Origin of the sequence: Pseudomonas sp. CFBP 8758, assembly GCF_014841725.1 — a bacterium.
Taxonomy (GTDB): Bacteria; Pseudomonadota; Gammaproteobacteria; order Pseudomonadales; family Pseudomonadaceae; genus Aquipseudomonas; species Aquipseudomonas baltica.
In genome coordinates, this window is record NZ_JACYUK010000002.1 from 1 (window position 1) to 57671 (window position 57671).

General features: G+C 62.2%; 46 protein-coding genes and 1 tRNA gene (1 of these 47 running past the window's edge). 22 read left to right on the forward strand and 25 right to left on the reverse strand.

Going from position 1 to position 57671, the window contains the following annotated elements:
- Positions 1-214 precede the first annotated feature (214 nt).
- From mksF to mksB, 3 genes are read right to left on the reverse strand one after another with little or no spacing between them, the layout of a single operon-like run.
- On the reverse strand, positions 215-3046 hold the full coding sequence (gene mksF / locus IFT75_RS03820) for an Mks condensin complex protein MksF (RefSeq protein WP_192053454.1): 2832 nt from the start codon (positions 3044-3046) through the stop codon (positions 215-217).
- Positions 3043-3699 carry an Mks condensin complex protein MksE gene (gene mksE / locus IFT75_RS03825; RefSeq protein ID WP_122479661.1) on the reverse strand — a complete coding sequence of 219 codons (657 nt, stop codon included), beginning with the start codon at positions 3697-3699 and terminating at the stop codon, positions 3043-3045. The genes mksF and mksE overlap by 4 nt, the downstream gene beginning before the upstream one ends.
- On the reverse strand, positions 3689-4978 hold the full coding sequence (gene mksB, locus IFT75_RS03830) for an Mks condensin complex protein MksB (RefSeq protein WP_192053456.1): 1290 nt from the start codon (positions 4976-4978) through the stop codon (positions 3689-3691). The genes mksE and mksB overlap by 11 nt, the downstream gene beginning before the upstream one ends.
- 158 nt (positions 4979-5136) lie before the next feature.
- On the opposite strand from mksB, the gene IFT75_RS03835 reads away from it, so the two are divergent.
- Positions 5137-5943, forward strand: coding sequence for an energy transducer TonB (locus IFT75_RS03835; protein ID WP_192053939.1), 807 nt, complete (start codon positions 5137-5139; stop codon positions 5941-5943).
- Complete coding sequence (gene rimI, locus IFT75_RS03840; RefSeq protein ID WP_122479659.1) at positions 5936-6388, forward strand: ribosomal protein S18-alanine N-acetyltransferase; 453 nt, start codon at positions 5936-5938, stop codon at positions 6386-6388. Before IFT75_RS03835 ends, rimI begins: the two co-directional genes overlap by 8 nt.
- Before the next feature lie 56 nt (positions 6389-6444).
- On the opposite strand, the gene IFT75_RS03845 is transcribed toward rimI, so the two are convergent.
- The gene (locus IFT75_RS03845; RefSeq protein ID WP_192053458.1) at positions 6445-6852 is read right to left on the reverse strand and encodes a serine kinase/phosphatase; all 408 of its coding nucleotides are present in this window, start codon (positions 6850-6852) and stop codon (positions 6445-6447) included.
- Positions 6853-6990: 138 nt separating this feature from the next.
- Between IFT75_RS03845 and can the strand changes: the two genes are divergently transcribed.
- On the forward strand, positions 6991-7629 hold the full coding sequence (gene can / locus IFT75_RS03850) for a carbonate dehydratase (RefSeq protein WP_122479657.1): 639 nt from the start codon (positions 6991-6993) through the stop codon (positions 7627-7629).
- A 100-nt stretch (positions 7630-7729) separates the two neighbouring features.
- Positions 7730-8254 (forward strand): superoxide dismutase family protein, encoded by a 525-nt coding sequence (gene sodC, locus IFT75_RS03855; protein WP_122479656.1) that lies wholly within the window; start codon positions 7730-7732, stop codon positions 8252-8254.
- 56 nt (positions 8255-8310) lie between these two features.
- On the opposite strand, the gene IFT75_RS03860 is transcribed toward sodC, so the two are convergent.
- Complete coding sequence (locus tag IFT75_RS03860) at positions 8311-9249, reverse strand: 2-hydroxyacid dehydrogenase (RefSeq protein ID WP_192053941.1); 939 nt, start codon at positions 9247-9249, stop codon at positions 8311-8313.
- A gap of 252 nt (positions 9250-9501) precedes the next feature.
- On the opposite strand from IFT75_RS03860, the gene IFT75_RS03865 reads away from it, so the two are divergent.
- Positions 9502-11691 carry a TonB-dependent siderophore receptor gene (locus tag IFT75_RS03865; protein ID WP_446731053.1) on the forward strand — a complete coding sequence of 730 codons (2190 nt, stop codon included), beginning with the start codon at positions 9502-9504 and terminating at the stop codon, positions 11689-11691.
- A 100-nt stretch (positions 11692-11791) separates the two neighbouring features.
- Here the strand turns inward: IFT75_RS03865 and IFT75_RS03870 are convergent.
- Both IFT75_RS03870 and IFT75_RS03875 read right to left on the reverse strand, forming a co-directional pair.
- Positions 11792-11868, reverse strand: a tRNA-Met gene (locus IFT75_RS03870).
- 120 nt (positions 11869-11988) lie between these two features.
- Positions 11989-13284 (reverse strand): NCS2 family permease, encoded by a 1296-nt coding sequence (locus IFT75_RS03875; RefSeq protein WP_192053462.1) that lies wholly within the window; start codon positions 13282-13284, stop codon positions 11989-11991.
- Positions 13285-13683: 399 nt separating this feature from the next.
- On the opposite strand from IFT75_RS03875, the gene IFT75_RS03880 reads away from it, so the two are divergent.
- Positions 13684-15741: a methyl-accepting chemotaxis protein gene (locus IFT75_RS03880; RefSeq protein WP_185794127.1), complete on the forward strand. Its 2058-nt coding sequence runs from the start codon at positions 13684-13686 to the stop codon at positions 15739-15741.
- A 141-nt stretch (positions 15742-15882) separates the two neighbouring features.
- On the opposite strand, the gene IFT75_RS03885 is transcribed toward IFT75_RS03880, so the two are convergent.
- From IFT75_RS03885 to IFT75_RS03905, 5 genes are all read right to left on the reverse strand, one after another.
- Positions 15883-17040 (reverse strand): osmoprotectant ABC transporter ATP-binding protein OsmV, encoded by a 1158-nt coding sequence (locus IFT75_RS03885; protein ID WP_122479651.1) that lies wholly within the window; start codon positions 17038-17040, stop codon positions 15883-15885.
- The gene (locus tag IFT75_RS03890) at positions 17037-17690 is read right to left on the reverse strand and encodes an ABC transporter permease (RefSeq protein ID WP_122479650.1); all 654 of its coding nucleotides are present in this window, start codon (positions 17688-17690) and stop codon (positions 17037-17039) included. The genes IFT75_RS03885 and IFT75_RS03890 overlap by 4 nt, the downstream gene beginning before the upstream one ends.
- A complete protein-coding gene (locus tag IFT75_RS03895; protein ID WP_192053464.1) occupies positions 17687-18601 on the reverse strand; it encodes a glycine betaine ABC transporter substrate-binding protein in 915 nt (304 codons plus the stop codon). Before IFT75_RS03895 ends, IFT75_RS03890 begins: the two co-directional genes overlap by 4 nt.
- A gap of 17 nt (positions 18602-18618) precedes the next feature.
- Positions 18619-19332, reverse strand: a complete 714-nt coding sequence (locus tag IFT75_RS03900; RefSeq protein WP_192053466.1) for an ABC transporter permease subunit — start codon at positions 19330-19332, stop codon at positions 18619-18621.
- Positions 19333-19677: 345 nt separating this feature from the next.
- Positions 19678-24423, reverse strand: a complete 4746-nt coding sequence (locus tag IFT75_RS03905) for a dermonecrotic toxin domain-containing protein (protein ID WP_192053468.1) — start codon at positions 24421-24423, stop codon at positions 19678-19680.
- 219 nt (positions 24424-24642) lie between these two features.
- Between IFT75_RS03905 and IFT75_RS03910 the strand changes: the two genes are divergently transcribed.
- On the forward strand, positions 24643-26226 hold the full coding sequence (locus IFT75_RS03910; RefSeq protein ID WP_192053470.1) for a peptide chain release factor 3: 1584 nt from the start codon (positions 24643-24645) through the stop codon (positions 26224-26226).
- 17 nt (positions 26227-26243) lie between these two features.
- Here IFT75_RS03910 and IFT75_RS03915 read toward each other — a convergent pair whose 3' ends face one another.
- The gene (locus tag IFT75_RS03915; RefSeq protein WP_185794123.1) at positions 26244-27317 is read right to left on the reverse strand and encodes a polyamine ABC transporter substrate-binding protein; all 1074 of its coding nucleotides are present in this window, start codon (positions 27315-27317) and stop codon (positions 26244-26246) included.
- 160 nt (positions 27318-27477) lie between these two features.
- Here IFT75_RS03915 and IFT75_RS03920 point away from each other — a divergent pair, with 160 nt between their 5' ends.
- Both IFT75_RS03920 and IFT75_RS03925 read left to right on the forward strand, forming a co-directional pair.
- Positions 27478-28584 (forward strand): polysaccharide deacetylase family protein, encoded by a 1107-nt coding sequence (locus tag IFT75_RS03920; RefSeq protein ID WP_185794216.1) that lies wholly within the window; start codon positions 27478-27480, stop codon positions 28582-28584.
- Between the two features lie 352 nt (positions 28585-28936).
- On the forward strand, positions 28937-30331 hold the full coding sequence (locus IFT75_RS03925; protein WP_122479643.1) for a PhoH family protein: 1395 nt from the start codon (positions 28937-28939) through the stop codon (positions 30329-30331).
- 56 nt (positions 30332-30387) lie between these two features.
- Here IFT75_RS03925 and IFT75_RS03930 read toward each other — a convergent pair whose 3' ends face one another.
- From IFT75_RS03930 to IFT75_RS03945, 4 genes are all read right to left on the reverse strand, one after another.
- On the reverse strand, positions 30388-31113 hold the full coding sequence (locus tag IFT75_RS03930; RefSeq protein WP_122479642.1) for a molecular chaperone: 726 nt from the start codon (positions 31111-31113) through the stop codon (positions 30388-30390).
- Between the two features lie 10 nt (positions 31114-31123).
- On the reverse strand, positions 31124-32287 hold the full coding sequence (locus tag IFT75_RS03935; RefSeq protein ID WP_185794122.1) for a hypothetical protein: 1164 nt from the start codon (positions 32285-32287) through the stop codon (positions 31124-31126).
- Positions 32284-34800, reverse strand: coding sequence for a TcfC E-set like domain-containing protein (locus IFT75_RS03940; RefSeq protein ID WP_185794121.1), 2517 nt, complete (start codon positions 34798-34800; stop codon positions 32284-32286). The genes IFT75_RS03935 and IFT75_RS03940 overlap by 4 nt, the downstream gene beginning before the upstream one ends.
- An 84-nt stretch (positions 34801-34884) precedes the next feature.
- A complete protein-coding gene (locus IFT75_RS03945; protein WP_185794120.1) occupies positions 34885-35367 on the reverse strand; it encodes a CS1 type fimbrial major subunit in 483 nt (160 codons plus the stop codon).
- 243 nt (positions 35368-35610) lie between these two features.
- On the opposite strand from IFT75_RS03945, the gene moaC reads away from it, so the two are divergent.
- Genes moaC through moaE form a run of 3 tightly spaced genes read left to right on the forward strand, consistent with a single transcriptional unit; the run spans position 35611 to position 36774 of the window.
- Positions 35611-36084, forward strand: a complete 474-nt coding sequence (moaC, locus tag IFT75_RS03950) for a cyclic pyranopterin monophosphate synthase MoaC (RefSeq protein ID WP_192053472.1) — start codon at positions 35611-35613, stop codon at positions 36082-36084.
- Complete coding sequence (locus IFT75_RS03955) at positions 36081-36323, forward strand: MoaD/ThiS family protein (RefSeq protein ID WP_185794119.1); 243 nt, start codon at positions 36081-36083, stop codon at positions 36321-36323. Before moaC ends, IFT75_RS03955 begins: the two co-directional genes overlap by 4 nt.
- Position 36324: 1 nt before the next feature.
- Positions 36325-36774, forward strand: coding sequence for a molybdopterin synthase catalytic subunit MoaE (gene moaE / locus IFT75_RS03960; protein ID WP_192053474.1), 450 nt, complete (start codon positions 36325-36327; stop codon positions 36772-36774).
- Positions 36775-36952: 178 nt separating this feature from the next.
- On the opposite strand, the gene rhlB is transcribed toward moaE, so the two are convergent.
- Both rhlB and IFT75_RS03970 read right to left on the reverse strand, forming a co-directional pair.
- Positions 36953-38392, reverse strand: a complete 1440-nt coding sequence (gene rhlB, locus IFT75_RS03965; protein ID WP_192053476.1) for an ATP-dependent RNA helicase RhlB — start codon at positions 38390-38392, stop codon at positions 36953-36955.
- Between the two features lie 375 nt (positions 38393-38767).
- Positions 38768-39424 (reverse strand): alpha/beta hydrolase, encoded by a 657-nt coding sequence (locus IFT75_RS03970; protein WP_192053478.1) that lies wholly within the window; start codon positions 39422-39424, stop codon positions 38768-38770.
- A 468-nt stretch (positions 39425-39892) separates the two neighbouring features.
- Between IFT75_RS03970 and IFT75_RS03975 the strand changes: the two genes are divergently transcribed.
- The 7 genes from IFT75_RS03975 to IFT75_RS04005 all read left to right on the forward strand — a co-directional run bounded on the left by IFT75_RS03975 (position 39893) and on the right by IFT75_RS04005 (position 47377).
- A complete protein-coding gene (locus IFT75_RS03975; protein ID WP_122479633.1) occupies positions 39893-40921 on the forward strand; it encodes an amino acid ABC transporter substrate-binding protein in 1029 nt (342 codons plus the stop codon).
- A 64-nt stretch (positions 40922-40985) separates the two neighbouring features.
- Entirely contained in the window at positions 40986-42167 is a 1182-nt protein-coding gene (locus IFT75_RS03980; protein WP_192053480.1) for an amino acid ABC transporter permease, read from the forward strand.
- Between the two features lie 10 nt (positions 42168-42177).
- Complete coding sequence (locus IFT75_RS03985; protein WP_043186351.1) at positions 42178-43275, forward strand: amino acid ABC transporter permease; 1098 nt, start codon at positions 42178-42180, stop codon at positions 43273-43275.
- A 10-nt stretch (positions 43276-43285) separates the two neighbouring features.
- The gene (locus IFT75_RS03990) at positions 43286-44050 is read left to right on the forward strand and encodes an amino acid ABC transporter ATP-binding protein (RefSeq protein ID WP_043186354.1); all 765 of its coding nucleotides are present in this window, start codon (positions 43286-43288) and stop codon (positions 44048-44050) included.
- A 505-nt stretch (positions 44051-44555) separates the two neighbouring features.
- Entirely contained in the window at positions 44556-45779 is a 1224-nt protein-coding gene (locus IFT75_RS03995) for an MFS transporter (protein WP_192053482.1), read from the forward strand.
- A gap of 34 nt (positions 45780-45813) precedes the next feature.
- Entirely contained in the window at positions 45814-46089 is a 276-nt protein-coding gene (locus IFT75_RS04000) for a GIY-YIG nuclease family protein (RefSeq protein ID WP_192053484.1), read from the forward strand.
- Positions 46090-46441: 352 nt separating this feature from the next.
- Positions 46442-47377, forward strand: coding sequence for a glutathione S-transferase family protein (locus tag IFT75_RS04005; protein ID WP_192053486.1), 936 nt, complete (start codon positions 46442-46444; stop codon positions 47375-47377).
- A 91-nt stretch (positions 47378-47468) separates the two neighbouring features.
- Here IFT75_RS04005 and yejK read toward each other — a convergent pair whose 3' ends face one another.
- Positions 47469-48476: a nucleoid-associated protein YejK gene (gene yejK, locus IFT75_RS04010; protein WP_192053488.1), complete on the reverse strand. Its 1008-nt coding sequence runs from the start codon at positions 48474-48476 to the stop codon at positions 47469-47471.
- 408 nt (positions 48477-48884) lie between these two features.
- Here yejK and IFT75_RS04015 point away from each other — a divergent pair, with 408 nt between their 5' ends.
- The gene (locus IFT75_RS04015; RefSeq protein ID WP_122479627.1) at positions 48885-49166 is read left to right on the forward strand and encodes an HU family DNA-binding protein; all 282 of its coding nucleotides are present in this window, start codon (positions 48885-48887) and stop codon (positions 49164-49166) included.
- Positions 49167-49326: 160 nt separating this feature from the next.
- On the opposite strand, the gene rlmF is transcribed toward IFT75_RS04015, so the two are convergent.
- The 5 genes from rlmF to IFT75_RS04040 form a co-directional block, all read right to left on the reverse strand.
- Positions 49327-50280, reverse strand: coding sequence for a 23S rRNA (adenine(1618)-N(6))-methyltransferase RlmF (gene rlmF / locus IFT75_RS04020; RefSeq protein WP_192053490.1), 954 nt, complete (start codon positions 50278-50280; stop codon positions 49327-49329).
- A gap of 123 nt (positions 50281-50403) precedes the next feature.
- Entirely contained in the window at positions 50404-53250 is a 2847-nt protein-coding gene (locus IFT75_RS04025; protein WP_192053492.1) for a valine--tRNA ligase, read from the reverse strand.
- A 220-nt stretch (positions 53251-53470) separates the two neighbouring features.
- Positions 53471-53854, reverse strand: coding sequence for a DNA polymerase III subunit chi (locus IFT75_RS04030; protein WP_192053494.1), 384 nt, complete (start codon positions 53852-53854; stop codon positions 53471-53473).
- Positions 53855-53861: 7 nt separating this feature from the next.
- The gene (locus tag IFT75_RS04035) at positions 53862-54290 is read right to left on the reverse strand and encodes a DNA polymerase III subunit chi (RefSeq protein ID WP_122479623.1); all 429 of its coding nucleotides are present in this window, start codon (positions 54288-54290) and stop codon (positions 53862-53864) included.
- Positions 54291-54412: 122 nt separating this feature from the next.
- Positions 54413-55903, reverse strand: coding sequence for a leucyl aminopeptidase (locus IFT75_RS04040; protein ID WP_192053496.1), 1491 nt, complete (start codon positions 55901-55903; stop codon positions 54413-54415).
- Positions 55904-56165: 262 nt separating this feature from the next.
- Here IFT75_RS04040 and lptF point away from each other — a divergent pair, with 262 nt between their 5' ends.
- Positions 56166-57290, forward strand: a complete 1125-nt coding sequence (gene lptF, locus IFT75_RS04045; protein WP_122479621.1) for an LPS export ABC transporter permease LptF — start codon at positions 56166-56168, stop codon at positions 57288-57290.
- A protein-coding gene (lptG, locus tag IFT75_RS04050; protein WP_192053498.1) for an LPS export ABC transporter permease LptG crosses the window boundary here: on the forward strand, positions 57277-57671 show its 5' portion. 667 nt of this gene lie beyond the right edge of the window; the window shows 395 of its 1062 coding nt (coding positions 1-395); its start codon is at positions 57277-57279; its stop codon lies off the right edge, out of view. The genes lptF and lptG overlap by 14 nt, the downstream gene beginning before the upstream one ends.

Below are 57671 nucleotides of genomic sequence, written 5' to 3' on the forward strand. Positions count from 1 at the left end.
GCAGTGAAACGATGCATCGCCGATGGTAGTGTGGGGTTTCCCCATGTGAGAGTAGGTCATCGTCAAGATTCAATCCCGAAACCCCTATCTGCGCGAGCAGGTAGGGGTTTTGTCTTTTCCGGCCTTTGTTTTTCGCGCGTCCCTGAAGCGTCGAATGCCAACAGCGGGCCATGAAAAAGCCCCGCAGCGGCGGGGCTTGGTCTGAACCTTTGATCTATTGACTGACCTCGGCTTCAAGTGCCGCAACCGCTTTGGTCAACTCGTCGTGGCGGCGGATGAATTTCCAGTCGGTTTCATCAATGTAGATGCCGTCACTACTGCTGCCGCCTTCAAGATCGATGGCGACATGGGCGGATACCTGCGGCTTTACGCTGGCCAGAATCGGGGTAAAACCCAACTGCTGGCTGGTTTCGAGCAGGGCCGCCTGATTGCGCTCGTCGATGTCGGCGGCCTCGTCCAGGTAGTAGGGCAGACGGATGCGGCCGGCCTGATCGCGATCCATCAGGTGCAGCAGCAGGTACATGTTGGTCAGCGCCTTGATAGTCATGGTGGTGCCATTGGACGCTGCGCCATCGATGTCCGTGTGGATGACCGGCTGACCGTTGACCTTGGTGATTTCGAAAGCCAGCTCGAACAGGTCCTTGAGGCCGAGTTGATTGTGGTTGGCCGCGACCATACGGGCCAGATACTCCTTCGCTTCCTCGTTCTTGCTGTCCTGCTCCACACTCTGGTTGAGGTCGAACACGGACAGGGTTTCGCCTTCTTCGTACTGGCCTGCGCTGTGGATGATCTGGTCGATGTGCTTGAGGGCATCCTTGTTGGGTGCCAACACGATGCGGAAGCTTTGCAGGTTGGACACCTGGCGCTTGTTGATCTCGCGGTTGAACAGCCCCAGTTGATGTTCGAGGCTGTCGTAGTCGCTGCGAATGTTGCGCAGGGTTCGGGCGATGTCAGTGACCGCGGCACGACGCGCCTTGCCCAGGGTCAGGGCCTCGTCGGTGCGATGGGCATAGGCGTTGATCAGCAGCTGCAGGCGTCGCTCGACGTTGTCTTCGCTGTCGAACTTGGCCACGCCCTTGAGGCGCACCTGGGCGTACAGGGCTTCGATCTGTCCATCGACACGTTGCAGGCCTTGCCAGCTGTCCTGATAGTCATTGAGCAGGGGCAGCAGGTTGTCCATCGAGTCGTCGACCTGCTCCATGAAGGGCGTACCGAAGGGCAGGTCGGCGGGCAGCAGGTGGCGGCGGCGCAGGGCGTCGTCCAAGGTGCGCTGCTTGCTTTCCAGATCGGCGATTTGCCGGCCGACCAGTTGCAGCTTGGCCGACAGTTGTCGGACCCTTTCGGTGAAAGCGTCACTTGCCCGTGCCAGTTCATCCTGAGCGGCCTCGAGTTGGGCCAACTGCTCGAGCTTGTCCTGTTCCTCGACACTTAGGGTTTGGGTACGGCGGTAGTCTTCCAAAGCCTTCTGCGCATCCAAGACCTGCTGATATAGCGTCTCGGATCGAGATTTGCTGGCTGACAAGTCGGCCGCCACGCCTTGCTGGGTCTTGAGCTGCTGCAACTCCTTTTCCAGACGTGCACTCTGCTCACGCAGTGCGGCACGATCGGCCAACGCCTGCAGCACAGGCGGCTCGATGGTTGAAAGGTCGATGGACATGCCTGGCAGTTCGAAGCGCTCGCCCTTGAAGCGGTCGAGCACGGTCTGCACTGCATCGACCCATGCGTTGCCGTCCTGCAGAACGAGACCGTGTGGCCCCATGGGCAGGCTGAACAGGGCGCCGTTGAACAGGCGCATCAGCCGGTCGACATCCTGTTGCGAGAACTCCTCGCGCAGACGGGCGTAGCTGTTGTTGTCGGCATGTTCCAGCTGCTGGCGGATGGACTTGAGGCGGCGTTCGATGTCGCCGACGCGCTCCTGCAGATCCTGGGCGCTGAATTGCCGGGACTGCGCCAGGGCGCCGGCCAGCTCGTCGTGGGCATCCTTGGCAGCCAGCAACTGCTGCTCCAACATGCGCACGTCGGTGACCAGGGCGAAGCGGTTCTTGAGTACCGACAGCTCACCGAGCCAGCGCTGGATGCTCGAGATTTCACGCTCCAGGCGCATCAGTTCCTGGGTGCTGCCGCGTTGATTGTCTTGCAGCACGTCCTGTTCGTTGCGGTAGTGTTCGGACTGGATGACCAGCTCTTCCTTGCGTGCCCCTGCGTAGTCCTGCCAGGTGCCGAGCAGCGCGTCGAGCAGGGGTGAAAGGCGGTGCAGCTTGCCGCGCAGAGTGTCACGCTGGGCGACGCCGTTGGCCAGTGCTTCGACCAGAGGACCGGCGGCGACCAGTGCGTTGTAGTCCTGCTCCATGCGTCGGACATCGCGGAAGGCTTCTTCACAGGCCGCTATGTAGTCGACGCTACCTGAACGCAGGCTGTGCTCGAACGCATCGAGGAACAATTGCTTGAGTTTCGCCGCGGTGATTTCGCGCATGTGCAGCAGGTTGATGAACAGCGCGCGAAAGGTCTTGAGGCTCTGCTCGCTGGTCGAACGCAACGGGATCAGGGTCAGGTCGAGCGGCACGCTGGTATGACCGCCCACCAGCAAGCGCCGCAGTTCCTCGGGCTTGAGTTCGTAGGCCTTCAGGCCTTGGCGTTCCAGGTTGCCGAACAGCTCCTTCTGACGCAGGCAGGTGCCGTCCTGTTGATAGTGGGCAAGGTCCAGTTCACCCGCGTAGGCGAAGAACTGATGGCCGAACCCACCGCCGGGGCCGCGACCGACCACGCCAATCACGTGGGGGCCGTGAGCCAGGACCACTTCGCAAAGGATGTAGCTGGTATCGGTCGCAAAATAGAAGCGTCGCGATTGTTCCAGCGTGTACTTGCCGAAGCTCATGTCGGACATGCGCGCCAGGATCGGAAACTGCAGGGCGTTGATCGAGGCGCTCTTGCCCAGGTTGTTGGCGCCGTAGACCGATAACGGCTGCTCCAGGGGAAACAGCCCGAGGCTATAGCCTGCGGTATTGAGCAGGGCGAAGCGGCGGATGCCGTAGCGTTCCTGAGTCATGTGTCGAACTCCTCTTGTTCCTGGGCTATCGCACGGGCCAGGGCCTGTTCGTCGGTGCTGTCGTCGCCGTCGTCGTCGACAAGCATCGGCACCGGCAGGGGCAGAGCGCTGTGCAGGCTGGCGGCCAGGTCGCGGTCCTGCTGCACTGAAAGGCACACGTCGAGAAACCGATGCATCGGCGCCAGGAAGCGGTAGATGCCGTTGTCTTCGGCGGTGAAGCCCAGTTGGGTCATGCGTCGAAGGATCTTCTCTTCCAGTTCTTCCTGGGTCTGTACTTCAGCCTGCAGGAACAGGTCGCGGTACTTGTCCAGAAGCGCCGGCAGCTCGTCGCGGCCAAGGCTGCCGCCATCCAGTACGGCGATCGGATCGCGGCCCTGGTCAGCCAGGTGCTCGACCAGGATGAAGGTGAACAGGGAAAGGCGCTGGGCGGTCTTGTTGACTTGCGCGGCGGCCTGCTCGGGCACGAAGTAGTAGAAGCCGCGGGTGTCGCAGACCAGCTCGTAGCCCAGGGCCTTGAACAGGCCGCGGTACAGGTCCTGGAGATTGGACAGCTGTGAGTACAACTCGGGATCGCGGCGGCTGATGTGAAAGCCTTTGAGCAGTTCGCGGAAAATCGGCGCCAGGTGAGTCAGTTCGTTCAGGTCAAGATGCATGATCGGTGCTCGCGGAGTGTGCCGAGGCGACCGCGACGGCGGGCTCGGCGCTGGAAAGCAGGGCGAAGGAGCGCAGGCTCAGCTGATGCTCACGGGTGTGGTAGTCGCGGCGTTCGAGGCGCTGTCGGGCGAAGCGTTTGTCACGCGAGAGGCGTGAGAACCAGTACAGCAGGTCGTCGGTGGCGCCATCGGGTTCCTGGTCGAGAAGCCAGCGCATCAAATCGGGCATCGGCAGCGCATTCTCGCAGCGCTCGAGCATCTCCTTGACCGTGCGCGGCGCGCGCTGGGTGCCTGCCGTGTCGCTCTTGTGCGCCTTGGGAAAGGGCGCCGGTTTGGCTTCGAAGCGGGCCAGGGCATAGACGTACGCCTCGACCTGGCTGGCGCTGCCCAGAAAGGTGCTCTGGGGACGGCTGAACAAAGGCAGGGCAGCTTGTGGCACGGCGTCCAGGCCCTTGCGGCGAATGGCCGAAAGCGCGAGGGCCGCGCCGCGGGTCACGGCGTTGTGCCGACGTGCTTCCTCGCGCAGTGGCAACAGCAGCTCGCGGGCGTGGCGCAAGGTCAGTTGAGCGCAGGTCTGCATTTCGAGAATGCGCGCGTGGGTACGCAGCAGCATGTCGTCGTCGACCAGATGGCCGAGGCGTTGCTGTTCACCGAGCAGGCGCAGCAGGACGTTCTCGACCTTGCGCACGCCTTGTTCGAATGCGCCATCGGCGTTGACCAGCTGGATCATCGGTTCGACGTATTCGTCCCAGGTCGCCAGTACCTCGGCGTAGCGCTGGCGCAGGGCTACCTGGCGGTCGCGGGTCTTGGCCCTCTCGGCCACGGCGACCAGGGCCTGTTCGTCATTGGCCAGTTTCTTCAGGACATCACGCACGCGCATGTCGAGCAGCCGCAGTTGCCGCGCCAGGTCGTTGCCATCGCGGATGTCGAATGCATCCTGAATGTGTCCGGCCAGGCGTTCGAGGTGGCGCAGGTAGGCTTCGATCTCCAGGCACAGACCCAGCCGGTGCTCGCGGCGCAGGTAGGCAAGAAAGTCGTGGATCTGCGCATTGAGCTCGAAGCGGTTGGGGCTTTTTGCGACAGGTACGAGGATGTCCAGCCGGATCCACGTGTCGAGCAGGCTGGTGATCTCTTGGGCAGTGCTTTCCAGGCGCTGGGCAGCCAGTTGCTGGCGCAGTTCGACGAGGCTCAGGGTGCCTTGGTCGAAGTGCTCGCACAGCGGCTCCAGGAGGGCCCAGTGGTCGGCGAGGGCGCGCAGCACGCGCTTGGGTTCGATCATCGGCTGGTCGACTCATGCCAGTAAAAGGGTCGCGATTGTACTGCATGACGAGGTGGGTATTTGCGCTGCGGGCGACGGCGTGCGCAAAACTTGGCGGCACATTGTGTCGAACACCGGTAGAATCCACCGCCTCGACTTACCCATAGATGGCTGACCTTTTGCTCAACGAGTCCCGTCGCCGCGCCTACCTTGACGCCATGCAGGTAGTGCACTGGCTGCCCCGCACCGAACTGCCGTTCGCAGCGCCATCGCGTGCCAGCCTGCTGGAGCATGTCGAGGCGTCGCCGCTGCCAGTGCAGGCCGTGGATCAAGGGGCGGCGGCAGCGCTGCCGATCGTGCCATCAGCAGTGGAGCCAGCCAGGCCCGAACCTTCCAAGGTGCAGCGGCCCAAGATCGAGGTGCCACGGCCGGGCAGCATACGCCCGGCCGTGGCAGCCGTGGCCGAGGTGGCCGTGGGGGCGCCGGTCGCCAAGCCAGCGAATCTTCCGCCGCGCTTCGCCCTTCAGGTGTTGCGCGCCGGGCCCTGCGTGGTGCTGGTGGAACTGGCCACTGGGCAGGCGTTCCAGAGTCGCGACCCTTCCTATCTCCTGCTCAAGGACATGCTGCGTGCTGCCGGTTTGCCCGATGCGCCGCAGATTCTGGGCGAACCGATCCGCTGGCCGCTGCTGCAGCGCGGTCAATTGGACCAGGGGCCGGATGCAGCCTGCGATTTCGTTCAGGGCTTCGTCATGGCTCAGCTAGAACAGGCGCCGTGCACGTGCCTGTGGCTGGTCGGGCTGCCGGCGATTCGTTTTGCCGGGCGGGCCAATGCCGAAGACTACAACCGAGAGTTGGAGGTGGAGGGGCTTGGCGCCGCCTGGGCGTTGCCGGGCCTTGAGTTGTTGATGGATGAACCCGAGCGCAAGGCGGCCGTGTGGCAAGCCATGCGCCGTTTGATACCGCGTTGGAAAAACCGTGATGAGTGATACCGTAAGCTTTCGGCGAATGACCGAGGCGGATCTGGATGCCGTACTGAAGATCGAATTCGCTGCCTACTCCCATCCGTGGACGCGGGGTATCTTTCTGGACGGCCTGAAGTCCTACGAGATCTGGTTGATGTTCGACGGGCAGCAACAGGTGGGGCATGGCGTGCTCAACGTCATCATCGACGAAGCCCATTTGCTGAACATCACCGTGAAGCCTGAAAACCAGGGCCGTGGACTGGGCTTGCAGTTGCTCGAGCGGCTGATGACGCGTGCCTACGAGCTGGGCGGGCGTGAATGCTTTCTGGAACTGCGAGCCAGCAACCAGTCGGCGTATCGCTTGTACGAACGCTATGGTTTCAATGAGATCGGCAAGCGGCGCGACTACTATCCAATGGCCGGGGGGCGCGAAGACGCGCTGGTGATGGCCTGTACCTTGTTCGAGTAGCAGTCGGAGTCACTGCCCGAGATTGCCTCGGGCAGTGATCGCTAGGCATGCTGGACTCAGCGTTTACCATCGAGTGGGTCGATCAGCGCCAGTTCTTCTTCATCCAGGCCATCGCCGCCACCGATGTCGTCTTCATCGACGAAGCTGAGTTCCTGATCAGCGGGTCCGCTGTCGCCTGGCTCATCGGGCGAACGTGCGCCATCCTCACGGATCAGTGTTTCGGGGCTCATGTCGTCGTCGGTCGGATTGTGGTCATCCATCGAAGCGCCGGTCAGTCCTGCTTCGCGGGCGCGTTCGTCAGGCACCAGGTGCTCCAGCTCATCGGCAGGGATGGTGTCGCCGATCCTGCCGGTGGGACCGTCGGTGTCATCGAAATCCAGCTCTCGAACCTGACCCATGCGGTCTTCCATGTCGTCGATTGCAGCAGGTTGTGGGGCATCGTAGGGGCGATGGGAATCAGTCATTACGGCAATCCTCTGATGTGTGTCTAGATAGGGTTGACCCCCGTACGAGTGGAAAGATTCAGCATGATTTGTCCGCGCCGACCGTGACCTTGTGCAGCCATGGCCAGTCATAATCCAAACGATTCTCGAGGGCTGAACATGCATGACCTACAGGAACTGATCGACAACAACGCGCGGTGGGCCGAGGCGATCAAGGAAGAGGATCCGGAGTTCTTCGCCAAACTGGCACGCCAGCAGACACCTGAATTCCTCTGGATCGGGTGCTCGGACGCGCGCGTGCCGGCCAACGAGATCGTCGGCATGTTGCCGGGCGATCTGTTCGTCCACCGCAACGTTGCCAACGTGGTGCTGCACACCGATCTGAACTGCATGTCGGTGATTCAGTACGCGGTCGACGTGCTCAAGGTCAAACACATTCTGGTCACCGGTCACTATGGCTGCGGCGGTGTTCGCGCGGCGATGCAGGATCGTCAGCTGGGGCTGATCGATGGCTGGCTGCGGACCATTCGCGACCTGTATTACGAGCACCGCAAAACGCTGGCGACCCTGCCTACCGAAGAAGAGCAGGTCGACCGATTGTGCGAACTCAACGTGATTCAGCAGGTGGCCAACGTGGGGCACACCAGTATTGTCCAGAACGCCTGGCACCGTGGCCAGGAGCTGTCGGTGCATGGCTGTATCTATGGCATCAAGGACGGCCGCTGGAAGAGCCTGGATGTGACCATCAGTGGCTTCGATCAGTTGCCACCACAGTACCGTTTGCGCGCGCTGGATTGATGGCCAGGAACGAGTGAGCCGCATTCGGGTTCTGATTCGGATGGGCGACGGCTTGGGTCGTGGCCTTTTCGGTAATCAAACGCGAAGCGAGGGAGGCACCATGAAGTCTTATGGCTGGCTGGCACTGATGGCAGCGATGTCGATCGGTAGCGCCAATGCGGCATCCAAGGAAGTCCAGATCAACCTGGTGAGCGCCGAGGGCGCACCCCAGCCGATCGGCACGGTGATGATCGAGGAAACGGCCTATGGCCTGCAGTTCACTCCGCAGTTGAAGTCGCTGCCCGCAGGCGTGCATGGATTCCATGTGCATGCCAACGGCAGCTGCGCGTCGGCGATGAAAGACGGCAAGATGTCGGCGGCGGAAGCGGCAGGCGGGCACTTCGATCCACAGAAGACCGGCAAGCACCTGGGACCTTACGATGCGAAGGGACACTTGGGTGACTTGCCGGCGATCTACGTGAACGCCGACGGTACCGCAACGTATCCCGTGCTGGCCCCGCGTTTGAAAAAGCTCAGCGAAGTGGAAGGGCATGCACTGATGGTGCACGCCGGTGGTGACAACCACGCCGATTCACCGGCGCCGTTGGGCGGTGGTGCGGCGCGGATGGCCTGTGGGGTGATCTGATCACTGTATGAGGCTGGGGAGCGGCGGGCTCGCCGCCCGCTCCGCTCCCACACGTTTCAGAGCTGGACTGGCGTCAACACAGGCTCGCCGGCGAAGAACGCAGTCAGGTTGCGTTCGACCATCTTCAAGGTGTCTTGCGTGGCTTCCGGCGAAAGGCCGGCCACGTGAGGCGTCAGGATCACGTTGCGCAGCGTTTTCAACGCATCGGGTACGTTGGGCTCGTCGTCGAAGACGTCCAGCGCAGCACCTGCGATCGCCTGAGCCTGCAAGGCGCTCACCAGGTCGGCCGTCGACACGACGCTGCCACGAGCGATATTGACCAGATAACCCTGAGGGCCGAGTGCTTCCAGTACGCCGGCGTCGACGATGGCGCGTGTCTGCGCGCCGCCTGGCGTGGCAATTATCAGGATGTCACTGACCGCAGCGAGGTCGGTCGGGTTTGCGCAATAGCCATAATCGACATCATCGCGCGGGCTGCGATTGTGGTACTGCACGCTGATGTCGAAACCCAATGCGGCGCGCTTGGCGATTGCCAGGCCAACTGCGCCCAGCCCGATGATGCCCAGACGCTTGCCGGCCACCGACGGGCGCATGGTCTTGGCCCATTCGCCTCGGCGCACCGACGCATCGGCGCCGGGGATGTCGCGCATCAGTGCCAGCAGCAGCGCCAGGGTGTGATCTGCCACCGACGATGCATTGACTCCGGCCCCATTGGTCACGGTCAGGCCGTGTGCCTTGGCGGCTGGCAGGTCAACGTTCTCGTAACCCGCACCGAGCACACAGATGATGCGCAGTTTGGGCAGCGCTGCCATTTCATCTGCCGTCAGACCCAGTGGTCCGCGTGTGAGCACCGCATCGATGCGATCTGCGTGTTGCTCGATGGCCTCTGCGCGGGCTGCCGGTGAGGGCGCCATGATCAGCTCGTAGCCTTGATCTTCGAGAATCGACACGTAGTCGTTGATGGTTTCGACCAGCACCAGCACGGTTGCGCGCATGTAGACCTCCGGGTGGGAAATGACGGTCATGGTAGCAACTTAGAGATGGGCGAAAGTGGGTGCGCGAAAAAAAGCGCACCCCTACCCCTCAAGTTGTTTGTGGCGCTTTTTATTCGATAACAATAATGTTAATGCAAATCACTCTATGTTAATTTCCGCCCCGAGATATACCGTTACAAAATGGGCTGGCTTTCGCGGGATCTTCAGGGGAGGGGAAGGTAGATGGCTTGCAATAACAAGATGAATCTCGGCATGAATTCTTTGGCTTTGGTTGTTGCCACATTCGGTTGGCAGGCGATGGTCTCTGCCGAGGAAGCACCGGCCAGGCCTGTGAGCAAGGGCACAGCGCTGCAATTGCAAGACCTGGTCATTACCGAACAAGCACCGGAAAGCCAGCAGACAGTGGGCTACCAGGTACGCAACAGCACTGCGGGTACCAAAACCAGCACACCTTTGTCCGAGACTCCGCGTTCGGTTTCGGTGGTGACACGCCAACGCATTCAAGACCAGGGCTCGCAGACCCTTACCGACATTCTTGGTTACGTACCGGGTATCTTCGCTCCACCTTTCGCTGTCGGTGACGGCCTGGCCGGTGATCTGTTTTCCATCCGAGGTTACAACGCCACGGACTATGGCTACGGGTTGCTGAAGGATGGTCTACGCCTGCAAGGCAATCGCTACGACACCACCACCGAGCCCTATGGCCTGGAACGTACCGAAATCTTTCGAGGCCCCAGCTCGATTCTCTATGGTGAGAATGCGCCCGGCGGATTGGTCAATCTGGTGAGCAAGAAGCCGACCGAAACTGCGCAAGGCGAAGCGAAATTCACCTATGGCAGCAATAACAGGCGCCAGCTTGGGATCGATGTATCCGGCCCGTTGACGGACGATAACCGTATCCTGGGGCGAATGGTGATGCTGGGCCGCAATGCCGATGCGCAAGTCGACTCGGTGCCGGACGACCGCCTCTATATCGCGCCGTCGATGACTTTCAATTTCAACCAGGACACGGCACTGACCCTGCTGTCCAGCTACCAGCGCGACCGCACCAAACTGCTGCTGGGCTATCCGGCTGCAGGAACGCTGCTCAACAACGTCAATGGCAAGATCGGCAAGGACCAGTTCAACGGCAACCCAAGCTGGGACGACTTCGAGCGCGAAACCTGGACCCTGGGTTACGAGTTCAGCCATCAGATCAACGACGTCTGGCAGTTCCGGCAGAACTCGCGCTACATGGAATCACGTTTGAACCGCCATGAAACCTGGCCGAACAATCTGAATCAGGCTGGCTTCGGAAGTACATTGAGCAGCACTGCGTATGATCGCGACAACAAGTCGATCACTTATTCGGTGGACAACCAATTCGAAGGGCACTTCACTTCGGGGGCGCTGGATAACACGGTATTGCTGGGCGCCAGTTACGACCGTACCTCGTTCAATCAGGATTGGAACGCAGGCCTGGGCGGTACTTACAATGTATTCCGGCCGGTGTTTTCGCCGGTGCAACCCAATGCCTCGCAATACGTGCAGAATTCCCAGCTTGATCAGCACATGTACGGTGCGTATGGGCAATTGCAAAGCAAGTACGATAATTGGATTTTCCTGCTGGGCGGGCGTCAGGACTGGGTACAGAGCCAATACCGCAACCGTGCCAGCGCGGCTCGCCCAGGCAGCGCAGCGGTAGCGGCCACGGATCTTGACGGTTGGGATCATCGGTTCAGCTGGCAGACGGGCGTGATGTACCAGTTCGAAAACGGTATCTCTCCCTACGTCAGCTATTCCACTGCATTCACGCCTGTACAGCAATCGTCGCAGCCCAACGGCGATCTGCTCGATCCGATCCTCAGCGAACAGTATGAAGTGGGTCTGAAGTTCGAGCCCGCGGGCTGGAACACCACCTTCAGCGCTGCGGTTTTCGATTTGACCAAATCTCGCGACGTAGTCGCAGGCAGCAACGGTTTCAGCCAGCAAGTTGGCAAGAGCGAGTCCAAAGGCGTCGAGCTTGAGGTCAATAGTGATGTAACGCGTAATCTGAGCTTGGTCGCGTCGTATACCTACACCGATGCGCGAGTTACCAAGGATGCGCCGGGGTCATTGTTCGAGGATCGTCAACTGACGGGCATTCCGCGCAATCAGGCATCGACCTGGATGACGTATCGCTTCCTGGAAGGTGCGCTGAGCGGTTTACGCCTGGGCGGCGGCGTGCGCTATTTCGACAATACCTTTGCCTACACCGCGCCGACACTGTACGGCAAGCTGAAGGCGGGCGATGTGACGCTGGTTGACGCCTTGATAGGGTATGACATCGACAAGCATTGGTCGGTGGACGTGAACGCGAAGAACGTGTTCGACAAGGAATACGTGTCGGGCTGCAACAATGCCGGTCGCTGCTATTGGGGTGATGAGCGCACGGTGCTGGGGACCGTGGCGTATCGCTGGTAATCCGCTTGGCCTTGCCAGACAACCAGAAACAAGAAAGCCCGCACGAGGCGGGCTTCTTGAGGTGACTCACAGACTGCTGTAGACATCTGTGGATCGTACTTGGTGGCTACACAGGGACTTGAACCCCGGACCCCAGCATTATGAATGCTATGCTCTAACCAACTGAGCTATGTAGCCAAGTGGCGCGCATTATTCGCCTGAAACGAAATTGTGTCAACACCCCTTTGCAAAATATTTATGCGTGCGATCAAACGCTTAGGCTGCGCGTGGCGTGCGAGGGTGTGCGCAGTGCGGGGATCAGCCACCGAACCAGCCCAGCTTGATGACGAAGATGATCGACAACACGACCAGTGCCGAATTGAGTTCGCGCCACCGGCCACTCAGCAGTTTGACCGCTGTCCAGGTAATGAAGCCGAAGGCGATGCCGTTGGCGATCGAGTAGGTGAGCGGCATGGCCAGGGCGGTCACCAGGACCGGGGCGGCGACGGTGATGTCGTCCCAGTCGACCTCTGCCAGCCCAGATGCCATCAACACTGCTACGAACAGCAGGGCGGGCGCGGTGGCGAATGCCGGGACGCTGCCGGCCAGGGGCGCGAAGAACAGCGCCAGCAGGAACAGACAGGCGACCACGATGGCGGTCAGGCCGGTACGGCCGCCAGCGCTGACGCCGGCGGCCGATTCGATATAGCTGGTGGTGGTCGAAGTGCCGAGCAACGAGCCAGCCAGCGCTGCGGTGCTGTCGGCGATCAGGGCGCGGCCCATTTTCGGCATGTGGCCATCCTTGCCCATCAGGCCGGCGCGCTTGGCCACGCCGATCAAGGTGCCGGAGTTGTCGAACAGATCGACGAACAGGAAGGCGAAGATCACGCTGATCAAGCCCACATCGAATGCGCCCTTGATATCGAGTTGCAGGAAGGTCGGCGCCAGTGACGGCGGCATTGATACCACACCCCCGAACGGGGTTACTCCAAGCAGGATCGACACCACGGTGATCAGCAGGATGCCGATCAGCACCGAGCCACGGACCTTGAGTGCCTCGAGTGCGACGATGATGAAGAAGCCGAGGATCGCCAGTACCGGTTCGGGTTTCGACAGATCACCCATGCCGACCAGAGTGGCCGGGTTGGCAACCACGATCTTGGCGTTTTGCAGCGCAATGAGTGCGAGGAACAGGCCGATGCCAGCAGCGATGGCCGACCGCAGCGGCAGGGGAATGCTGTTGATGATCCATTCACGGATGCGGAAGATCGACAGCAGGAAGAAACACACCGCTGATATGAAGACCGCACCCAGTGCAACCTGCCAGCTATGGCCCAGGTGCAGGACCACGGTGTAGGTGAAGAACGCATTGAGGCCCATGCCCGGTGCCAGGGCAATCGGGTAGTTGGCGATCAGGCCCATGATCGCCGAGCCGATGGCGGCGGCCAGGCAGGTGGCCACGAACAGCGCGCCCTTGTCCATGCCGGTTTCGCCAAGAATGCTGGGGTTGACGAACAGGATGTAGGCCATGGCCAGGAACGTGGTGACCCCGGCGAGGATTTCCGTGCGCACGGTGGTGTTGTGCGCTTTCAGCTTGAAAAATGAGTCCAGCATGTTGCTCCCCTGGGGCGATGGGCGCCGTGGATCGTGCGGCGACGGTGTGTGTAGCGAGCAAGCCCGATCGAGCGTTGGCCGTGTGCTGAAACATAACTGCTTGGTCAGCTTTTGCGGTTTGCCTGTAGCAGGTTCCGGGCCATGTCGACGAACCCCGCTGCGCATGCGCCCTGGGTAATGCGTTGCGGTGCGGTTGCCACTTCCGGTGACACAGCCGCTGCACTCATTGGAGGCGTGCATAGGTGGGCAGATGCACCAAAGCGAAGCCGCAGCCGATGGGGCGTGCTCGACGCTGCGGGCAAAGGCTGAGAAAGTCGGTTGGTCTGAATCTTGCTGCAGTGGCATTTTGCTGGCGCCACGTTTCCGTAGGTACCTGCATTCTCCGTGGAGTTGTCGGACATGCATGCTTTGTTGTCGCCGGGTATCCGGTTGCTGGGTCGCTATGGTTTCGCCCGCAAGTTTCAGCTGCTGTTTCTCTTGTTCATGCTGCCGCTGGTCGGCAGCCTGTGGTTGCTGGGCGAGGATTTTCGCGACCGGCTGGCGGTGATCGATGCCGAGCGCAGCGGCGTGCATCAGTTACTGGCGCTCGACAGCCTGGATGCGCAACTCTCGGCGCAGCGCAATCGTGCCGCGCGCTGGAAGGCGGTGGATATCCAGCGTCAGCCGACACCCGAGGCCCAGGCCGCGATCGCCGCCCTGGAGGCGGCCGCACCGGGAATTCAGGCATCGCTCGATAAACTGGCCGCTGAGCTGGCACACGAGAAGGCCCCTGCCGACACTCTGGAGCGAATGCAAACGGTGCAAACCGCGACCAAGGGCCTCGATCTGGCAAGCCTGCGCCAGGTGGGCTGGTGGCCCGATGGATACGATCGTTTCACGGCGGCGCTGACATCGGTGCAGGTGCTGCGCGAACAGATCGCCATGGCCAGCGGGTTGATCGTCGACCCGTGGCGCGAAAGCTATCTGTTGATGCAGATCGCCACTCAGCAAGCCCCTGATCTGATCGAGCGTGTGGGGCGCCTTGGCAGCATTGGCCAGTCCTCCCTGGTCGCCGGGCAATTCAGCCTGCAGAGTCGTTTGCAGATGCGTGACCTGCGCAGCCGTATCAATGATGCACGCGAGCAACTGGTGAAAGCCGGTGGCACGCTGCAGCAACGCCTGCCGCAGCAACTGCGCGGCTGGGACGAGCAGTATCAGCAGGCACTGGGTACATTGGACGGTGAGTTGAAGCGTCTGGATGACAATCTGTTCGGCGGCGACATCAAGCTGTCTGCGGCCCAGTTCGAAAGCAGTGTGGACAGCATGCTCGGCGCCCTGAACGGCTTGCGTCACGAGTCGCTGATGTCGTTGGAGGTGCGCCTGGATCATTATCATGACCAGGCCGTTCGCCAGCTGATTCCGGGCGCGACGGTGTTCGCCCTGCTGCTGTTGGCGGCGCTGTACCTGTTCGTGTGCCTGCAAGCATCGATCCGCCGCAGCGCCAGTGGCATTACCACCCTGGCGCAATCGCTGCGCGACGGTGACCTGAGTGTGCAGGTGGCGGTGCAGGGACGCGATGAGCTGGCGGCGATCAGTACGGCGCTCAATGCTGCCGTGGTGCAGTTGCGTGGCAGCCTGCTGGGCGTCAACCACGAAACCGTGCAACTGAGCCAGGCGGTGGTGACGCTCAACAGCCAATCCAGCGGCACGCTCGACGAGGTCGAGGCGCAGCAACAGCAGATCAGTCAGATCGCTGCGGCCGCCACCGAGCTTGCGGCCACCTCGCAGGGCGTGGCGCGCAGTTGCGAACTGGCTTCGGGCAGTGCCCAGCAGACCCGGCAGATCGCCGAGGACAGCAGCCGTGACAGCCAGCGCACCACGGCCAGTATTCAGCAGCTCAACCAGCGCTTGAACGACACGGCGCAGGCCCTGGGCCGTGTCAGCGAGCAGGGCCAGCAGATTCAGTCGGTGGTGGATGCGATTCGCGGCATTGCCGAACAGACCAATCTGCTGGCGCTCAATGCGGCCATCGAGGCGGCGCGGGCGGGTGAGCAGGGTCGCGGTTTTGCAGTGGTGGCTGACGAGGTACGCAGCCTGTCACAGCGCACCCAGGCTTCGACTGGGCAGATTGCCGGTACGGTGGAAAGCCTGCGCTCGACAGTCAAGCAGGCCGTGGAACTGATGCAGGCCGCGTGTGGCCAGGCGCAGGTCGATGCGCAGTCGGTCATGGGCCTGGGTGAGCGCCTGGGTGAGATTGCCGGGGCGGTGCAAGGGGTGACCGATACCTTGGCGCAGATCGCTACGGCGGTGGAAGAGCAGGCGGCCACGGCAGATGAGGTGAGCAGCAACATTCAGCAGGTGGACCAGGCGGCGGTGCGTCTGCTCGATGGCGCGCGGGCGGTGAACCAGGCGGCGGATCGACTGGGGCAGGGGAGCCGAGTGCTGAGCGAGAATACGGCGCGGTTCAATCTGGGGTAGGGCGAAGGGACCGCTCCTGCGGGTGAGTGCGTGTGCAGTTCGTAGGAGCGGTCATTGGCCGCGAAGCGGTCGATGCGGTCTGTCTGATGGACCGCGGGACGGCTTTCGCGGCCAATGACCGCTCCTACGCGAGGGCGCGCGTCAGGCCTGGGCGGTTTCGGCCGGGGAGACGATGCTGGTTTTCATGCCACGCGAACGGCCTGAGCTGAGGTAGGCGGCGATCGATTCCTGGGTCACCTCGCCGAGGAATACGTTCTCGGCGTCCAGCACCGGCAGCCATGAGCGGTTGAACTCGTACATGCGCGACAAGAGGATGCGCAGGTGCTCGTCATAGGCAGCCGTGGCGTTGAACTCGCGCAGGAAGTCGACGCAGCTGCCGGCCTGGCGATGCAGGTCGCGTCGGCGAACATAACCCATGGCCTTGTTCTGCGCATCGGTCACCACGACGTAGCGGCGGTCGTGTTCGTCCATCAATTCCAGCGCATCGGCCACCGGCGTTTCCGGGCTCACCGAAGGCGCATTGTCGGCGGCGTCTTCGGCCTTGACCAGCAGCAGGCGCTTGAGCGTGCTGTCCTGGCCGACGAAGTTGCTGACGAAGTCGTCCACCGGATGGGCCAGCAGCGTGTCGGGATGGTCGATCTGCAGCAGCTTGCCGGCGCGGAAGATGGCGATCTTGTCGCCCAGTTTGATGGCCTCGTCGATGTCATGGCTGACCATGATCACGGTCTTGTTCAAGGCCCGCTGCATCTCGAAGAACTCGTTCTGGATCATTTCGCGGTTGATCGGATCTACCGCGCCGAACGGCTCGTCCATCAACAGCAGCGGCGCTTCGGCGGCCAGGGCACGGATCACGCCGATGCGCTGTTGCTGGCCTCCCGAGAGTTCGCGCGGATAGCGGTGCAGGTATTGCTTGGGCTCCAGCTTGATCATGCTCATGAGTTCGCGGGCACGCTCGGCGCAGCGCTTCTTGTCCCAGCCGAGCAGGCGCGGGACCACGGTGATGTTCTCCTCGATGGTCATGTTGGGGAACAGACCGATCTGCTGGATGACATAGCCGATGTTGCGACGCAGGGTGACCTCGTCCAGGCCGGTGGTGTCTTCGCCGTTGATCAGGACTTTGCCGGAGGTCGGCATGATCAATCGGTTGATCATTTTCAGCGTGGTGCTCTTGCCACAGCCCGACGGCCCGAGGAATACGCAGATCTCGCCTTCGTTGACGGTCAGGCTTACCGCGTCGACGGCTTTGACTTCCTTGCCGTTGCTGTGGAAGGTCTTGGTCAGGTTCTGAAGTTCGATCATTTCAATAATCCTTTGGGGGTCAGGGCGCGTTGCAGCCATTGCAGTAGCAGGTCGGCGATGATCGCCAGGACACTGACCAGCACGGCGCCGACGATGAGCATCGACATATCGCTGCGGCTGATGGAGGTGAGGATGAGAACGCCCAGGCCGCCGGCGCCGATGGTGGCAGCAATGGTCATGACGCCGATGTTCATCACCACGGCGGTGCGCACGCCGGCGAGGATGACCGGTACCGCGATGGGCAGCTCGACCATGCGCAGGCGCTGGCCGAAGGTCATGCCGATACCTTTGGCGGCTTCACGGATGCCGGGCTCGACGCCGGTCAGTGCCAGGTAGGTGTTGCGCAGGATCGGCAACAGCGAATAGAGAAACACCGCAGTGATGGCCGGTAGCGGCCCCAGGCCTTGGCCGAACTTGGAGTAGAACGGCAGCAGCAGCCCGAACAGGGCGATCGAGGGAATGGTCAGCAGCACCGTGGCGCAGGCCTGCAGAGGCCCCGCCAGTGCCGGAAAGCGCGTCATCAGGATGCCGATCGGCACGCCGAAGACGATGGCCAGGCTGACTGCAATGCCGACCAGAGTGATGTGCTGCCAGGTCAGTTGCAGCACCAATGGCCAGTCGAGGTGGGAGAAGGTGTCAAGGAAACTCATGGCTTCTCCTGGGCTTGGTCGGTGATCGGATGGGCCTTGAGAAACTCCGCCGCTACCACCGTCGGGCTGCGGTGCTCGACGTCGACCTGCGCATTGAGTTCGCGCATGGTGGCATCGTCGAGCATTTCGGCCAGGGGCTTGAGCTGCGCAGCCAGTTGCGGATGGGCATCGAGCAGCTGCTGACGGACCACCGGTGCGGCGGTGTAGTCGGGGAAGTACTCGAGGTCGTCTTCAAGCAGCTTGAGCTTGAAGGCGTTCAGACGCCCGTCGGTGGTGTAGACCAGACCGGTGAACACCTGCCCGTTGCGCAGCGCGGTGTAGACCAGGCCGGCATCCATCTGGCGAATGTCACGGCGGGTGAATTTCAGGTCGTAGGTTTGGGTCAGTCCCACCAGGCCGTCCGACCGGTTGGCGAACTCGGTGTCCAGGGCCAGGATATGGCCTTTCTTCGGCTCGTCGATCAGCACCTGGTTCAGCTGGCTGATGGTGTTGACCTGAGGATAGGCCTTGGCCACTTCTTCAGGCAGCGCCAGGGCATAGGTGTTGCTGAACCGCGAGGGCGTCAGCCACACCAGGCCTTTCTGGGCATCCAGTTGCTTGACCCGCGCGTAGGTGGCCGCGCTGTCGAGTTTTTCGTCGATGTGGTTGTAGGACACCAGAGACACCCCGGTGTATTCCCAGAGCATGTCCAGTTGACCGCTTTCCTGGGCGCTGCGCGCCAGGTTGCTGCCCAGGCCACCGGTGACGCGTACGTCATAGCCTTTGCTGCCCAGGTACTGCGCGGTGATGGCCGCCAGTACGGTCTGCTCTGTGAACACCCGGGCGCCGAGGCGGATCACCGGTCTGTCTGCGGCGTTCACGACGCCGGCGCACAACAGGGCCAGGCCCAGTACGATGCTTAACTTCTTCATTGAATTCATTCCTTCGCTCAGCGAGTCAGCCCACGTTCGAACCACAGGCGGCTGACCAGGGTCACGATGCCGTCCAGGATCAACGCCAGCAGCGCGGTGCAGGCAGCGCCCAGCAACAGTTGTGGCTGGTTGTTCAAGGCGATGCCGGGGAAGATCAGGCTGCCCAGGCTATTGGCGCCGATCAGGAACGCCAGGGGCGCGGTGCCGACGTTGATCGCCAGCGCCACGCGTACCCCGCCGACCATGATCGGCACGGCGTTGGGCAGCTCGACCTTGAACAGCACCTGGCGCGGCGTCATGCCGATGCCGGTGGCGGCTTCCTTGAGCGAGCCCTGGACGTTTTTCAAGCCCTCATAGGTGTTGCGCACGATGGGCAACAGGGAGGCAAGGAACAGCGCGAAGATCGCAGGACCACTGCCGATGCCGAGGATGCCGAGGGCGATGGCGAGTACTGCCAGGGGTGGAATGGTGTTGCCAATGTTGAAGATCTGCATGAAGCGTTCGGCACGCTTGACCATGCTGGGTCGGCTCAACACGATACCGGCGGGAATACCCACCAGCAGTGCGGCAAACATCGAGACCAGCACCAGGATCAGGTGCGCTTGCAGGTAGAAAATCAGATCTTCGCGGTAGTGCTCGATGGTACTTATGCCGATCCAGTGGACCAGCAGGGCCAGGACGGCAACGATAACCGCGCCCCCTAACAGCCCTTTGCCATAGCGATTAGCCACAGGCGGACTCCTTTTTTCAGTCGGCGCCTACCGGGCCTGCGATGAGCGCTCGGGCGAGCGATCGGCCCAGGTAGGACGCGAATAGCAGCTCGCGCGGTGCGAGCCATAAGCGCAGCCTCGTCAGGCTAACTTGCTGATTTTGCAGCCCCTGACGACTCAACGAATCAGGGAATGGACGTCTCCGTGCGGCGAGAGGTTCCCACAGTGAGGCAGCATTTGGCCACCTTTTATGACCATAAAGCTTGCATGAGATGGCGTTCAAGGGGGAGTTACCCAAGGCATTTGACGCGGCTTGCGCCGCTGCTACAGGGGTTCGCGGTGTTTGTAGCAGCGGCGCGAGCCGCGTCAGGGGGTTTTGCGATTTCCCAGACGATAGATCAACAGCGTCACCGAGTCGGCATTCTTCAGCAGGATCTTTGAACGAATGTCAGCGTCGATCAGAAACCGCTGGCGTGCGTCGTCCAGATTGGGTGAGCCCGCCAGGCGCAGGATCAGAGCGCGCCCCTTGCGGTCTTCGTTGAGGATGTCGCGCACCTGCCCGGTCGTGTCGTCGCGGACAATGAACAACTTACGCTTGGGGGTGAGGTGCGAGAACGATTCGTCGTGCTGACGCTCCAGCCACGCACGCCTCACGCCTGGCTGCAACCGATCGGCATAGGGCATCGCCGCTTCGATATAGTGGATGTCCCGGGTGTTGCATGCAATATGGGTGAACTCATGCAGCAGGACCATCGCCTTGCTCAGGGCGTTCGTTTCAGCGATGGTGTATTTCGGATCGAGTGGCAGGAGACGTGCCGTCTCAAAATCAAAGAATTCATCTGTCAGAAACATCTGACCTTGTGGATCCTGTACGGATACGAAGGCAATGCCCACGGCTGACTGCGCGCTCAAGCGGCTTGCCATCACGTAGCGTCTCGAGGTTACTGGCGAGTAGGCGTGCGATGCCATGACCCGGGCCATTTTTTCCAGTACGCCTTGGACCCGCGCGATCAATGAGTCCGTGACCTGAGAGACGCCGAAGAACTGCTTGAGCACTTCCAGGGTATGGGTTTCCACGCTACCGACCAGCCGTGCTCTTCGCAGGCTGTCCAACGCATTGCCCAGATACCCCAAGGCATCGCGGTGGGCCCGGTGCAGGACGATGGCGCGGTGCGGGCGCAATTGGCGGATCTGCCGGCAGCCCACGGCATGGATGACGATTTCATCACGGGTCAGCGTCCAACGCACCAGTTGGCTGCCCAGCCTGCTCGGTACGCCGCCAGCACTGATTGCAAGGTTCTGCCCAGGATCGATTACCCAAGCCTGCTCGGTATCCAGCAGCAACCTAGGGCCTAGTTCATCGTCGCGCTGCCCGACCAGGTACCAACGATCCTGTTCCTGGCGAGCGCGATATGCCTTGCCGTTGAGGCCGATGTAGTGCGTCTGGTCGCGGATGTTCAGGTAAGTGCACGTGGACGGCTGAAAAACGAACGTGCGCAGCGTTTCGATGGGGGCCTCGTAGCGCGCGAGTGACAGGCCGTACTCCGGGGCGCTGCGCACGGTTTGCCAGAAGCGCTCGCGTACGTTGTCTTGAAGTGCACGCTGCGTCATCCCCTGACTGATCGCCAGTCCCTGTACAAGCACGCAGGTCAACTGCGCCAGTGTTTGCCCCCAGCTGTTGTGCTGCACGTTCTGGGCGATGTTCAGCACCGCCAGTTCGGCTTGCCAGGCGGCCACTGCAAGCCCGACCTTGCCCGGCAGGAACATGCTCAGTTGCTCCCACGCCAGGCTCATCACATTGATCAGCGCCTGCCAGCGAACTTGCTCCGTGGTAACCAGTTGAGTGGCGGCGAGAGCCTGCAGATAAAGGCCGTTCTCGACGAATAGGTACCGCAGTGCGTTACCGGCAATAGGGTTGCAGGCCAGCTCCGGGCCTGTCGAGGTGCTCTGCGTCAGGGTGAAGTCTGTGTCCCCAACGCGGCCCAGGTGCGGCTCGCTGAAGCCGCCATGGGCATAGCGCGGGCGCAGGCTGACAGGCATGCGCGCGAGCAGTCGCGCCTGCAGGGCAGTGTCGCTGGCAAGGGCGGCAAGCAGGGCCGTACCACTGTCGAAGGCTTGAAGGGTATGGGTGGCTTCATAGGGCAGGTACAGCACCAGCGGGCCGTCTTCACCGGCCCTGAACAGATAGCAGCCGGGCAACGTGTCTGGTTTCATTCCCGGCTTGGGGATCAATTGCAGCGGGGTCAGCAACACGACATGGCCGTTCAGCGGCTGTCGCAAGATGGGGTCCGGCATGCAGACCACGCGAGTGATCAGTTCGACCGCCTGCATGGGCAGGTTGTGCTTGAGCCGGGCTCGCCAGGCGCACTCCAGCAACTGCGCCGGTAGCTGGCGGGCGTACAAATTTAGCCGGCGAGGGTAATCGAGGTCTGAGGGGTCGAAGGTCTGTTTGAGCAGGGCCTGATAGTGCGAGCCTAGATTCACCTCCCGTACCAATCGGCGGCAGTAGTCGGCATTCAACACGGCGGGCGCCACATGGCCCTCACCCAGTTCGATGCGGGCGATGGCGTCGTCCCAGTCCCGGAAGTGATTCAAGGCGTATTCGATCAGGCTTTGTCGCCGCACGACCGAGGCGGCGGGAAGGCTGGAAGGAATTTCACCCGAGGGTACCAAGGCAGGCACGTATCGCGCCGTGGTGATGAAGATCGCTTCGGGGTCGAAGCGTTTTGCAGTGAAGTCTTTGTCCAGATGGTGCTGCAGCACGCCGCGGGCATAACTGCTGATATCAGGAACGCCGAACAGATAGTCGTCTTCGGCCGGGCTGGCCAGCAGATTCAACCCCAGCACGCGCAGGTAGTACTGCTGGTCGTCGACTGCCGCCCGCTGCAACCAGGCAGGCAGGGCAGCTTTGGCGGCCAGGCCACGTGCCATATCTTCCATGCGCTGCATCTGCCGTTGCAGGCTGTCGAACGCCATGGCCTCGCGAAGCAGAGCAGGCAAGGAGTCGGAGGGCCATGCTTGGTTGCGCAGTTGGTCGAAGGCTTGCAGCTTACTTCGTTGTCGGGCCTGGCTTTCCAGGCTGTTCAATGTATTCAGTGCATCGCCCGCAAAGGCTGTCCAGTTGCTCAGGCCAGGCCCGAGGTCGGTCGGCTGCTCAGACCATTGCATGGCGTCACGATGCGCGGCATCCAGAGACTCGAAGAGTTGAAAGCCCGTTTCATGAGCCCAGATCACAATGGTTCCGCTGGCATCGGCTGCCTGGCTCAACATCATTGCATCGGCATTGGCTTGCGCAGGATGACCGCTTCTGTGCTGCCAAGCCTGTACGGAATCACCGCGCAGAAACGCTTCGACCAGCGGCGAGGTCGCTGATCGACTCTGCTTGAGTAGCGCCCATTCGAAACTGAACAACCAGCGCCGCAACGAGCGTTGGTAGGCCTGCCCGGTGGCTTCACGGTGACTCAGTGCAGTTTTCAGCTCGCGGTAGAGGCTGCGCCGAGCTTGGCTGGTGATGTGCTCGATCAGCAGGCATGGCAGCTGATTCAGAACCTGACGTGTGCCTTCGGCAACCACCGTGAACACCTGCCAACGCCTGCCAGCAACGGCGGCGAGTGGTTCGTTTGCCCAGATACTGGCGACCCATGACGTTGCGGCAGTGGGCCGTTCCAAGTCCATGAGGTAAAGCGAACGGGCAGGAGGTCCATTTGGCAGAATGCACGCCAATTGCAGCTCCAGGGCTTGAAGTGCGGCCACACGCAAGTCAGGGCCGCGCTTGAGATAGCCGGCGTACTGGATTTGCAGCTCGGTCAGATGATTTACCACGCGCTGCGGTTTTTGCAGGTCGGTTTGCGCTGCGCCGGTGAGGCGCATCAAGCTGGCTGGGCTGTCCCGTGGGTCGGCAGCGAACGGCGCGGCGAGCCTCTGCAGGCTTGGCGCCAGGCGCTGATGCAGGCCCAGGGCTTGCTCGCAGAGCGTGTGGCGGTCTCCCATTAATGCAGCAGGTGGGCTGTTGGACAATATCGAGTGCTGTACTTGCAGCAGACGTCGGGTGTAGCTCGCCAGACCGAAAGAGGAGGGGGGCTCGGCTACCAACTCAATATCAATGATAGGCAGTGTCTTGAACGTCGGCTGTTGTGCGTTGGGTACGCAGGGCAGCCATTGGGCACGCTGCTCCAGATCGGTCAGTGCTGCCAGGAGTGCCGAGCGGTCGGTGTAACGCACCAGCCCGCTCGTGGCGCTGAACAGGTAGCATGCAGCCGCCGCGCGCTCGTTGGCCAGTACCAGGGTATTGATCAACGGCTGCTGGCGGCCCTCGGCACTTGATCCATGGAGGATGAAGCCGGTAAGAGGCGATGGCTGGACTTGGCCCTTCAGCCAAGCCCAGAGTTGATCATGCTCAACGGCTGGCAGCGTGCCGTCCCATTGCGTACGGGCAAGATCAGTGATCAGCTGCGTGCGCAAGTGGCGGGTCAGCCGTTCGGCGGGCAGCTCTGATCGGGGGGCTCCTTCACGCCAGTAGTGGGCGAGCAGACTGGCCATGGCGGCCTCTGATCCACTGCTCACCAGCTCCTCTGAGCTTGGTTGATCCAGTAACAACTGACGCCACTCGCGTAGCTGCTCACTCAGACGATGCTGAATGTCCAGCATCAAGGTATCGAACACCGACCCTTCCATGAGCGTGACCTGCATCTCGTGGAGTTCGCCAAGGCGCATCAGCCGACGTTCTGCCTGCGAAAGCAGGTAGCTCAGCCCCGGATCGTTATCAGGGCTGGCCAACCGATCCAGCAGGTAACGCTTCAAACGACGCCGATCATCGAACAACTTCAAGCCGCAGATTGGGTGGTAGTGGGCCACCCAATCGTGCTGCGTCGTACTGATCAACAGGCTCAAGGGTAATTCGACGGCAGTTCCTTGCGCGGTGATGATGCTCAACCCGTCCACGCGCATTTCGTCTTGTGCCTGAGGTTGGTGATCGCGCTCGGGCTTGGCAAGTTGGCGCAACCATTGAGTCCCTTCAGGCGTCAGGAGTGAGTGGGATGAGTCGCTAAGGTGGCGCATGAAGCGTTGTGCCAGCGCGCGGCTGTGAAACCAGGGCAGTGGTGGGGTCGTCATTGGCAGCTCCAGGGGCAATAGGCACCGCTGCGGGCTTCGACGTGTCGAGCCCTGCGATGGAGGCGATACGTTGCCTGCGCTGCAGCGCTGCGCGGTGGTAGATATTGCACAGCCCTGCGCCCAGACCTGGCCGCAACCGGTGTGGCGCACAGTGGCCTCAACGCTTGGAACTGGGCTATAATCCGCGCCCTTTTTCATTCCCTCGCCAGGCGATCATCCATGACCCAACAGGCCGCCGAAGTCGCGAAGCGCCGCACTTTCGCCATCATTTCCCACCCGGATGCGGGTAAGACCACCATCACCGAGAAGCTCTTGCTGATGGGCAAGGCGATTGCCGTGGCCGGTACGGTGAAGTCGCGCAAGTCCGACCGTCACGCGACCTCCGACTGGATGGAAATGGAGAAACAGCGCGGGATCTCCATCACGACTTCCGTGATGCAGTTTCCCTATCGCGAGCACATGGTCAACCTGCTCGACACCCCGGGCCACGAAGACTTCTCGGAAGACACCTACCGCACCCTGACCGCAGTGGACTCGGCGCTGATGGTGCTCGACGGCGGTAAAGGCGTCGAACCGCGGACCATTGCCCTGATGGATGTCTGCCGCCTGCGCGACACGCCGATCGTCAGTTTCATCAACAAGCTGGACCGTGACATTCGCGACCCGATCGAGTTGCTCGACGAGATCGAGGCGGTGCTCAAGATCAAGGCCGCGCCGATCACCTGGCCGATCGGCTGCTATCGCGACTTCAAGGGCGTCTATCACCTGGCGGACGACTACATCATCGTTTACACGCCAGGCCATGGCCACGAGCGCACCGATGTGAAAATCATCGAGAAGCTGGACTCCGACGAGGCGCGCGCACACCTGGCCGACGAATACGACCGCTTCGTGGAACAGCTGGAACTGGTGCAGGGGGCCTGCCATGAGTTCGATCAGGACGAGTTTCTGAACGGTCAATTGACGCCGGTGTTCTTCGGTACGGCGCTGGGCAACTTCGGTGTCGACCATGTGCTCGACGCCGTCGTGAACTGGGCGCCACGCCCCTTGCCGCGAGTGGCGAACGAGCGGACCGTGGAACCGGTGGAAGAGAAATTCACCGGCTTCGTGTTCAAGATCCAGGCAAACATGGACCCCAAGCACCGTGACCGTATTGCCTTCATGCGCATCTGCTCGGGCCGTTACGAGAAAGGCATGAAGATGCGCCACGTGCGCACGGGCAAGGACCTGCGCATCGGCGACGCCCTGACGTTCTTCTCCTCCGAGCGCGAGCAGCTGGAGGAAGCCTTCGCCGGCGACATCATTGGCCTGCACAACCACGGCACCATCCAGATCGGCGACACCTTCAGCGAGGGTGAAAGCCTGGGTTTCACCGGCATTCCGCACTTCGCCCCGGAGCTGTTCCGTCGAGTGCGGCTCAAGGATCCGCTCAAGTCCAAGCAGTTGCGTCAGGGCTTGCAGCAGCTGGCCGAGGAGGGCGCCACCCAGGTGTTCTTCCCCGAGCGCAGCAACGACATCATCCTGGGTGCGGTCGGCGTGCTGCAGTTCGACGTGGTCGCCAGCCGGCTGAAAGAGGAATACAAGGTGGAATGTGCCTACGAGCCGATCACCGTATGGTCCGCCCGCTGGATCGAGTGCGCCGACAAGAAGAAGCTTGAGGAATTCAGCAACAAGGCTGCGGAAAACCTGGCCCTCGATGGCGGTGGGCACCTGACGTATCTGGCCCCGACCCGGGTCAACCTGGCGCTGATGGAAGAACGCTGGCCAGACGTGAAATTCCGCGCCACCCGCGAGCACCATTGATCGACCCGATCCGGGCCTCAGTGACGGATCTGGTCCCAGGTCCGGGTACGTAGCTGCTCGATATCGGCGGGCATGGGTTGCAGCAGGAACAGCTTGCTCATGACCTCGGCGCTGGGATAGATCCGCCGATCACCCTTGAGCGCAGGGTTGACCCATTCATCGGCGCCTTCGTTGCCATTGGCGTAGTGCACGCTGTTGGTGATGTCGGCCATGACCTTGGGTTCGAGCAGGTAGTTGAGAAAGGTGTACGCAGCATCCTCGTTCGGCGCATTGGCGGGGATGGCGACCATGTCGAACCACATGGTCGAGCCCTCGCGCGGCAACGTGAACTCGATCTCCACGCCCTGGCCCGCCTGTCTGGCCTGGGTTTGCGCCTGCAGTACGTCCCCGGAAAAACCCACTACCGCGCACAGCTTGCCTTCGGCCAGTTGATGGCTGTACTCCACCGAATCGAAGTAGCGTACGTAGGGCTTGATGCTCAGCAGCAGCGCGCGGGCCTTGTCGTAGTCGGCAGGGTTCTGGCTGTGTGAGGGCAGGCCCAGGTAGTTGAGGGCCATGGGCAGCAGTTCGGGACCGATATCGAGGATGGCGACCCCGCATTTCTGCAGGCGAGCGATGTTTTCCGGTTTGAACACCAAATCCCAGGAATCCACTGGGGCATCGTCGCCGAGCGCCGCCTTGACCTGCTCGACGTTGTAGCCGATGCCGCTGACGCCCCACAGGTACGGAAAGCCGTAGCGGTTGCCGGGGTCGTTGATTTCCAGGGCGCGCAGCAGCGCGGGGTTCAGGTACTTCCAGTTCGGCAGGCGAGTGCGGTCCAGCGGCGTGAGGTTGCCGGCGCTGATGTGGCGGTTCATGAAGTGGTTGGAAGGGAAGATCACGTCGTACTTGCCGGGCGCTTCGCGCAGGCGTTTTTCCAGGGTTTCGTTGCTGTCGAAGGAGCTGTATTGGGTTTCGATGCCGGTCTGGCGCTGGAAATTGGGCAGGGTGTCGGGGGCGATGTAGTCGGGCCAGTTGTAGATGCTGAGCGTGCCGGCGGCGAACGCCATGGGCGTGACAAGCGTCAGTGCGGCGAGGGCCAAGCGAAGCATGTGGTGATTCCTGAGCCGCCGTTGATTGCCTACTGTAATCATAGAAACGAAGTGGGGGAAGGCCCGTGGCTGCATAGAGCTGCGCGCTGCGCCGCGACAGCGGTATAGTGCCCGGCGCACCCTGTCATCGAGGAGATCGCCGTTGCGTTGGGTATCATGGATGCTGGCCACCGTTGTATGCGCCGTACAGGCCGCCGTCGCTGCGCCGCCGGTGGCGACTCTCGACCGCAGTCACTGGCCGGAACGCATCGATTCGCCAGTGCTGTTCGACGTGGCGTCGCGCGCGCACATCCTGCTGTTTGCACGCTCGTTGCTGGCCAGTGAAAGCCAGGACGAAGCACAGCTGACCACGCGCCTGGGCCTGCGTCAGATCAACCTGCTGGCGATCAACGACTTGCGCCAGCGGCTCTGGCAGCGGCTCTGGGCCAATTTCGACCTCGCCCAGCAAAGCTGCGAACAGGATGCCTCGTTCTGCTATGCCATCGACAGCGAAGGCGACCTGCGCGCCCAGGCGGCCGACCTGGGAATCGATCCCGAATCCTTCTACTCCGGGTTCGCCGTGCCGGGCCAGGTATTCAGCGAGGCCTATCTCAACGAACTGTTGCGTCTGGCCGCGGTTTCACCGCAGACCACCAGCGAGGTGCAACTGTTGTCGGAGCAGGAGTTCGATGGCAACGGCTTTGCCGACCGGACGTTCCTGCTGACCTTCGATGGCGGCCCGAGCCCGGTCGATGGCTCTACCGATGCGTTGACCGGGTACCTGCGAGCGCAGGATTGGAGCGCTACCTTCTTCGTGCCCGGACAAAGCCTGCAGGCGCGTGCCGAAAAGACCTCGGTGGCCCAGCTGCAGGCACTGTATGCCGGGCAGTGCGTGGCGACCCTGGGTTGGCAATACGTGTCCCATGGCCAATGGGACAAATGGCAGGACTCGATACTGCGCAGCGTCGCCCTGCTGCAGACCGACCTGCCCGACAGCTACGTGCCCTGGTTTCGCCCGCCGTACGGCCAGCGTCGTGCCGACAGCGCTGCATTCTTTGCCGGAGCGGGGCTGAAAGTGGCGCTGTGGAACATCGATTCGATGGACGATGACAGCCGCCTGACGGCCCTGCAGGCTGGCGAGCGGGCGCTGAGCCTGATGCTGCTGTGGCGACGCGGAATCGTGGTGTTCCACGACAACCTGGCCAAGGCGCAGACCGCGCTGCCCTGGCTGATGCGGGAAACCGCCCAGACCGGTATCAACTGGCAGGCCTGTGCAGATGTGCAATAGGCTCAGTCGGCGAACGCCAGCATTTACGGGGGGTTGGCAGGTTTTTGGGAAAAATTGCGCGGGCGAGGAGGGGCAGGTCAACTTCTGACTCTAACGGCGTCCGCGCCACCCGCCAAGCGTTATTCGCACCGCTGAAAAATAAACTTCAAAAAACCGTAAAGTGCTTTTTTCCTTAATGGGTTTTGCGGTATTACGAAGACAGACCGCCGAACCCTGCATCACAGGTGGCGTCTTCGACAGACTCTCCACCTGTGCGCAGGTCCTGCTCCTTGATGTGGGAATCCGGCGGCCTTTTCGCGGCGCAGCACCGTCCAGGTATTGCGTTGTCAGGCTCCCAAAAAGGTGACCGAGTATGGATGAACAAGGACGCAGCACCTCTTCCAATCAGCCAATCCTTTATGTGCTCGATACCAACGTACTGATCCACGATCCAAACGCTCTGCTGAATTTCGAAGAACACCGTGTCGCCATTCCCATGACCGTGCTGGAGGAACTGGACAAACTCAAGGATGGCAAGCAGACCGTCGCTGCCGAATGCCGGCAGGCCATCCGCCTGATCGACAAGACCCTGGGCGATGCATCGCCGGCCGTGGTCGAATCCGGCGTGCCGATCATGCGCGTCAGCGGCAACACCAAGGGCTTTCTGTCCATTCTGATGGACAAGCGTCCCGAGCCCTCGAACCTGCTGCCGCAGAACCTCAACGACAACATCATCATCAACCAGTTGATCGACCTGCACACGCGTCACCCCGACCTGAGCGTGATTCTGGTCACCAAAGACATCAACATGCGCCTCAAGGCGCGCGCCTGCGGGATTGCCGCCGAGGACTACAGCACCGATCAGTTGGTGGACGACGTATCGCTGCTTTCGCGTGGCTATCACAACGTGACCGGCTCGTTCTGGGACCGCGTGAGCAAGGTCGAGACGCGCCAGGACCATGGCCGCACCTGGCACCGGGTGCAGTTGAGCGAAGTGCTGCCATCGGTGCACATGAACGAGTTCATCATCGACGAGCAAGGCTTCGTCGGCTGGATCAAGGGCATCAAGGACGACGAGCTGATGATCCTCGACCTGCACCAAGAGCCCTTGCTGCATCAGGAAGCCTGGGGTCTCAAGCCGCGAGACATCTACCAGGGGCTGGCTCTGTTCGCCCTGCTGGACCCGGACATCCATCTGGTCAACCTCTCGGGCGCAGCGGGGTCGGGCAAGACCATCCTGGCCCTTGCCGCGGCCATCGAGCAGACCATGGTGACCAAGCGCTACCGGCGCATCATTGCAACCCGCAGCGTGCAGGGGCTCGACCAGGAAATCGGTTTCCTGCCCGGTACCGAGGCGGAAAAGATGGAGCCTTGGCTGGGCGCCATCACCGACAACCTCGAAGCCTTGCACATGGAGGATGAAAATACCCACGGCAGCGTCGACTACATCCTGAGCAAGGTGCCGTTGCAGTTCAAATCCCTCAACTACATCCGAGGCCGCAGTTTCCAGCAAAGCCTGATCCTGATCGACGAGTGCCAGAACCTGACACCGCACCAGATGAAAACCATCATCACCCGTGCCGGTGCCGGTTCCAAAGTGATCTGCCTGGGCAACCTGGCGCAGATCGACACCCCCTACCTGTCGGCCCCCAGTTCCGGGTTGACCTATCTGACGGAGCGTTTCAAGGACTTCCCCCAAGGCGTGCACATCACCCTGCAGGGTGTACCGCGGTCGATCCTGGCCGAGTACGCCGAAAGCCACCTGTAGGTCAACAACCCTGCGCAAACGGACTCGCTATCGGTGCCTGGGCACCGACAGTGAGCCTAGCCTTCGAATTCATGAGGGATCTCCCGCGGGCCTTCCTGCAGAACGAACCGGTAGGAACGCCCGGTTTTCTTTTCGAAAGACAGTGTTTTGCCCGGCCGGATGTGATGCTTGGTGGGCGGGGCACAGTGCTGTCCGTTGCGATCGCAGTCGTTGAAATGATCCAGCACCACCGTGGCGTTGCCTTTGTTCGGGATCGTGAAGCGCTCGGCCTCGTGCAGCACTTCGGTGGCGTAGGTGGTCTGCGCCGGCTTGACGAACATCACCGCGCCATAGCCGGCAAGGATGCTCACCCCGGCCGACAGCGCCTCATTGTACTGCTGGGCTTGCTCGCTGGTGAGGCCGAAGCCGTCGCCGGTTTCCGGAAGGACCGGAATGAAACGCAGGCGAAAGTAGCGTTCGGCCTGGCGTTCGCCCCGGTACAGCAGGCGCACCTGCTGCATGCCATTGGGCGGCACGATCACCCGGGCTGGGCTGGCGATCAGGGTGCGCTGTTCGGCCGGCAGGCCATCCAGAGGCACTTCGGTCACGGTGCCGTCGGCGGCGTAGACCAGCTCGGCCACGCTGACCTTGACGAACGCTGCCGTGTCACCGCTGTTGTAGATGCGCTTGAGCGAGGTACTGCGGTTGCCGTCGAAGTATTCGTAGAGGCTGCCGATGTTCAGCTGCGGTGCGGCCCAGGCGTCGAACGTCGTCAGGCCGAGCAGTAGCGCGAGGTATTTCATGGAAGGCTCCTCAAGGGTTGGCGTCATAGATGATGGTGACCCAGCCGCTGTATCGGGCGCCGGGGTAGCGCAGCATGGCTTCGGCCGAGGTGCCGCTGACGTCGAAGTGCAAAGTACCCGGCGCATTGCTCGCAGTGCCGGTGGGGACAATGGTCTTGGCGTAGTTGCGGCCATCCAGCACCGGTAGCCGATCGACCGGCATGCCATTGCTCTGGAAAGCACCCGGCAGGGTCAGCGCCACATCGAGTGGTACGTAATGCTCGGCAGCCTGATTCTTGAGCAGGCACTGGTCACGCCGTTCTGGGTATTCGCAGGCCAGGTAGATGCTGAAGGGGCTGCCAGCCCAAAGGCGCAGCGGCGTGTCGTGATACAGACGGACAGGCGCCCTGCTGGTGTTCATCACGCTGGTCCAGCTGCCTTGGGGGGCAAGCCTGATTTCGGTACCGTGGGCCGGGAAATCGACGCGCATTTCATGCATCACCTTGAAGCTGATGCGCACGCGGAACTGATCGGTACTGGGGTCCAGGATATTGCCGAAGTCGAAGTCCTGGCCCAGCCCCACACGGTAGTCGGCAATGCCTTCCCAGTCGCCGGGGGCCAGCGAGCCCACCGGTGGGAAATCGGGCCTTACCGAGATGCCGGTGTTGGTGAATTCCGAATCCTCCACATTCGGATTGCCGGATTTGGTCGAGAAACAGGGAGCCGGGTTGGTAGTGTTCAAGGCGTGCCAGAGAAACCGGGAATAGCCCGGCCCGCCACCCAGGCTGCCAAATACGCCGCAGCCATTCGGCGAGCCGTTGACGACCGTCTCGTGCTCCCAGCTGACTCGCTGGCTGAATTGATAGAACGCCAGGAACATGGTGGCGGTTTCGCCGGTGAGCCGGTTCTGCAAGGTGATAGCGCGCCGTGCCGGCAACCGGACGTAGACCTTGTCGCGCGCATCGGGTGAATTCACATCTACGCGTTTGCGATAGGTAATAGGCAGGTTCGTCGACCATGAAGTGGCGCAGAAACTGCCACCTCCGAAGTGATTGCAGTAGCTGGCATTGGGCGTCGTGTTGACGAACCGGGTCCCCTCGATTCGCGCAGTGAAGGCTATCTCGTTGGCCGTGGCCTGGGGTGTGAAGGGCAGGGCCAGCAGCAAGGTGGCTGCCATGGCGCGAAGCGTGTTCATCCTGCATCTCCTTCATGATTGTTGCCGGTTGCCGCGAGGGTGTCTGGGCTGCACTGTTGATCGCCCACCATCAGCACTTCGTTTTCACGCTGGGCGTTCTTCTCGTCGAGCTTGAGGAAACATAGGCGTGCGCCACTGCGGCGCACCTCCAGGGTGGGCGTGGATTCGCTCATTTCCACGGCGAAGAAACCGTCCGCCTCGCTCAGGCTGCGGCTGGCATGATTGATGACCATGGCACCCTTGATCGGCGCACCACCGGCATCGAGCAGACGCCCCAGCACGGTGACCGTGCGCATGATGCGCACTTTCTGGTAGGTCACTGCGCCACGGTTGAGGTGGTAACTGAAGCTCGACGGCTGGATCACCGCGGCATGGGCTTCCAGGCCTTCGAAGTCCATCAGCACCTGGCCCGGTCGATAGGCGCGCAACGGCAGGATATTGCGCCCTGGCCGCAGTGTGGCGCTGGGGCCCTGCAGGCTGTCGGCGCGCACGCGCAGGTTGTCCAGGTCGGATTCGACGTCGACGATCATGCCGGCTTCGTAGGGTTGGAAATCACCACTGATGGCGGCTTTACCGGCCCCCACGGCGACGGTGCTTTCCAGGTTCAGGCCGCCACTGACGGCGTGGTCGTAGGACGAGTTCTGCACATAGGCATCGCCGTACACCATGCTGTTCTGGAACTGCACATTGGCCGCCAGGGCGGCCCCGTAGCGATCGCCGGTGAGGGTGCCGGCGACGTTGCGCAGGGTGTGATGCTCCAGGCTTTGCTGGTAGGTCACCGAGACGTTGCGATCGCGAGTGCCGTCCAGCGCCGTGCGGCTACCCAAGGTGGCGGACAGGCGTCGCCCTTCCTGCCCCAGGCTCATGCTCAGGGTGAAATTGACCCCACGATTGCGGGCGCCGTCGGTGGCGAGCGTGCCGGGGCGGTCGAACACCGAGGCACGCCAGTTGGCGTCCGAGCCCATCAGTTTGCCGTGGTACACCAGGCCCAGGTCCACGGAGGTGCCGGCGTAAAGACCGTCGTCGCGGGCGATGCGGGTATGGGTGCTGAAGCGCCGATCCATTCGGTGCTGCCAGGACAGTGAAGTCTGGATGACCTGTTGGCCCGGTCGCGGCTCGCGTTCGCCGCGCAGTCGTGGGTAGCGCTGCCAGCTCTGGTTGCGGCTCAGCACCAGGTTGCCGGCACGGTAGTTCCACAGCGCCTGCAGGTCGTAACCCTGGCCGTGTTGGTCGGTGTGATACACATTGGCGTACAGCTTGGTGCTTTGCAGGGCGTCCCAGTCGGCGGAAAGCCCGTATTGGGTGTAGTCGCCCACGCGCTGCAACGAGCTGCCGAGCACCACCCGCGAGTGCGCCAGGTAGTTGAGCAGCACACCGCTGCTGAGGCTGTCATCGCTGTCTTCTTCCCAGTTGCTGAGCAAGGTGCGGCGCTGGCCCAGATAGAGGTTGTAGCGCCATGGCTGGTCGGGGTTGCTCCAGTTCGACGGCTTGTAGATGAATGCTTCGTTGCTGGCGGTTGTCTGCCCATCCTCGATCAGGCGCACTTCGACGTCATAAATGCCGCCGGGCAGCACTTTGGTATCGATGGCTTGCAGGCCCGGTTGCACTGGCTGGCTGTTGATCAGCACGCCATTGCGGTAGATCTCCACCACGCCGGGGCGGTTCGGGGTGACATAGATGGGGGTGGCGCTGGGGGTGGCGTTGTCCACGGCCAGGCTGTCGCTGCTGCCGTACATGACACCCAGGGCGGTCAGGGGCGTGTCGCCCAGCAGGCGCGGCTGGCGGGTCAGGCCCTGGGCGTCGGGCATGAAATAGCCGAGGCGATAGAAGTGGCCCTGGTCCATGCGCTCGGCGTAGAGCTGGTCGACACGATGGCGGGTACCGTAGCGGTCGTCGTCACTGCGATCGGCCTGCAGTTGGGCCAGGGTGGTCCAGTCACCGAGGCTGCCTTGGCCCTGCAGCGCGTAGCGCCCGACTTGTTCGAAGCGTCCGGCGGAAATGTTCAGCTGATTGCGCAGAATCATGCCGTGACTGCCGTGCTCGGGCAGGGCGTGATAGCGTTGGTCTTGCGCAGTGCGTTCCACCGTACGGGTAAGAATGGACAGGCGCGAGTCGTACAGGCTGTAGTGCAAAGCCACCAGGTCGTCGCGGCAGCTCTGCGTGCAGTTGCCCAGCGGCACGGGGTCGGCCAGGTAATCGGCCCATCGCTGGCGCAGCGGATCGGGCGCACGGCCTTCTTCGTCCGCGGTGAACTCGATCAGTTGCACGCGCTCCTGGCGGTCCAGGGTGATCAGGGCTTCACCCAGGCCGCGTCCATCCAGATCGACGTGCACGGCCAGCGGCACGTCGTAGAAATGCTCGTTGAACTCTCGTGGCAACCCCTGGGCCTGGCTGGACAGGGCCGTAGTGGCGATGTTCGTGTTGCCTGTCACGGTGGTCGGGGACAGTGCCACCAAGGACAGCAGGCCCAGCGCCAAAGGGCCGGTGAACACCGTTGGGGTGATTCTAGTCATGGTTGTCACACAGGCAGAGGTCGCCCTGCCGGGCACACGGGTGCCCGGCGGGGCAACGTTCAGAACACGGGGTTTGAAACGAGGTCAGACCGGATCAGGCGTTTCGAAGACCAGGTTGACGGTGCCCTGGTAGGTGCCCGGAACGTAACCGGCAGATGGCTTGGCGCCGGCGGTCACCAGAAAGTCGACCACGGTGCCGGCAGCGGCATCGGCTACGTTGGCGACGATTTCAGAGCTGGTGCTCAAGGCCTGGTTGCCCACCTTGACGTTCAGACCAATGGAGTTGGACCCGCTGGTCATGGTCGGGCTGTTGAGCAGTTTGGCTTTGATGGCCCCGCTGGTGCTTTTCATGGTCAGTTGCTTGCGGATCGGCTCCAGGCTGCCGTCCACCGGCTTGAAGCTCATGTTCTGTGGCTCGTTCATCCAGTTGCCACCCAGTGGCTCTACGATGAATTTGTCGGTGGGCACGGTAGCGGTCACGGTCACGGTGTGATCGATACGCTGGTCGGCCATGGCACTGCCGGTGAACAGCAGGGCCAGTGGCAGCGCGAGGACTGAAGATTTCATTGGGTACGACTCCTTGATTTCGATGTGAGCAGCAGGTGCGCGCTGCTGGTCGAACCGACCTTAGGCTGAGGTTCTTCCGGTCGGTTGGCAGCGCGAGGGAGAATTGTGCCGGGCGCAGGGCGGTCAAAAAGTCGGACGGTTCCCAAACTTTGTGGGATCCGTCCTACAACGCGACGCTCGAGGTTTTGTGCAACGCAGCTGTTCCGGGGCTACAATCGTCGCTTCTGGAACAGGAGCAAGGCAGTGCTGACTCATCTCGATTCCCAAGGTCGCGCCAACATGGTCGACGTCACCGACAAGGCCATGACTTCCCGCGAAGCGGTGGCCCAGGCGCGTATCCGCATGCTGCCGCAGACCCTGCAGATGATCGTCGAGGGTGAGCATCCCAAGGGCGATGTCTTCGCCGTGGCGCGCATCGCCGGCATTCAGGCAGCGAAGAAAACCAGCGACCTGATTCCGCTCTGTCACCCGCTGATGCTCACCAGCGTCAAGGTCGAACTGGCCGCCGACGGCGCGGACGCCGTGCTGATCACCGCTCGCTGCAAGCTGGCCGGGCAGACCGGGGTCGAGATGGAAGCGCTGACGGCGGCCAGCGTGGCGGCCCTGACCATTTACGACATGTGCAAGGCGGTCGACCGCGGCATGGTCATCGAACAGGTGCGCCTGCTGGAGAAACAGGGCGGCAAGAGTGGGCATTTCAAGGCGGACGTTTCATGAACTACACCGTGTTGTATTTCGCCCGCTATCGCGAGCTGCTGGGCACGGGCGAGGAAGTGGTGACGGGTGAATTCGCCAGCGTCGACGCGTTGCGCGAATTTCTCATCCTGCGCGGCGACCGCGAGGTACTTGCGGAGAAAGGCCTCATGTGTGCTCGCAACCAGGAGATGTGCGGGCTGGCCGAACCTTTGTTCGATGGCGATGAAGTGGCATTCTTTCCCACCGTGACCGGAGGTTGAGATGAGTGTTCGCGTGCAACATGAGCCGTTCGACCCCGGCGCTGAACTCAATGCCCTGCACCAGGCCAACACCGGCGTGGGCGCCGTGGTGAGCTTTGTCGGCTACGTGCGCGATTTCAACGACGGGCTGGAAGTGCGCGGGATGTTGCTGGAGCATTATCCGGGCATGACCGAAAAAGCCTTGGACAAGATCATCTTCGAGGCGGCGCAGCGCTGGCCGTTGCTCAAGCTTGCGATACTGCACCGGGTGGGCGCGCTGGCGCCGGGCGAGCCGATCGTGTTCGTCGGCGTGGCCAGCGCCCATCGTCAGGCGGCGTTCCAGGCGTGCGACTTCGTCATGGACTATCTCAAGACCCGGGCGCCGTTCTGGAAAAAGGAGAACACCGAAGATGGCCCGCGCTGGGTGCAGGGACGCGATAGCGACGAGGCAGCAGCGCAGCGCTGGGAGTGATTGTCCGCCCATGCGCTGAGGCAGGTTGGAACGGGGTGCGGCTTTCGCGGCCACGGACCGCTCCTGCAGGGGGCTTGAGTACATTCGTAGGAGCGGCCATCGGCAGCAAAGAGGGCGGCGCGGTTAGGCCGCTAAATCGCGGTGCGGCTTTCGCGGCCGCGGACCGCTCCTACAGCGGTCAAGGGTGCTTGGTTTCGACGGGTTTCAGCAGCTCGGCGGACGGCATTTCGAAGTTGATCTTGCGACCCAGCAACGCCTCGATCGATGGGAGCTGGTAGGAATCGTCTTCGCCGGCGAAGCTGATCGAAACACCGCTGCTGCCAGCCCGGCCAGTACGCCCGATGCGGTGAACGTAGTCATCCGGCACTTCGGGCAAGGTGAAATTGATCACATGGCTGATGCCGTCGATGTGGATGCCGCGGCCCGCCACATCGGTGGCCACCAGCACGCGAATCTTGCCTTCGCGGAACCCTTCCAGGGTCTTGATACGCTTGTGCTGCGGCACATCGCCGGACAGTTGCGCGGCATTCACGCCATCGCGCACCAGACGCTCTTCGATGCGGCGGACTTCGTCCTTGCGGTTGGCAAACACGATGACGCGCTCCCAGTCGTTGCTGGTGACCAGGTTGTAGAGCAGTTTGTATTTGTCGCTGCCAGCCACTGCATACACATGCTGCTCGACGCTTTCGCTGGCCACGTTTTCCGGCTCGATCTCGACGATGGCCGGGTCGGTGGTCCACTGCTGGGCGAGGTTCATCACGTCTGCGGTGAAAGTGGCGGAGAACAGCAGGGTCTGGCGTTCCTGTTTGGGTGGCGTCTGGCGGATGATCTGGCGCACCTGGGGTATGAAGCCCATGTCGAGCATGCGGTCGGCTTCATCGAGCACCATCACCTCGACCATGTCCAGGTGCACTTCGCCGCGCTGGTTGAAGTCCAGCAGGCGGCCGGGGGTGGCAACCAGGATGTCGCAATGGCGTGCTTCGAGCTGCTTGAGTTGCTTGTCGAAGTCCATGCCGCCGACGAACGTCATCACGTTCAGGCCGGTGTACTTGGTCAGGTCCGCGGCGTCCTTGGCAATCTGCACCACCAACTCACGGGTCGGCGCGATGATCAGCGCGCGCGGCTCGCCCATGAAGCGCTCCTTGGGCGGAGGGGTCTGCTGCAGTTGGGAGATGATCGACACGAGGAAGGCAGCGGTCTTGCCGGTGCCGGTCTGGGCGCGGCCGATGGCGTCGCGGCCCTCGAGCGTGTAGCCCAGCACCTGGGCCTGGATCGGTGTGCAGTACGGAAAACCCAGGTCGTGGATGGCGTGCATCAGCTCGTCGGTGAGCGCGAAGTCGTGGAAGCGTGTCTTGCCTTCCTGCGCTTCCACCTGAAAATCGGTACGGCTCCAGGCAGGCGCGACGGGTTTGGGCTGACGGACCCGCACAGGCTTTTCATCGGCGATCACGGTCGGTGCGGGTGCTTCGGGTTCGGGGCTGACGCTGGGGGCTGGCGCAACGGCGGCCGGCTGGGTCGATGCGTGGGTGTCGACGGGTAGGGCGCGGGTGGCGCCAGTGTCGGCTGCAAGGGGTTGCGCCTCGCTTTTGCCGAACATCTTCTTGAGTGCTTTGAGCACAGGCTTCTCATCGATTGGTTGAGGAATGAACGTCAGGCAGTGTAATGCAAGAATCGAGCACGACGATAGAAGAGTGGTGGGGACGTACGGTGGCCGCTGTGTGGCCGGTACTGCGCGGCGCCTGCTTCGCGGCCGATGACCGCTCCTACGAGACGACCGCGAACCTATGTAGGAGCGGCCCGCGGCCGCGAAGGGTGCGCTGCGGTTCGCCTGACACACCGCGGCGCCTGCTTCGCGGCCGATGACCGCTCCTACGAGTCGACCGCGAACCTATGTAGGAGCGGCCCGCGGCCGCGAAGGGTGCGCTGCGGTTCGCCGGACACACCGCGGCGCCTGCTTCGCGGCCACAGGTCGCGCCTGCGGATGTGCAAGGTGTCAGTGCAACCGTTCGGCCAGCCAGTCGCCGATGTCGGCGATCTCTTGCGGTAACACTTGGTGACCCATGGGGTATTCCTGCCACGCTGCGTCCACGCCCCAGCGTTTGAGGTATTCATAGGCGCTGCGGCCCATGGCGTTGATCACTACTTCGTCATTCTGCCCGTGCAGGCACAGCGCCGGCGTGCGCTGCTGGCTGGCGGCCAGTTCGATTTGTTCGTCGAAAGTCGGAGCGTAGGTCGACAGCGCCAGCACTCCCCCAAGCGGACCCTGCCAAGTGATATAGGCCGTATGTAATGCCACCGCGCCACCCTGGGAAAAGCCTGCGATGAAGATCCTTTCGGGCGGGATGCCGCTGGCCTGCTGCTCCTCGATCAGCCCGCAAAGCATCTGCGCAGACGCCTCCAGCTGGCTTTGGTCGATGGCCCGTGCAGGACTCATGGCAATGATGTTGTACCAGCTGGGCATGGCGTAGCCGCCGTTGATCGTCACTGCGCGAGTGGGTGCCTGCGGCAGTACGAAACGTGTTCCCTGCAATCGTTGCTGCAAGGCTTCCGCCACGGGCAGGAAGTCATATCGGTCAGCGCCTAGGCCATGCAGCCAGATGACACAGGCGTCGACGCTGTTGTCGGGTTCGATGATCAAGGGGTCGGTCATGGTTGCTCCGTTGTGAGGCGCCCGCTCTGTTTGAGTGCAGTGCAACGAGGCGCGATGGTGCGATCTCTGAAGAAGATGTCGCAAGGCTACAAGTTTTTCTATTGACGTGCATTTAAACGCTGATGCGATTCACTATGGTACGACGCTTGCTATGTAACTGGCGTAATACCAGCATCGTCATCGGCGGTAACACTATAGAACCGTTATGGACTGACGCAGAGTAGTCAACGACGATGCGGAAAAATTTGCCGATGATCACCAGAGACGCCGCAGTCCACTGCGTCGAACCTTGCGGGGAGCGGGGGCAAGCGTTGCATATCCCGGTCGGGCCATCCGGTCGGTCGGGTTCATCACTTGTATTGCGATTGAAGCTTTGACCCAACAACAAGCCGACACGGGTCGACAGCGCCTCATTTAGGTGCAGCGCAATTCAAGCTCGGACACAACAAGAGCAACTGGAGGTTTTGAATGAAGATGTTGAAATCCACCCTGGCTGTACTGACCGCTGCGACCGTTCTGGGCGTAAGCAGCTTCGCTCAGGCGGGTGCCACTCTGGACGCCATCCAGAAGAAAGGTTTCGTACAGTGCGGCGTCTCCGACGGCCTGCCTGGTTTCTCCGTTCCTGATGCTTCGGGCAAGATCGTCGGTATCGACGCCGACGTCTGCCGCGCTGTCGCGGCTGCCGTGTTCGGTGATGCTACCAAGGTCAAGTTCAGCCAACTGAATGCCAAGGAGCGCTTCACTGCGCTGCAGTCCGGTGAAATCGACATTCTGTCGCGCAATACCACCTGGACCAGCTCCCGCGATGCGGGCATGGGCATGGTCTTCGCCGGCGTCACCTACTACGACGGCATCGGCTTCCTGGTGAACAACAAGCTGGGCGTGAAAAGTGCCAAGGAACTGGACGGCGCCACCATCTGCATCCAGGCCGGTACCACCACCGAGCTGAACGTGTCCGACTACTTCCGTGGCAATGGCCTGAAGTACACCCCGATTACCTTCGACACCTCCGACGAAAGCGCCAAGTCCCTGGAAGGCGGCCGTTGCGACGTATTGACCTCCGACAAGTCGCAGCTGTTCGCCCAGCGCAGCAAGCTGGCCGCGCCGAACGATTACGTCGTGTTGCCGGAAACCATCTCCAAGGAGCCGCTGGGCCCAGTGGTACGCCGCGGTGATGAAGACTGGCTGGCGATCGTCAAGTGGACCCTGTTCGCCCAGCTCAACGCTGAAGAGGCAGGCGTGACTTCGAAGAACGTCGAAGCCGAAGCCAAAGCCACCAAGAACCCTGACGTGGCACGCTTGCTGGGCGCCGATGGCGAATACGGCAAGGATCTGAAACTGCCGAAGGATTGGGTCGTGCAGATCGTCAAGCAGGTCGGCAACTACGGCGAGATGTTCGAGCGCAACCTGGGCGCGAACACCCCGCTGAAGATCGATCGTGGCCAGAACGCTCTCTGGAACGCTGGCGGTATCCAGTACGCACCTCCGGTGCGCTGATCGGCCCGGCGCCTGACGGCACGTTGCCGTCGGGCGCTGTTCTCCATCTCTCCTGGGGCTTTCCATGCAAAATCAAATCGGCGCACCCAAGCAGGGGTTATCCCTGACTGATCCACGTGTGCGTGCGTGGCTTTTCCAGATCATCACCATTGTGGCGGTGGTCGGTATGGGCTGGTTTCTGTTCGACAACACACAGACCAACCTGCAACACCGGGGCATCACTTCCGGCTTCGACTTCCTTGAACGCAGTGCCGGCTTCGGCATTGCCCAACATCTGATCGACTACACCGAATCGGACAGCTACGCGCGCGTGTTCCTGATCGGCCTGCTCAATACCTTGCTGGTGTCGATCATCGGCATCATCCTGGCGACCGTGCTGGGCTTCGTGATCGGCGTGGCGCGACTGTCGCCCAACTTCATGATCAACAAGCTGGCGACCGTCTACATCGAGGTGTTCCGCAACATCCCGCCGCTGCTGCAGATCCTGTTCTGGTATTTCGCGGTGTTCCTGACCCTGCCGGGTCCGCGCGCGGCACATGGTTTCATGGACAGCTTCTACGTCAGCAGCCGTGGCTTGAACATGCCGGCCGCGCTGGCGGCGCCAGGCTTCTGGCCATTCGCTATCAGCGTGGTGGTAGCCATCGTGGGCGTCGTACTGATGTCCAAGTGGGCCACCAAGCGCTTCGAGGCCACCGGCCAGCCGTTCCACAAGTTCTGGGTGGGCCTGGCGATCATCATCGTATTGCCGGTCCTGTGCGCGCTGATCTTCGGCACGCCGGTGCATTGGGAGAAACCCGAGCTCAAGGGCTTCAACTTCGTCGGTGGCTGGGTATTGATCCCGGAACTGCTGGCCTTGACCCTGGCCCTGACCGTGTACACCGCGGCGTTCATTGCCGAGATCGTGCGCTCGGGCATCAAGTCGGTCAGCCACGGCCAGACCGAAGCGGCCCACTCGCTGGGGCTGCGCAACGGCCCGACCCTGCGCAAGGTGATCATCCCGCAGGCCCTGCGTGTGATCATTCCGCCACTGACCAGCCAATACCTGAACCTGGCGAAGAACTCTTCCCTGGCAGCGGGTATCGGTTACCCGGAAATGGTTTCGCTGTTCGCCGGTACCGTGCTCAACCAGACCGGTCAGGCGATCGAAGTCATTGCCATCACCATGAGCGTGTACCTGGCGATCAGTATCAGCATTTCCCTGCTGATGAACTGGTACAACAAGCGCATTGCGCTGATCGAACGGTGAGGATGAGCGCATGACGACCCATATTTTCAAACCCGACCAGCCACCACCGAGCAAAGTCTTCGGACCTGTTGCGTGGATGCGCCGGAACCTGTTTTCCAGCTGGCTCAACACGCTGCTGACCCTGCTGTCGCTGTACCTGATCTGGCTGATCGTGCCGCCGCTGTTGAGCTGGTCGATCTTCGACGCAAACTGGGTCGGCACCACCCGTGCCGACTGCACCAAGGAAGGCGCCTGCTGGGTGTTCATCCAGCAGCGTTTCGGTCAGTTCATGTATGGCTATTACCCGCCCGAACTGCGCTGGCGCGTCGATCTGACCGTGTGGCTGGCAGTGCTGGGTGTGGCGCCGCTGTTCATGTCGCGGTTCAAGCGCAAAGCGGTCTATGGCATCGGCTTCCTGGTGCTGTACCCGGTCATCGCCTACTTCCTGCTGCACGGCGGCGCGTTCGGCATGCCGACCGTGGCAACCAGCCAGTGGGGTGGCCTGATGCTGACCCTGGTGATCGCTACCGTGGGCATCGCTGGCGCCTTGCCGCTGGGGATCCTGCTGGCGTTGGGCCGGCGTTCGAAGATGCCGGCGGTGAAGGTGGTCTGCGTGACCTTCATCGAGTTCTGGCGCGGCGTGCCGTTGATCACCGTGCTGTTCATGTCTTCGGTCATGCTGCCGCTGTTCCTGCCCGAGGGCATGAACTTCGACAAGTTGCTGCGGGCGCTCATCGGGGTCATCCTGTTCCAGTCCGCCTATGTAGCCGAAGTGGTGCGCGGTGGCATGCAGGCGATTCCCAAGGGGCAGTACGAGGCGGCCTCGGCCATGGCGCTGGGCTACTGGCGCAGCATGGGCCTGGTGATCCTGCCGCAGGCCTTGAAGATGGTCATCCCGGGCATCGTCAACACCTTCATTGCATTGTTCAAGGACACCAGCCTGGTGATCATCATCGGCCTGTTCGACCTGCTCAACAGTGTCAAGCAGGCGGCAGCCGACCCGGCATGGCTGGGCATGGCAACGGAGGGCTACGTGTTCGCGGCCCTGGTGTTCTGGATCTTCTGTTTCGGTATGTCCCGCTACTCCATGCATCTGGAGCGCAAGCTGGACACTGGCCACAAGCGTTAGGAGCTTAATCATGAGTGAAGCGATCAAGAAACCGGCGGGCGCACCGGGCATCATCCAGATGCAAGGCGTGAACAAGTGGTACGGCCAGTTCCACGTGCTCAAGGACATCAACCTGAACGTGGCCCAGGGCGAGCGCATCGTCCTGTGCGGGCCCTCGGGCTCGGGCAAGTCGACCACCATCCGTTGCCTGAACCGCCTGGAAGAGCATCAGAAGGGCACCATCATCGTCGACGGCGTGGAGCTGACCAACGATCTCAAGCAGATCGAGACGGTACGGCGCGAAGTGGGCATGGTGTTCCAGCACTTCAACCTGTTTCCTCATCTGACTATCCTGCAGAACTGCACGCTGGCGCCGATGTGGGTGCGCAAGATGCCCAAGCGCCAGGCCGAGGAAATCGCCATGCATTACCTGGAGCGCGTGCGCATCCCGGAGCAGGCGCACAAGTTCCCCGGGCAGCTGTCCGGTGGCCAGCAACAGCGCGTGGCCATTGCGCGGGCGTTGTGCATGAAGCCCAAGATCATGCTGTTCGACGAACCGACTTCGGCGCTCGATCCGGAAATGGTCAAGGAAGTACTCGACACCATGATCGGCCTGGCCGAAGACGGTATGACCATGCTCTGCGTGACCCACGAAATGGGCTTCGCGCGCACCGTGGCGAACCGGGTGATCTTCATGGACAAGGGCGAGATCGTCGAACAGGCCGCGCCGAACGACTTCTTCGATAACCCGCAGAGCGACCGGACCCGGATGTTCCTGAGCCAGATCCTGCACTGATTGCCGTTTGCGGCACACGAAAAACCCGGGCCTGTGCCCGGGTTTTTTCGTATCAGGTCTGCCGCACCGCAGCGCCTGCTTCGCGGCCGATGACCGCTCCTACGGGGAATGTGGGAACGGTGTAGGAGCGGTCCGTGGCCGCGAAGGGTGCGCTGCGGTTCGCCGGATACACCGCGGGGCCTGCTTCGCGGCCGATGACCGCTCCTACGGGGAATGCGGGAACGGTGTAGGAGCGGTCCGTGGCCGCGGAGGGTGCGCTGCGGTTCGCCGGATACACCGCGGCGCCTGCTTCGCGGCCGATGACCGCTCCTACGGGGAATGCGGGAACGGTGTAGGAGCGGTCCGTGGCCGCGAAGGGTGCGCTGTGGTTTCGATGGCACCCTGCTGGCTGGGCATTTGCCATTGCTGGCAATACGCTCTACGCTTCCTCGCTCAAAGCCGTATCCAAGAGACCATCAGGCGTTCGCGTTCTGGCAATGGTCCGCACTTTCGTTTCTGGACCCTTATGCCTACTGCCAACTGTACCGCTTCGAGCAGCGACGTCGTGACGCCGTTGCATAAACCCTGGTTGCTGATCCTTGGCCTGGTGCTGGTGGCGCTGAACCTGCGTCCGGCCTTGTCGAGCATGGCGCCCTTGCTCGCGCAGGTCTCGGCCAGTCTCGGCCTGAGCGGCTCGACGGCCGGCCTGCTGACCACGCTTCCGGTTCTGTGCCTGGGTCTGTTCGCACCCTTGGCGCCTCTGCTGGCACGGCGTTTCGACAGCGAACGGGTGGTCTTGGGTGTGTTGCTCGTGCTGGCCGCCGGCATTGCCCTGCGCAGCCAATTAGGGGTGTGGGGATTGTTCATCGGCAGCCTGGTGGCCGGCGGCAGCATCGGGATCATCGGCGTGTTGCTGCCTGGCATAGTCAAGCGCGACTTCGCCCGACAGGCCGGGACGATGACCGGCGTCTACACCATGGCGCTGTGCCTGGGGGCAGCGCTGGCCGCCGGTTCCAGCGTTCCCCTCAGCCAGTATTTCGATGACAGCTGGCGCATCGGTCTGGCGTTCTGGATGGTGCCTGCATTGCTGGCGGCCGTGTTCTGGCTGCCCCAGACGCGGCAAAAGCACGGCGTCCAGCGTGCCCGCTATCGTGTCAGTGGCTTGTTCCGCGATCCCTTGGCCTGGCAGGTCACGCTGTTCATGGGCTTGCAGTCGTCGCTGGCCTACATCGTCTTTGGCTGGCTGCCGTCGATCCTGATCGGCCGGGGCTTGTCTGCCGCCGAGGCAGGACTGGTCATGTCGTTCTCGATCATCGTGCAGTTGCCCAGCGCACTCACTGTGCCTTGGCTGGCCACCCGAGGTCGTGATCAGCGCTTGCCGATTGTCGCGGTGATGGCGATGAGTCTGGCCGGTTTGTTCGGCCTGCTTTACGCACCATTGAGCGGGATATGGGGCTGGGCGATCGTGCTCGGGCTGGGGCAGGGCGGAGTGTTCGCACTGGCGTTGACCCTGATCGTGCTGCGCTCGCGGGACGCCCATGTGGCAGCCAACCTGTCGAGCATGGCTCAAGGTGTGGGCTATACCATCGCGTCGATGGGGCCCTTCGCGGTAGGGTTGGTGCACGACATGACGGGCGGCTGGAGCGCAGTCGGGTGGGTGTTTGCCGTGATTGGCATCGCCGCCACGGCGGCGGGTATGGGGGCCGGGCGTACGCTGCATGTGCGTGCGGTGGCGACGAAGGTGGAATGATGCCGCGGGTTTGCCTACAGGCGTTGCTGAATCAATGACCGACATCACGCCACCCAAGCCCTGGTATGTCTACCTGGTCCGCGCGGCGAATGGCTCGCTCTACTGCGGCATCAGCGACGACCCGCAGCGCCGTTTCGCCAAGCACCAGAGTGGCAAGGGCGCGCGTTTTTTTCTCTCCAGCCCGGCAGTGGCATTGGTGTACTACGAAACCTGGCCCAGCAAAGGTGAAGCGCTGCGCCACGAGCGGCTGATCAAGCGCCTGCGCAAAGTTGCCAAGGAGCATCTGGTAGCGTCTTTCCGCCCCCTGTAGCAGCGGCGCGAGCCGCGTCCGGTGGCACCGCGTTCATTCAGGCACAGCGCATACACCGCCGACGCGGCTTGCGCCGCTGCTACAGAGCACGCAATCCCTGTAGCAGCGGCGCGAGCCGCGTCCGGTGGCAGCGCGTTCATGCAGGCACAGCGCATACACCGCCGACGCGACTTGCGCCGCTGCTACAGAGCACGCAATCCGTGTAGCAGCGGCGCGAGCCGCGTCCGGTGGCACCGCGTTCATGCAGGCACAGCGCATACACCGCCGACGCGGCTTGCGCCGCTGCTACAGGGGTATGTGCTCTGCGCGCGGGCGAGTAAGCTGTGAGCTTTCCCACCCTGCTGGAGCCGATATGTCCGACTTGATCCTGCATCACTATCCGACCTCGCCGTTCGCCGAAAAGGCCCGCCTGATGCTCGGCTTCAAAGGGCTCGCGTGGCGTTCGGTACTGATTTCGCCGATCATGCCCAAACCCGATCTGACGGCGTTGACCGGTGGCTACCGCAAGACCCCGGTGTTGCAGGTGGGCGCCGATGTGTATTGCGACACGGCCCTGATCGCTCGCCGTCTGGACCAGGAAAAAGCCTTCCCATCGCTGTTGCCCCAAGGCCAGGAACTGACTGTCGCCACCTTCGCCGCCTGGGCCGATTCTGTGCTGTTCCAGCATGCCGTCAGCCTGGTATTTCAACCCGAGTCCATCAGTGCCCGTCTGGCGCGCCTGCCGGAAGACGCCGCCAAGGCGTTCATCGCCGATCGCATGGCGCTGTTCCAGGGTGGTACGGCCACTCGTTTGTCGGTCGAGCAGGCCAAGCATCAGTGGCCGACGTTCATGACGCGCCTGGAACAGCAGCTGCAGGACGCAGAAGGCGATTACCTGTTTGGCGAACCTACTTTGGCAGATTTCTCCCTGGCCCATCTGTTGTGGTTTCTCAAGGGCACGCCGGTCACTGCACCGCTGGTGGATATCTATCCCGCCATTCATGCCTGGCTGGGGCGCGTGCTGGGCTTTGGCCACGGCACCTACAGTGACCTGAGTGCCGATGAGGCGCTGGCGATAGCCAAGGCGGCTACTCCGGCAGCCTTGCCTACGGAAACGTTCGAAGACCCCAATGGGTTCAAGGTTGGTGATCAGGTAAGCGTCGCGGCAGTGGACTACGGCGTCGACCCCGTGCGGGGAGAGTTGTTGTTTGCCGGGGCCGAGGAATTGATCATCAGGCGCGAAGACGAGCGCGCCGGCGTGGTGCATGTGCATTTCCCACGCGTCGGTTTTGCCCTCGCGAAGCAGTAACGGCCTTACGTTCAGCGCGTTACACCGAGGCGCCTGCTTCGCGGCCGGTGACCGCTCCTACGGGGTGCAGGCGCACCGCTGTAGGGTCAGGTCAGTCCTTGCGGCGTTTGAGCTGGTCGGTCAGTTGGGACGGCAGGCCCTTGATGATCAAGGTGCCGGCCTCTTCATCGTATTCGATCTTGGAACCCAGCAAATGGGCTTCGAAACTGATCGACAACCCCTCGGCGCGCCCGGTGAAGCGGCGAAACTGGTTGAGGGTGCGCTTGTCCGCCGGGATCTCGGGCGACAAGCCGTAATCCTTGTTGCGGATATGGTCATAGAAGGCCTGCGGGCGGTCTTCATCTATCAGCCCCGACAACTCCTTCAACGTCACCGGCTCGCCCATCTTGCTCTGACTGGTGGCGTAGTCCACCAAGGTCTGGGTTTTCTCCCGTGCGGACTCTTCGGGCAGGTCTTCGCTTTCGACGAAGTCGCTGAAGGCCTTGAGCAGTGTCCGCGTTTCTCCCGGACCGTCGACGCCCTCCTGGCAGCCGATGAAGTCGCGGAAATACTCCGAGACCTTCTTGCCGTTCTTGCCCTTGATGAACGAGATGTACTGCCGCGACTGCTTGTTGTTCTGCCACTCCGACAGGTTGATGCGGGCCGCCAGATGCAACTGCCCCAGGTCCAGATGCCGCGACGGTGTGACGTCGAGCTCGGAGGTCACCGCCACGCCCTCGCTGTGGTGCAGCAGCGCAATGGCCAGGTAATCGGTCATGCCCTGTTGGTAGTGCGCGAACAGCACATGCCCGCCTGTGGATAGATTCGATTCTTCCATCAGTTTCTGCAGGTGCTCGACGGCCGTGCGGCTGAACTGGGTGAAGTCGCGACCCTCGTCCAGGTAGTCCTTGAGCCAGCCGCTGAAAGGGTGCGCGCCGGACTCGGCATGGAAGAAGCCCCAGGCCTTGCCCTGCTTGGCGTTGTAGCTTTCATTGAGGTCGGCAAGCAGATGTTCGATGGCGCTGGACTCGGCCAGCTCGCTGTCGCGCGCGTGAAGCACGGCAGGTGTGCCGTCGGGTTTCTTGTCGATCAAATGGACGATGCAGTGACGGATCGGCATGGGCTTCTCGGCTGGTCTGTTTGACGGGCACGGTGGACGTGGCGGGCCGTGCGGCAAAGGGGCGAAGTGTAACGTAGATAGGGGTTTTACGGCTTGCTGGTGACGGGCGCGTGCGCTGAAACGACGAAATCGTCTACTTTTCGGCCAAACCCATGATAAAGCTGAATAAAAGGACCGCTTGTGGCGGATATTTGTCTGGCTCTGTGCTAGTTTTGCCCGGTCTTGCGGCCCACAAGGCCGTGAAGCCCCGCAGAGAGCGGCTTTCGAGTCGAACCAAACGCCATTCTGGGTATCTACAATGGCGATTGGCATGACCGAAACGTGAGCCCCGGCGGACGTCGCACGCCCGGCTCCGACTTACGCTGCACTTTGCAATCCAATTGAATTTGATAGGGAAGGTACACCACCATGGCATTAACCAAAGACCAACTGATCGCCGATATCGCTGAAGCTATCGACGCGCCGAAAACCACCGCGCGCAACGCTATCGAGCAGCTGGGCCAGATCGTTGCCGATCAATTGGAAAATGGCAACGAGATCACCTTGCCTGGTATCGGCAAGCTGAAGATCACCGAGCGTCCTGCCCGTACCGGCCGTAACCCTTCGACCGGCGCTGCCATCGAAATCGCTGCCAAGAAAGTCGTCAAGTTCGTCCCAGCCAAAGTGCTGACCGATTCCGTCAACAAGTAATTGTAACGGCTCGACGAACCGTGCCGCGGGTCAACCCGGGCGCGGTTTTTTTGTGCCCGCGAAATGTACCCAACCCTGTGGGAGCGGGCTCTGCCCGCGAAGGGCGCGCCGCGGTACGCCTGATACACCGCAGCGCCTGTTTCGCGGCCGATGAACGCTCCTACGATGTGTGTAGTGAGGTAAACCAGCTGTTACGCCCCTGTTCGGGCAGGAAGGTCCAGGCGACGAAGCGGCTTTGCTTCTGGCCTTGACCCATTTCCACCACGCGTACCTGCGCCGCCTGGACCTTGCTCAGGGTCGCCTGGATGGCCGCAAGGTTGGAAGCCTTGGACACCAGCGTAGAAAACCACAACACCTGCTTGCCCAGCGCCACGCTTTCGTTGATCAACTGGGTCACGAAGCGAATCTCGCCCCCTTCACACCACAGCTCGTTGTTCTGCCCACCGAAGTTCAGCACCGGCAGCTTGCGCTTGGGATCGGCCTTGCCCAGTGCACGCCACTTGCGCTGGCTACCACGCGTGGCATCCTCCAGCGAAGCATGGAACGGTGGGTTGCACAGGGTCACGGCGAACCGTTCCTCGGCGCCTATCAGTCCCTGCAGAATCTGCCGTGGCTGGCCCTGCAGGCGCAGAGTGATGGCCTTGCCCAGCTTGTTCGCCTGGACGATGGTATTGGCCGAAGCCAACGCCACCGGGTCTATGTCGGACCCCACGAACTGCCAGCGATAGTCACTGTGCCCCAGCAATGGATAGATGCAGTTGGCGCCCACACCTACATCCAGTGCCTTGACCGCAGTGCCTCTGGGAATCTCTGCTCCGTTGCTTTCGGCCAGCAGGTCCGCCAGGCAATGCAGATAATCGGCGCGCCCGGGGATGGGCGGGCAGAGGTAACCCGCCGGAATATCCCAGTGCCGAATGCCGTACAACGCTCCGAGCAGGGCCCGATTGAATACCTTCACCGCTGCCGGGTCGGCGAAGTCGATGCTTTGCTTGCCATACGGGTTGAGAATGACGAACCGGGCGAGGTCCGGGTGGGCCTTGATCAGTTGCGGGAAATCGTAGCGGCCCTGGTGGCGATTGCGCGGGTGCAGGGTGGGTTTTTGCGGGGTGGACATGGGGAGGTTACCGGTGAGGCTGCCGGCCTCTTCGCGGGCAGAGCCCGCTCCCACAGGGATCTACTGGGTTGCATAGATCTCTGTGGGGGCGAGCAGCGCCCGCGATGAGGCCCGCAAGACGAATTACAGGCTGGCGATCCGCGCGTGCTGTTCGGCCAGCTTGGTCAATGCCTGTTCGGCTTCGGCCAGTTTGGCGCGCTCTTTGTCGATGACGGCGGGAGGCGCCTTGTCGACGAAGGCCGCATTGGACAACTTGCCGCCCACGCGTGCCACTTCACCATTCAGGCGCTGGATCTCCTTGTCCAGACGCGCCAGTTCGGCGTCCTTGTCGATCAGGCCTGCCATGGGCACCAGCACTTCCATCTCGCCGACCAGTGCGGTGGCACTCAGAGGCGCCTCCTGGCCATCGGCAAGCACGGTGATGGATTCCAGCTTGGCAAGCTTGCGCAGCAAGGCATCGTTCTCCTGCAGGCGACGCTGGTCCTGGCTGCCGGTGTTCTTGAGGAACAGGGCCAGCGGCTTGCCTGGACCGATGTTCATCTCTCCACGAATGTTGCGCACGCCCAGCATCAGGCCCTTGAGCCACTCGATGTCGTCTTCGGCCGCCGTATCGATGCGGCTTTCGTTGGCCACCGGCCAAGGCTGCAGCATGATCGTCTTGCCCTGCACACCGGCGAGCGGCGCCAGGCGCTGCCAGATTTCTTCGGTGATGAACGGCATGAACGGATGCGCCAGGCGCAGGGCTACTTCAAGCACGCGCACCAAGGTGCGGCGAGTACCGCGCTGACGCTCGATCGGAGCGTTTTCGTCCCACAGCACAGGCTTGGACAGCTCCAGGTACCAGTCGCAATACTGGTTCCAGATGAACTCGTAGAGCGCCTGGGCAGCCAGGTCGAAACGGAACTGGTCGAGGTGGCGGGTCACTTCGGCTTCGGTGCGCTGCAGTTGCGAGATGATCCAGCGATCGGCCAGCGACAGCTCGTAGGCTTCGCCGTTCTGGCCGCAATCCTCGCCCTTGTCGAGCACGTAGCGCGCCGCGTTCCAGATCTTGTTGCAGAAGTTGCGATAGCCTTCGACGCGGCCCATGTCGAACTTGATGTCACGACCGGTGGACGCCAGCGAACAGAAGGTGAAGCGCAAGGCGTCGGTGCCGTAGCTGGCAATGCCGCCTTCGAACTCGTCGCGGGTCTGCTTTTCGATCTTCTTCGCCAGTTTGGGCTGCATCAGGCCGCTGGTGCGTTTTTCCACCAGGGCTTCGAGCTCGATACCGTCGATGATGTCCAGCGGGTCAAGCACGTTGCCCTTGGACTTGGACATCTTCTGGCCCTGGCCGTCACGCACCAGGCCATGCACGTAGACGGTCTTGAACGGCACCTGCGGCGTACCGTTCTCGTCCTTGACCAGGTGCATGGTCAACATGATCATCCGGGCGACCCAGAAGAAGATGATGTCGAAACCGGTGACCAGCACGTCGGTGCTGTGGAATTTCTTCAGGAATTCGGTCTGTTCCGGCCAGCCCAGGGTGGAGAAGGTCCACAGGCCCGAGCTGAACCAGGTATCCAGTACGTCGTTGTCCTGGTTGAGCGTCACGTCGGCGCCCAAGCCGTGCTTGCTGCGCACTTCCTCTTCGCTGCGGCCGACATAGACCTTGCCGGACTCGTCGTACCAGGCTGGAATGCGATGGCCCCACCAGAGCTGGCGGCTGATGCACCAGTCTTGGATGTCACGCATCCAGGAGAAGTACATGTTTTCGTACTGCTTGGGTACGAACTGGATGCGTCCGTCTTCCACGGCAGCGATGGCTGGCTCCGCCAAAGGTTTGGTGGACACGTACCACTGGTCCGTCAGCCAAGGCTCGATGACCGTACCGGAGCGATCACCCTTCGGCACTTTCAAGGCGTGGTCGTCGACGCTGACCAGCAGGCCGGCGGCGTCGAACGCGGCGACGATCTGCTTGCGTGCCTCGAAGCGGTCCAGGCCGGCGTATTCGCCGGGCAAGGTGCCGTCCACGCTGTCGTTCAGGGTGCCGTCGAGGTTGAACACCTGGGCACTGGCCAGCACCTGGGCATTCTTGTCGAAGATGTTGAGCAGCGGCAGGTTGTGGCGCTTGCCGACTTCGTAGTCGTTGAAATCGTGGGCCGGGGTGATTTTCACGCAACCGGTACCGAACTCAGGGTCGCAATAGTCATCCGCGATGATCGGAATGCGACGGCCCACCAATGGCAGTTCGACGAACTTGCCGATCAAGGCCTGGTAGCGCTCGTCGTTCGGGTTCACCGCGACGGCGGCGTCACCGAGCATGGTTTCCGGGCGCGTGGTGGCGACGATCAGGAAGTCATTGCCTTCGGCAGTTCTGGCGCCGTCTGCCAGCGGGTACTTGAGGTTCCAGAGGAAACCCTTTTCGTCGTGGTTTTCCACTTCCAGGTCGGAGATCGCCGTGTGCAGCTTGGTGTCCCAGTTGACGAGGCGCTTGCCGCGGTAGATCAGGCCGTCTTCGTGCAGGCGCACGAACGCTTCCTTGACCGCTTCGGACAGGCCGTCATCCATGGTGAAGCGTTCGCGGCTCCAATCGACCGATGAGCCGAGGCGGCGAATCTGGCGGCTGATGTTGCCACCGGACTGGTCTTTCCATTCCCAGATCTTTTCCAGGAATTTTTCCCGGCCCAGATCATGGCGATTCAGCCCCTGGGCTTCGATCTGACGCTCGACCAGCATCTGCGTGGCGATGCCAGCGTGGTCGGTGCCAGGCTGCCACAGGGTGTTGCGGCCCTGCATGCGACGAAAACGGATCAGCGCGTCCATGATGGCGTTGTTGAAACCGTGGCCCATGTGCAGGCTGCCAGTCACGTTCGGCGGCGGAATCATGATGGTGTAGGAGTCGCCGGCACCTTGCGGGGCGAAATAGTTCTCGGCCTCCCAGGTCTGGTACCAGGAAGTTTCGATAGCGTGCGGCTGGTAGGTCTTATCCATGCGCGGCGGGACCCTATAAGGCATTTATTCAAAGAAAGCCGGGAAGTATAGCGGGGATATGGCGGCTATGGGAGGGAGGCGGGCTGCGTAGGAGCGGTCCGTGGCCGCGATGGGCGCGATTCGGTATGGCTGACACACCGTAGCGCCTGTTTCGCGGCCGATGACCGCTCCTACGGTGGTAGGCGAGCGGTCCGTGGCCACGAAGGCGCGGGGGAGGGTATCAGCCCTGGTTGAGCAACCTTTCCATGCGCGCTTCGAGGCGGCGCTTGATTTCGGTTTCGATGTGAGGCGCGAAGTCGTCGATCACATCCTGCATGATCAACTGGGCCGCGGCGCGCAGTTCGGCGTCCAGGTGCAGCAAGGTATCCTGGCGATTCTGCGCCGGGCTGGGTGCCGCTGCCGGTTCCAACGGCAGGGCCGCCGGTGCATTGGCCACGGGTTCGTCGTGCAGTTCGAACAGCAACGGCACCTCGGGTTCGCTGCGAACCACGGCGTCGGTCAGCAACGGTGGTTGCAGAGTGTCGTCGCCGAGCAGCTTGCGGATCGACTCGAGGTCGTCCAGCAGGTGTACGGATTTGGGCAAAGGCTTGGTGTTGTTGTCCATCTTGGGCTCAAAGTCGCGATAAGCGGTGGTCTTGCAGAGGATAGCCTTGTTCACGGTAGAAACGAAAACTCTCCCGGGCGGCCTGACGAATAGCAGGGTCTTCGACGACAATTTCGGCAACGCGCGCGAACTGGCTGGCAAAGCCTGGAACGTTCAAGGCCAGATTGATCAGGAGATCGTCATGGCCTGCCGCCTGGGCTGCGATGCCCAATGTGACGGGCGCGTGAGGGCCATCCTCTTCAAGGCTGTGGGGCACGAAGCTTTCACCCTTGAAACTCCACAGGCGTGCGTCCAGTGCTTCGCGCTGGGCAGCGTCGGTGCAATGAACGTACACCCGGTGGCCCAACCGCCAGGCTTTTTCAGCCAACTTGCAGGCGAAATCCAGGCGTGCGGCGGGCAGGGGAGTGGGCAGAACATAGAAGTCGACTTGGGGCATGGTGTGTTCCTGGTGCTTGAGACCGAGTCGCCCTCTTCGCGGGCAGAGCCCCCTCCCACAGGAAGCATGCTTGTGTGGGAGCGGGGCTCTGCCCGCGAAAAGACCGACGCGGACTTGAGGCATTACACCCCGGCGCGGTCCAGCAGGTACTGGGTGAGCAGAGGCACCGGACGACCGGTGGCGCCCTTGTCCTTGCCGCCACTGACCCATGCCGTGCCGGCAATGTCCAGGTGCGCCCACTCGTAGGCCTTGGTGAACCGGGACAAGAAGCAGCCCGCGGTGATGGCGCCGCCCTTCGGCCCGCCGATGTTGGCGATGTCGGCGAACGGGCTGTCCAGTTGCTCCTGGTACTCCTCGAACAGCGGCAGCTGCCAGCAGCGGTCGTCGGCCTGCTTGCCGGCTTCCAGCAGTTGGCCGACCAAGGCCTCGTTGTTGCTCATCAGGCCCGTGGTATGGCCACCCAGAGCCACAACGCAAGCACCGGTCAAGGTCGCGATGTCGATCACCGCGCGCGGGTTGAAGCGCTCTGCGTAGGTCAGCGCGTCGCACAGCACCAGACGGCCTTCGGCGTCGGTGTTGAGAATTTCCACGGTCTGCCCGCTCATGGTTTCGACGATGTCGCCAGGGCGCGTCGCGCGATCACTGGGCATGTTCTCGGCGCAGGCCATCAGGCACACCAGGTTGATCGGCAGCTCCAGCTCCAGCACGGCGCGCAGGGTGCCGAACACGCTGGCAGCACCGCACATGTCGTACTTCATCTCGTCCATGCCGGCGGCTGGCTTGATGCTGATGCCGCCGGTGTCGAAGGTGATGCCCTTGCCGACCAGCACGTACGGCTGCTCGGATTTCTTCGCGCCTTGATAGTTGAGCACGATCAACCGCGGTGGCTGCGCACTGCCCTGGGCTACGGCCAGGAACGCACCCATGCCCAGTTCCTTGAGCTTCTTCTCGTCGTGAATCTCGACCTTGAGGTTCTTGTGCGCCTTGCTCAGGCTCTTCGCGGCTTCGGCCAGGAAGCTGGGGTGGCACAGGTTGGGTGGCAGGTTGCCCAGATCCTTGGTGAAGCTCATGCCACTGGCAATCGCCTTGGCGTGGGCAACGGCGCGTTCGACGTCGGCCTGTCTGGATTTCTGGGTCAGCAGGGTGATCTTCTGCAAGGCACGTGGATCGGCCTTCTTGCTCTTGAAGCGATCGAACACGTACTCGCCATCGAGCAGGGTTTCTGCCAACAGGCGCGTTCTGCCATAGGCATCGCGGCCCTTGACGGTCAGTTCGTCGAAGGCAAACACGGCATCGCTGCCGCCCAGGTTCTTCAGTACGCCGTAGGCAGCGCTGGCCAGTTTGCGCCACGGGCGGTCGGCCAGTTCGTCGTCCTTGCCGCTGCCCACCAGCAGCAGGCGCTCGGCCTTGAGCGCCGGCACGCCCGGCAGCAACAGGGTCTGGCCCGCACGCCCGGCGATGTCGCCGCGCTTGAGTGCAGCGCTGATCAAGCCGCCGCTCAGGCCGTCGATCTTGCTGGCAATGGCGCCCAGGGCGCGTTCTTCGCCGATGGCGACGACCAGGGTCGCGGTTTTAACTGATTCGGCAGCAACGCTCTTTACAACCAATTCCATATCCAGAACCCCTGATTCTAGGTCGATGCTTGCGCAAGACGGTTCGCGCGAAAGCAGCCAGTTTGACCCCAGCCCCAGCCCGCTCGCAACCTTTGCATGGCGGTAATTGTCCACCCGATGCCGCTGTTAAGTGACAGGCACAGCCTTTCACAGGATAATGCGGCGACTTTTTACCTGGCCCGCTCACGCGGGCCGGCCCCTGTCCTGGCTGCTACGTTCCCCTGTCGGGCTGCCTGCGCGCGACGACCCTGGAGTGTCTGGTTTGATCGTTTTCCGTTATCTGTCCCGTGAGGTCATGATCACAATGAGCGCCGTGAGTGCCGTGCTCCTGGTGATCATCATGAGCGGGCGCTTCATCAAGTATCTGGCCCAGGCGGCGTCCGGCATCCTGGACCCCGGCGTGCTGTTCATGATCATGGGCTTCCGCCTGCCGGGCTTCCTGCAACTGATCCTGCCGCTGGGCCTGTTCCTGGGCATCCTGCTGGCGTATGGGCGGCTGTACCTGGAAAGCGAGATGACCGTGCTTTCCGCCACCGGCATGAGCCAGCAGCGCCTGTTGGCCATCACCCTGGCTCCGGCGACGCTGGTCGCCCTGCTGGTGGCGTGGTTGAGCCTGAGCCTGGCTCCGCAGGGCGTTGCCCAGGTCGCCACGATCATCAACCAGCAGGACGCCATGACCGAATTCGACACCCTGGTGCCCGGTCGCTTCCAGGCGTTGCGCGATGGCACGCGGGTCACCTACACCCAGAGCCTCTCGGAAAACCGCGTCGATCTCAGCGGCGTGTTCATTTCCGAGAAGCGCATGTCCCAGGACAAGGCCAAGGACCGCGGGATCTCCGTGCTGGTGGCTGAAAAGGGCCGCCAGGAAGTGCGCGCCGACGGCAACCGCTACCTGATCCTGGAAAACGGCTTCCGCTACGACGGCAATCCGGGCGAGGCCAACTACCGCGCCATCCAGTACGACACCTATGGCGTGCTTCTGCCCAAGCCCGACGTGAGCAGCGACATCACCGACCGCGAAGCCATCCCCACCGGCGAGCTGTGGGGCAGCACCGATCCACGGCCGCGCGCCGAGTTGCAGTGGCGCCTGTCACTGCCGGTGCTGGTATTCATCGTGACCTTGATGGCGGTCCCGTTGTCACGGGTCAACCCGCGCCAGGGACGCTTCCTCAAACTGCTGCCGGCGATCCTCCTGTACATGGCCTACCTGACTCTGCTCATCGCCGCGCGTAGCGCCATGGAAAAAGGCCGCCTGCCTGCAGCACTGGGCATGTGGTGGGTGCACGTGCTGTTCCTGGCCATCGGCCTGCTGCTGATGTACTGGGAACCGATGAAGCTGGCCCGTGCCAGCCGTCGCGCCAAGGGGGTGACCCATGGTCAAGCTTGATCGCTATATCGGCAAGAGCGTGGCGGTCGCCATCCTCGCGGTGCTGGGCATCATTCTCGGGCTGGCTTCGCTGTTCGCCTTCATCGACGAAATGGGCGACATCAGCGACAGCTACACCTTGTTCGATGCCGGCAAGTACGTTGCCCTGACCGCGCCGCGGCGGGTCTACGACATGCTGCCGATGGCGGCTTTGATCGGCTGCCTGATCGGCCTCGGCAGCCTGGCCAGCAGCAGCGAGTTGACCATCATGCGTGCGGCGGGCGTCTCGGTGGGGCGCATCGTCTGGGCCGTGATGAAGCCGATGCTGGTGCTGATGGTGGTCGGCGTACTGGTGGGCGAATACGTCGCCCCGCCGGCAGAGAACAAGGCTCAGGCCGAGCG

What these genes read in the sequence shown, in the direction of transcription:
- IFT75_RS03955 (WP_185794119.1), top strand. Translation starts at nt 36,081, where the DNA reads ATGAACTACACCGTGTTGTATTTCGCCCGCTATCGCGAGCTGCTGGGC.
- IFT75_RS03890 (WP_122479650.1), bottom strand. Translation starts at nt 17,690, where the DNA reads ATGAGTTTCCTTGACACCTTCTCCCACCTCGACTGGCCATTGGTGCTG.
- IFT75_RS03845 (WP_192053458.1), bottom strand. Translation starts at nt 6,852, where the DNA reads ATGACTGATTCCCATCGCCCCTACGATGCCCCACAACCTGCTGCAATC.
- IFT75_RS03945 (WP_185794120.1), bottom strand. Translation starts at nt 35,367, where the DNA reads ATGAAATCTTCAGTCCTCGCGCTGCCACTGGCCCTGCTGTTCACCGGC.
- IFT75_RS04035 (WP_122479623.1), bottom strand. Translation starts at nt 54,290, where the DNA reads ATGCCCCAAGTCGACTTCTATGTTCTGCCCACTCCCCTGCCCGCCGCA.
- rlmF (WP_192053490.1), bottom strand. Translation starts at nt 50,280, where the DNA reads ATGTCCACCCCGCAAAAACCCACCCTGCACCCGCGCAATCGCCACCAG.
- IFT75_RS03995 (WP_192053482.1), top strand. Translation starts at nt 44,556, where the DNA reads ATGCCTACTGCCAACTGTACCGCTTCGAGCAGCGACGTCGTGACGCCG.
- IFT75_RS04040 (WP_192053496.1), bottom strand. Translation starts at nt 55,903, where the DNA reads ATGGAATTGGTTGTAAAGAGCGTTGCTGCCGAATCAGTTAAAACCGCG.
- IFT75_RS03975 (WP_122479633.1), top strand. Translation starts at nt 39,893, where the DNA reads ATGAAGATGTTGAAATCCACCCTGGCTGTACTGACCGCTGCGACCGTT.
- IFT75_RS03925 (WP_122479643.1), top strand. Translation starts at nt 28,937, where the DNA reads ATGGATGAACAAGGACGCAGCACCTCTTCCAATCAGCCAATCCTTTAT.
- IFT75_RS03985 (WP_043186351.1), top strand. Translation starts at nt 42,178, where the DNA reads ATGACGACCCATATTTTCAAACCCGACCAGCCACCACCGAGCAAAGTC.
- IFT75_RS03865 (WP_446731053.1), top strand. Translation starts at nt 9,502, where the DNA reads ATGAATTCTTTGGCTTTGGTTGTTGCCACATTCGGTTGGCAGGCGATG.
- IFT75_RS03940 (WP_185794121.1), bottom strand. Translation starts at nt 34,800, where the DNA reads ATGACTAGAATCACCCCAACGGTGTTCACCGGCCCTTTGGCGCTGGGC.
- IFT75_RS03905 (WP_192053468.1), bottom strand. Translation starts at nt 24,423, where the DNA reads ATGACGACCCCACCACTGCCCTGGTTTCACAGCCGCGCGCTGGCACAA.
- IFT75_RS03895 (WP_192053464.1), bottom strand. Translation starts at nt 18,601, where the DNA reads ATGAAGAAGTTAAGCATCGTACTGGGCCTGGCCCTGTTGTGCGCCGGC.
- sodC (WP_122479656.1), top strand. Translation starts at nt 7,730, where the DNA reads ATGAAGTCTTATGGCTGGCTGGCACTGATGGCAGCGATGTCGATCGGT.
- mksE (WP_122479661.1), bottom strand. Translation starts at nt 3,699, where the DNA reads ATGCATCTTGACCTGAACGAACTGACTCACCTGGCGCCGATTTTCCGC.
- yejK (WP_192053488.1), bottom strand. Translation starts at nt 48,476, where the DNA reads ATGCCGATCCGTCACTGCATCGTCCATTTGATCGACAAGAAACCCGAC.
- IFT75_RS03980 (WP_192053480.1), top strand. Translation starts at nt 40,986, where the DNA reads ATGCAAAATCAAATCGGCGCACCCAAGCAGGGGTTATCCCTGACTGAT.
- moaE (WP_192053474.1), top strand. Translation starts at nt 36,325, where the DNA reads ATGAGTGTTCGCGTGCAACATGAGCCGTTCGACCCCGGCGCTGAACTC.
- IFT75_RS04030 (WP_192053494.1), bottom strand. Translation starts at nt 53,854, where the DNA reads ATGGACAACAACACCAAGCCTTTGCCCAAATCCGTACACCTGCTGGAC.
- IFT75_RS04005 (WP_192053486.1), top strand. Translation starts at nt 46,442, where the DNA reads ATGTCCGACTTGATCCTGCATCACTATCCGACCTCGCCGTTCGCCGAA.
- IFT75_RS03970 (WP_192053478.1), bottom strand. Translation starts at nt 39,424, where the DNA reads ATGACCGACCCCTTGATCATCGAACCCGACAACAGCGTCGACGCCTGT.
- rimI (WP_122479659.1), top strand. Translation starts at nt 5,936, where the DNA reads ATGAGTGATACCGTAAGCTTTCGGCGAATGACCGAGGCGGATCTGGAT.
- IFT75_RS03990 (WP_043186354.1), top strand. Translation starts at nt 43,286, where the DNA reads ATGAGTGAAGCGATCAAGAAACCGGCGGGCGCACCGGGCATCATCCAG.
- mksB (WP_192053456.1), bottom strand. Translation starts at nt 4,978, where the DNA reads ATGATCGAACCCAAGCGCGTGCTGCGCGCCCTCGCCGACCACTGGGCC.
- IFT75_RS03910 (WP_192053470.1), top strand. Translation starts at nt 24,643, where the DNA reads ATGACCCAACAGGCCGCCGAAGTCGCGAAGCGCCGCACTTTCGCCATC.
- IFT75_RS03935 (WP_185794122.1), bottom strand. Translation starts at nt 32,287, where the DNA reads ATGAACACGCTTCGCGCCATGGCAGCCACCTTGCTGCTGGCCCTGCCC.
- can (WP_122479657.1), top strand. Translation starts at nt 6,991, where the DNA reads ATGCATGACCTACAGGAACTGATCGACAACAACGCGCGGTGGGCCGAG.
- IFT75_RS03875 (WP_192053462.1), bottom strand. Translation starts at nt 13,284, where the DNA reads ATGCTGGACTCATTTTTCAAGCTGAAAGCGCACAACACCACCGTGCGC.
- IFT75_RS03915 (WP_185794123.1), bottom strand. Translation starts at nt 27,317, where the DNA reads ATGCTTCGCTTGGCCCTCGCCGCACTGACGCTTGTCACGCCCATGGCG.
- mksF (WP_192053454.1), bottom strand. Translation starts at nt 3,046, where the DNA reads ATGACTCAGGAACGCTACGGCATCCGCCGCTTCGCCCTGCTCAATACC.
- IFT75_RS03860 (WP_192053941.1), bottom strand. Translation starts at nt 9,249, where the DNA reads ATGCGCGCAACCGTGCTGGTGCTGGTCGAAACCATCAACGACTACGTG.
- IFT75_RS03930 (WP_122479642.1), bottom strand. Translation starts at nt 31,113, where the DNA reads ATGAAATACCTCGCGCTACTGCTCGGCCTGACGACGTTCGACGCCTGG.
- IFT75_RS03920 (WP_185794216.1), top strand. Translation starts at nt 27,478, where the DNA reads ATGCTGGCCACCGTTGTATGCGCCGTACAGGCCGCCGTCGCTGCGCCG.
- IFT75_RS03880 (WP_185794127.1), top strand. Translation starts at nt 13,684, where the DNA reads ATGCATGCTTTGTTGTCGCCGGGTATCCGGTTGCTGGGTCGCTATGGT.
- IFT75_RS03885 (WP_122479651.1), bottom strand. Translation starts at nt 17,040, where the DNA reads ATGATCGAACTTCAGAACCTGACCAAGACCTTCCACAGCAACGGCAAG.
- IFT75_RS04000 (WP_192053484.1), top strand. Translation starts at nt 45,814, where the DNA reads ATGACCGACATCACGCCACCCAAGCCCTGGTATGTCTACCTGGTCCGC.
- IFT75_RS04015 (WP_122479627.1), top strand. Translation starts at nt 48,885, where the DNA reads ATGGCATTAACCAAAGACCAACTGATCGCCGATATCGCTGAAGCTATC.
- IFT75_RS04025 (WP_192053492.1), bottom strand. Translation starts at nt 53,250, where the DNA reads ATGGATAAGACCTACCAGCCGCACGCTATCGAAACTTCCTGGTACCAG.